Here is a 40,769-nt window from a genome sequence, read left to right as displayed (position 1 = left end):
GTTGACAGTTGACAGTTGACAGTTGACAGTTGACAGTTGACAGTTGACAGTTGACAGTTGACAGTTGACAGTTGACTCGGTGTCGAAAAACTGAATGGTTGAGTGTTAACTCTTGACTCGATTTTATTTTCGGATGCAACTGGATTTGATGTTAAACATCGACTAAGTGTTTAGTTGATTAAAAATAGAACACCTAGAAACCTGGTTTCTAAAAGAAACCAGGTTTCTCCAGTCTGGGCCTGTTTGAGGTTTAATTAAATTGAGTGATTTAACATTGTCATAATTGACATGATATGATATTATTTACGACCGCACAACCGCCATCAAATTAATTTTTAGTGAGGACGCTAGTCCTAGTAGTTTTAGGAGGACTTAAGTTCTCACAACAAATGTGAGAAGGGTGATTTTTGGCGGGCATGATATGATGATACTTTAGATAGCGTGGCGCAGTTAGTTAACAAAGGTGCAATACAATTAAATAAACTCAGTCAGGAACCTCAGCCTAAAGGCATGAGGCTTGAAGGAGAAATCTAACAAGCCATTCTGACCAGCCTAAGTCTTAATTGACTACGTTTTTTGAGTCACGACACTCCTTGAATGCGAAGCTAGTTTTCCGCTATGTCGCTAGTAGTTAAACAACTTTAAGGTCCCTGAAGTAGTGCTGCTAGCCTAACAAGCTCTTAAAACATTGACCGACAAGCTAACTTTACTCCGCAAGGAGAACGGGACAACCATATCCCGGCGGGGAGGCAACCATACCTCCCCAACCCCGCAAGGGAATTGTAAAGCCGTCCTAAAAGGACGGGGTTTCAAACCCATTTTTCTGATGAACGCAACAAATAAAATAAAATTAAGGTACTAGAATTGTGGAAATTAATCAGCTACTCTTCCTATTGATTGATGTTGTGCTATGGGCGATCGCCCTGATCCTTCTAATTCCCGTGGCAGTTCTATTTCTAGAATGCAGTGCAGCTTTCTTGTCCGGCCAGGGCGAGACAGCGGAAACTAAAGCGCCCCGCCCCAAAGTAGCAGTTTTAATTCCCGCTTACAACGAAGCAGCAGGAATTGCGGCCACCATCTCCACCATATTGCCGCAGCTAACACCTCAAGACCGCCTGTTAGTGATTGCTGACAACTGCACGGACGCCACAGCAGAAATCGCCCGTAACTGCGGTGCAAGTGCGATCGAGCGCCAAGACACACAACGCAAGGGCAAAGGATACGCACTGGATTTCGGCTTGCAGTCGATCGAATCAGACCCCCCAGAAGTAGTAATCATGGTTGACGCAGACTGCATCTGTCAGCCAGACTCTATAGAAAAATTAGCCCGGGTGGCAATGGCCGAACAAAGACCCGTACAAGCGACTTATTTAATGGAACAGCCACCCAATCCTACCCCCAAAGATTCCATTTCTGCTTTAGCCTTTCTCGTGAAAAACTTAGTCCGTCCCAGCGGATTAAAACAGTTAGGATTCCCATCCTTACTAACAGGAACAGGCATGGCTTTTCCCTGGTCGATAATTCGATCAGTTTCCCTAGCTAGCGGCAATATTGTTGAAGATATGCAGATGAGTTTGGATTTGGCGATCGCCGGACATCCAACAGTATTCTGCCCCGAAGCAAACGTCACCGGGTGTTTGCCACAGCAGCAGCAAGCAGCCACAAGTCAAAGAACCCGATGGGAACACGGTCACATACAAACATTGTTAACTCAAACTCCCCGCCTGACAGCAGCTTCAGTCGAGCAAAAACGTTTTGACTTATTGGCGATCGCCCTCGACTTATGCGTCCCTCCCCTATCGCTTTTAGTCGCTATCTGGCTAGCTGCTTTTGCCGCCTCTTTACTAGCAGTCATTTTGGGAACATCCCCAATTCCAGCCGTCTTGTTAGCAGTACAAGGATTGCTGATTTTAGTTTCCATTGTCGCCGCTTGGGCAAAATTTGGGCGTGCGAATATTTCTGGCTCAACTCTTTTATCTGTACCTTTTTACATCCTTTGGAAAATCCCTTTGTATTTAGGTTTTATCCTGAAGCGGCAAACTAAATGGGTGCGGACAGAACGCGATGTTTAATATTTAGATTGAGAATTTTTAACGGCCGATATCATATCATTTCCGGTAACACCGGAATGATGTTGACTGTTGACGGTTGACTGTTGACTGTTGAGAGTGAACAGTGAACTCGAATTTAGGAATGAGAATTAAATAAAATCCACTTTTCCTGTTTGTTGTGGGATGGGCGTCCCGCCCGTCCCCGATAGACGGGCGGGACGCCCATCCCACAAGAAAAAAGGGAAATTATTTAATTGACGATCCTTACTATTCCGATGCTAACGGATTTGATATCAGCCGATAAACACAGATGAACGCAGATACAATTCTATCTGCGTTCATCTGCGTTTATCGGCGGTTAAAAAAACTTATATAAAAACTTAAAAAAAGTTCACTGCTTCACGGGAATTTCAATCACAAACTCAGCCCCTTCACCGGGCGCGGAAAAGCACATTAGCTTCCCGCCGTGTTTCTCTACTACAATCTGATAACTGATACTCAACCCTAAACCGGTACCTTGGCCCACAGCTTTTGTAGTAAAGAAAGGGTCAAATATTCGCGATCGTACTTCCTCCGTCATCCCCCGACCATTATCAGCAATATAAATTCTCACCTTGTTTTGGTCGCATACCTCAGTCCGAATCTCAATCTTTCGCTCAAAGATTGGAGACAAAGGATTTTCTAGTTTGGCAGTTGTCCCCGGTCGCCCAACTCCTAACTCCACTGCATCAATTGCATTGCTCAAAATATTCATAAACACCTGATTTAACCCCGAAGCATAACAATTTACCTTCGGCAGTTGACCGTACTCTTTAACTACCTCAATGCCATGTCCGACTGCATCCTTTTTCAACCTGTGCTGCAAAATTAGCAGAGTCGAATCAATCCCGGAGTGAATATCCACTGGTTTCATCTCGGCTTCATCCAGGCGTGAGAAATTCCGCAGCGACAGCACAATATTGCGAACGCGATCGACCCCAACCTGCATTGATTTTAGAATTTTGGGCAAATCTTCTTGAATAAAAGCGAGGTCAATATCTTCTGTTTTAGCAACAATCTCAGGATTAGCATTCGGATAAGACTCCTGGTAAAGCTCAATCAATCCCAGCAAATCCGAGCTATAATCGTTAGCATGGAGAACATTGCCATAAATGAAATTAATTGGATTATTGATTTCGTGAGCAACCCCCGCCACCAACTGCCCCAAAGAAGACATTTTTTCCGTTTGAATTAGTTGAGTCTGCGTCGATCGTAATTCGGACAAAGTAACTTCCAATTGTGTCGCTTTTTCTCTCAATTGCCCCTCCGACAGTCGCAAAGCATCCTCCGCTAACTTGCGATCCGTAATGTCCTGTATAGTCCCAAATAATTTAATCACCTTACTGCCATCAAAAATAGCTTGCGCCTTAACATAAATATATCTGACAGCTCCATCAGGGCGCAAAATTTTCATCTCATACTCGCAAGGATTTCCTAACCGACTAATCTGCTCTACTGCCTCTAACCACAACTGTAGGTCATCGGGATGAATTTGCTTCCTATGTTCTAAAATAGTGGGTTCTGGTAGTTTAGGGTCAAGACCAAAAATTCGGAATACTTCCTCAGACCAAGTTAATTTATCCCCTTCCAAATCAAATTCCCAGTTGCCGAGGTGCGCCAGTTTTTGAGCTTCCTGCAGCTTAGCTTCTTTAGTCTTTAATTCCTGCGTGCGCTGTTCTACTCTCACCTCCAGCGTCCGCGAATAATCCTCCAACTGTTCCTTAGCCTCCGACAAATTAGCAACAAGTACGGCATTTTCTATAGAAATGGCAGCTTGGGAAGAAAGTATTTTCAAAACCTCCAACCTCGTTGGAGAAAACGCTTCATTAATTAAATTATTCTCCAGATAAAGGATGCCGAGGAGTTTGCTTTGATTCAGAATAGGAGTACAAAGCGCCGATTTCACTTGCTGCTTTTTAATATAGGGGTCATCTGTAAATAGACCTTCTCTAGCAGCCTGACTTAAAACTACATCAGAGTGCGTCCTTTCAACATAATTAATCACCGTTATTGGCAAAACCTCTGCAGGAGATACTCTAGGGCATTGTTCAACTGCAACATCCGAAGACTCCACCGATGCCGCTGCTTTAATCCGTAATTTTCCTTCTTTGGGCATCAGGAGAAAACCTTTTTGGGCCCCAGCATTCTCGATCGCCATTTTCATTAACTTTTCTAACAAATTATCCAGCACAATTTCGCTAGCTAGCGCTTGAGATGCTTTAACAACAGTTGTCAAATCCAATAAACTGCTTTGACTGCTGCTCGTGCTATAATTAGTGCTAGTAATAGTTCGATCGCTACTAGATTTGGCCGCAGATGCAGGGGGTAAAGACATCGGATACTCTGACTCCAAATGTTTGACCTTGGCGGTTGCTCCCCAATGAATATAGCCGTAGTAAGCATCTATCAGATAACTCTGAGCCACTTTGTTTCGACCGTTAGCTAGATAAAATTCTGCCGCCCGTTCATTTGCTAGCGCTGCTTCGTGGATGTATTCATTCTTCGAGGATCCTGTCACCGCTCGATCGTAATACAGAGCCGCTTTTTCATATTGTCCCAATACTCGCGCTTTCTCGGCCTCTACTAAGTCATATTTGTGCTGATAATTTCCCGGAGAGTTCAAAGCCCAATGCTTCATTTTTTTCTGAAGCGAAGCAACTTTTTTCAAATGTTTTTTCTGTTCGACTTTTGAAGCTGTGGGATACAAAGCTAAGAGCGCTAGGGAATAGTAAAAATTGTGGATGGGAACATACATCGTAGACATCGCCCCCTCCGAATAATTTGATGCTGTCACCGCATTTTCAGCAGATATAGCATAATCTTTAAATATATAATTTAGCCACGTTTTATACAAAAAAACTACAAATAATACTAAATAATTTTGACCCTCCCTTAATGCTGGCAGCATAGTTTCTTCATTAAACTTTTCGCCCGTCAATAGGCAAGGATTTTTTGTTTTACCTTGCAAATTTAAGACAACTTGCGCCCCAACTTTTGCTTTATAAATCATAGATTCATTCTGATAATTAACCAACATTTGAATATATTGACTCTGCTTAGTCTCCACAGAATCCAGAGGTTCGCCACTCAAAAATATATAATTGCTGTAAAAACTCGCACAATAACAAGCATTACTGATATCTCCCGTTTCTAGTCCGCTCTGAATACCCTCAAGTAAACCGATAAGACTTTCCCTGACCTGCTCAGACCAGTGACGGATAAAACCATTAAAAGTTAGTGAAACTTGAGAGTTGTGCAAGTTGGTGTGGAATCGTTCTAAAAGTGCCAGGGCTAGTTGACCGTATCGGTATCCAGAATTCATATCACCTAATACTGCACAGTGAATCAGCCCGTAACTTCCATACCCGTGACTAGACAGCGGCGCATTCCCGTACTTAAGAGAAAGAATAACCATCTTAAAGGAGATCAGTGGGAACATATCGGGTGCTGTTACAGAAGCAGCCGGACACATATTCGTTAAAATCCGTATAGCCGCAATTTTATGAATGTCAGTCATTGGTGGCAACTCAGCTAAATCCTCAATCCGTTTGTTTCCCACAGCTAATTTTGTCCGTATTAGCCCCATAAAAATATTTAATTTAGTTGGTTTTTGAGGGAGATAGACTCCCAGCATTTTCAAAGCTTTTAGAGCTATATCTAGCGAAGCTTGGGATTGATTTTGATTAAAGTAGAAACTAACTTTTAGCTCATAAACCTTGACTTTTTCGAGCAAATTTGTGGCGCGTAATATAATAACTTCTGATAACTGGAACGCTAGCTCAAAATCGGTATTTATATAGGACGATTCCAGCGCTTCGGTATGGAGTTCCATTATTAAATCGTAGTGACTCTGCCAAGCTTGTTCTGGTAGAAGTTCTAGACCTACATTAAAATATTTGAGTGCTGCTTCATAGGCGGCAGAACTCTTAGCTTTTTTGCCTGCTATGAGATTAAAGTTAGCTAGTTCATATCGCTGTTCATCATTTGTGATAAATTCCACCCCGATATTGAGTTGGTTGACAATATCAAAGATATTTTCTGCTATTTCCGATGCCGTAGGGGCGGTGCCCCCGTGCCCGCCCTGCAATAGCAGGGAGCCGATTTTTAAGTGGGTTTGTTTTTTCTGGGAGTCAGGGATGAGAGAATAGGCGGCTTGCTGTACGCGATCGTGCAAAAACCTGTAATCAATTGAGCGTTGCATAATTGCGGGATGATTTTGATTGTTTTGTGGGATGGGCCTCCCACCCCTCCCGTGTGTTTTCACGATTTCCTCATCAAGCATCGGAATTTTGTAAGCATCGCTCATTGGCAAAATTAAACCAGCTTGAAGTGCATCCCATAAATCAGCCGCCGTTTCAGAACCGGATTTTTCTCTAACAATTGCCAAATTTTCTAAATTAAAACGGTTGCCCATACAAGCCGCTAATTTTAATACTTGCTGCGTCTCCTCCGGCAGTTGTTGAAGATTCCGAGCAACTAATTCAACGACACTGTAATCTGCAATGCCAGCGGCTTCAATTTCCGTGATGTCCCACTGCCATGCACCAACAGGGAAATCAAAAACTAACATTTGTTCTGAGTGAATAGTTGAAAGAAGTTGAGTTATAAAAAATGGATTTCCGCCAGTTTTATTAAAAATTAACTCGCTCAAAAACTTTAACTTTTCAGTTTGATTACCCAAAGTATCGCATACTAGCTCAGTGACGCTGCTCAAATCTAAACATGGGAGGATAATGTGATGCACATCAGCACCAGTCTGTTGAATTTTATCGACAGTTTGAACTAACGGATGAGTCGAATTTACTTCGTTATCTCGATAGGCCCCTATCACTAAAAAATATCGGCTATCCTGGTCAGTAACTAATTCCTGAATCAATTTTAAGGAAGCTAAATCTGCCCACTGCAAATCATCCAGAAATAGAACTAAGGGGTGTTCTGTTTGGGCAAACACCTTCAAGAATTCTTTGAACAATCGATTAAAGCGATTTTGAGATTCTGTCGGCCCCAATTGTGGAACACCAGGCTGCGAACCAATTATTAGTTCGACAGAAGGGACAACATCAATAATAATTTGACCGTTTTGACCTAGCCTCGACAAAAGCTTTTCTTTCCAAACTGCCAACTCGTCTGAGCTTTTTGTTAATAACTGCTGCATCAATGACTCAAAGGCTTGAGTCAGTGCAGCATAAGGAATATCTCGCTTAAATTGGTCAAACTTGCCAGCTATAAAATAACCCCGCTGCCTGACAATTGGTTTGTGAATTTCACTGACAACTGAGGTTTTGCCAATGCCTGAGTAACCGCTTACCAACACCATCTCTGTTTTACCAAAGCTGACTCGCTCGAATGATGCCATCAAATCAGCGACTTCTTGTGTGCGGCCGTAGAGTTTTTGGGGAATCAAAAATTGACCGCATTTGTCAAGTGTCCCTGGAATGAAATTTTCTATTTTGCCAGTAGTTTGTAGCTGAGTTAGACAATTTTCCAGGTCTGCTTTTACTCCAAAGGCACTTTGATATCGGTCTTCCGCATTTTTAGCTAATAGTTTCATGACAAGAGATGAAATTATCTGCGGGACTTCATTGTTTAGTTGATGGGGAGGAACTGGCGTCACCGCAATGTGGCTGTGAATTAATTCTAGCGGGTCGGTTGAATTAAAGGGCAACTCTCCGGTCAGCATTTCATAAAAGGTGATGCCTAGAGAGTACAAGTCAGTTCGGTAGTCGAGGTCTCGGTTCATCCGACCAGTTTGCTCTGGGGATATATAGGCTAGAGTGCCTTCTAGCACGCTGGTATTGCTATTTTGGTGGACTTCTCTAGATAGGCGCGTTGCCATGCTAAAGTCGGTGATTTTTACTTGTTGAAAATCTGGGGTAATGATAATATTTGATGGTTTTATATCTTTATGAATAATCTGGTTTTGATGCACTTCTCCGAGAGTTTGAGCCACTTGAATAGCCAGCGGCAAAAACTTCTGAATTTTAATATTTTTACCCGCGAGATGGTGTCGGAGAGATTGACCGCCGCAATCTTCTAAGATCAGGGCGAAACTGTTTTTATATTTTTCTAAGCTATGGGGTTTGACAATCCCTTCGAGTTGGAGATTCGAGCTAATTTTGTATTCATGTCTCAAACGGGTAATTTCTTCTATTGTGGGGTACTCAGTATTGAGTGTTTTAATAATGACTGACGCTCGATCAGATTCCCTGACTGCGCGATAAATGATGGACTTCACACCAAGTTGAACAACTTCTGTGATTTTGTAACCGGGAAGTGCATTCATGGTTTTTATTCTGTGACGAAGTTTTGGGTTAACATTGCGCTTGATATCGATCGGAGCGCGGGCGGATCGTACTTAAGTATTTTTTGTAAATGGGGTAATTGGGGATACTTTAAAATATCAGTAATTACTCAGGGATTTTTTAGATAGCGTGATGCCTAAACTTTGAAAGTGCCCGGACGGACAGCCGAACATCTGGTTTGAACTCCGACTTAATCATGTACGGTCTGACACCTCACCGAATTGATTGCAATATTGTAACAAATTCTGTGATGCCGATCGCACACATGACAGACTGATCCCTATAACTTCAAGGTTTAGCTCTAGCTTTGAGCCTTGTCACCAAGAAAAAATGGGACGCCCGGGGCTGGAAAACATTGGTTTAGGCGATCGACAATACAATCTAATATGACCTGCATCATAAACAAGCATGATTCAGATCATAGATTGAGAATGATCAACTTGCTACCATGTTGCCATCATCAGGTGCATCCCCATGGAAGAAGTCCTAGCATTGATTGAAAAGAAGAAGCACGAATTTGCTAAATCTGGGCTATTTGAGTTTATGCGAGACAAAAGTATAAACCCAAGACAACGCCTAGCTTTCGCTCCCTGCATTGCTCCTTTCGTGATGAGTTTTGGTGAATTTAACAAGTATGTGTTCCGAGAAGAACCAACCAATGATCCTCTTCAGGTAATAGTTAACAATCATACTTATGAAGACGATCATCACTGGTTGTGGTTTTTGGAAGATTTGGAAACACTGGGTATTAACAAAGCGGTTAAGTTCAGTGATGCTTTAAATTTTCTCTGGAATGAAGAAGCTAAAGCTTCGCGGTGGGTATCACATCAAATTTTTCGCTCCGCTTTTGGGGCCAGTCCGATCGCTAAGTTAGCAATCCTGGAAGTGATAGAAGCAACTGGTAATGTGTTCTTGTCAACGGCAGCACCAATTGCCGAAGAACTGCGAACAATTACTCAAAAGGAGCTTCTTTATTTTGGCTGCTTTCATTTGGAGGTGGAAAACAACCACAGTAAGGATTTACCTCAGCAGAGGCGATTCAGCGAAACAATACAACTGACTATTGAAAGCCGTCAAGAGGCTTTTGAGATAGTTGAGAACTTGTTTGAAGTTTTCACAGAACTGACGGCTGAGCTTCTGGTTTATGCAAAAACGCATAGCTTTGAGCAACCTTTTGCCAAACCTCGCGAGATTTTGCAACCTTTAAAAGCTGCATAGCTTACCCGATGTAAAATTTTCAACTCTTAGAACCAGACAAAATTTATTACTTACAAGGAGACTCATAATGTCAGAAGTTAACAGCAATTCTTCAACTGCGCTCGATGAACTCGCACCGACTCTTATCCATACTTGGACTGAGAATTTGGATATTGCTCATACTTGGACTGAGAATTTGGATATTGCTCATACTTGGACTGAGAATTTGGATATTTCCCACACTTCTCATATCCCGGAAGAGGAAAAACTAGCCGTCGGATAAAACCTGTTGCAAACAAATTTCAGCCTCGCTCATTCCGACGAGGCTGAACAGTCATACCTTTGTCTCGTCAATTCCCAAAATTAGCATCTACTATCTCTATTGGATATGAGCCATTACGACGTTGTAATTGTGGGCGGCGGTCCCGCTGGGAGCACTGCTGGCACTCTGATAAAGAAATATAATCCCAATCTGAGCGTGCTAATCGTAGAGAAAGAAAAATTCCCTCGCGATCACGTTGGGGAAAGTCAATTGCCTCAAATTAGTGATGTGCTTCAAGAAATGGGATGTTGGGACAAAGTAGAAGCAGCAGACTTCCCAATTAAAATCGGTGCTACCTATCGCTGGGGAACAGATCCGCATCCTTGGGATTTTAATTTTATCAAGCCTGAACAGTTTAAAGATGAGCGGCGTCCTGCTAAATTTGAGGGACAGAGACGGCAAACTGCTTTCCAAGTCGATCGAGCAAAATATGACGAAATTTTGCTGCGTCACGCGGAAGAAATGGGATGCTTAGTAAGAGAAGAAACACCCGTTGTTAAAGTAGATACAGAGGGCGAGCGCATTACCGCCCTGCAACTGCGGCAAGAACAAATAACAGCCCGCTACTACATCGATGCCTCCGGCCACATCGGCGTACTGCGGCGAGTGTTAGGCATTGAAACACACTGCCCGACGCGGTTGCAAAATATCGCTATCTGGGACTACTGGACAAACGCTGAATGGGCCGATGAAATTGGCGTTGGTGGCACCCGCGTACAGGTGATGAGTTTGAGTCACGGGTGGATTTGGTTTATTCCCTTGGGCGCAACTCGCACCAGTATCGGCTTTATTTGCCCTGCGGAACATTACAAGCAAATGAAACAGCGGCCAGAGGAGATATATTCCGAAGCCCTCAACAGCGAAGCCCGCATCAGCAAGTTAATCGCTAATGCTACCAGTACGGGAAAGATTGAAACTACAAAAGATTGGTCATTTTTGGCTGATAAAACAGTTGGAGAAAATTGGTTTTTGGTGGGTGAAGCTGCGGGTTTTGCTGACCCGATTTTAGCGGCGGGCATGACTTTAGCTCATACCGGCGCTCGTGAATTGGCTTACACGATTTTGGCATTAGAGCAGCAGAAACACGACAGCAACTGGCTTAAATCTCAATACGACCACAATCAGCGAAGCAGAGTTAAACAGCACATTCGGTTCGCCGATTACTGGTACGCTGCTAACGGTCAATTCACTGATTTACAAGAACATTCAAGGGAAATTGCGCGGGATTCGGGGTTGAATTTAAGCCCGGAAAAAGCTTTTCAGTGGTTGGCTCAAGGGGGATTTACTAATGATATTTTGGGTCAAGCTGTGATTGCTGGAGTTGAGTTGAGTTCAATTAAGCAGGTGATGCAGCGCTTCTCGCAGCAGGAGGCTCCTTGGCTACTTTCGGCGTACAATGTGTTTCAGTTAGACCTAGTGGAGGCTGATGTTGAGTTTGTAGCTGTTTATAATGCTGGTGAAATTAACCGGATCAAGTGTTATGTTAAGAACGGTCAGCGGTTGCCTGTTACAGGTTTCTATGGTTTGCTGATTGAAATTTTGAGCCGCACTCAGTACATTGAACAAATTTATCGGCAGTTGGTGCTGGTGTTTAGGGAGCGTTTTTCTGTGCAACACGCTCGACTAGCTCTTCATCAAGCCCTTGGTTGTTTGGAGGTGATGGTGAGTTCTGGTATTGTCAAGGCGATATTAAACCCGGAGTTGTCTAAGTTGAATATTTCCATACCTATGGAAGGTGAGTTAATTCACACTCACAGCGATGTGAATTAAGGCGCTACCAGAAAGCTTGACCCCAAACCATCTCAAATCTTAAAAAACAAAAAGTCTGAAGCGGGAAAATTCCAACTTCAGACTTTTACTAACTCCCCGGGTAGGATTTGAACCTACGACCAATCGGTTACACTTATCCCAACGTTTCCGAAGGGCGCGGACTATTTCATCATCCCTACAAATCATGTTTGTGATCTGTCGTCGGATGTCGGGCGCTATGAGATTTATTGGTTAGGCTCCTCATCTCTAGTCTCTGCACCTTTCCGGCTACTTGCGATCGTAACCGCTGCCTTTCGCCAGACTTGGCTCAAGATTGCCGCCACCCGAAGTGCTGCGGTTTCCTTGAATTCACCCGATTTTTCAGTATCCGTTACCGGATAGAGCTGCTATGTCACTAGGGCTTTTGGTTGATGCCAAAGGCTTGCATTCATTACAGCCGACCGCTCTGCCACTGAGCTACCGAGGATTAGGGGTTTTTGTTACCCACATTTACTAACAATAGCTGAACTTACTCGATTTGGCAAGGCCTTTGAGAAACTTTTTTTTTATCAGACAGCGAGCGGGTTTCAGCAGCTAATGCAGCCCCATTCTCAACTTGGCGAGGCGCTGCTGGGATTCTGGATCGAGGGAACTGGCGAGAAAGCGACTGGAATTTTGTTTGCGGGATTTGTGCCGGCGCTCGCTGCGGCGGGCAGTGGATTCTACGTCAGCCGCTAGTTGTTCGGCGGACATCCATTCGGCACCGTAGCCGACTACGGTCAATTGCTGCGCTCGGTCTGAGGTGGCGACAATCATGCGGCCTTTACCTTTGACCGATCGCAACTCGTAGCGCAAACTAGCACAAGATTTTTCAATATAAGTATCTGCTGTCTGACCGAAGTCAGTGTAGTGCACCGATAAATTTTTAGTAATAATTTCTTTAACGCTGGGAGTATCTCGATAGTGCGCGTCAAATACAAGTCGAGCCTCAAAATCTTGAACGGCGCTGTAGTTAACTAAAACCTCAATCAACTCGCGGCGAGCTGTTTCGAGTTCGTCGCGATCGCGCTTCTCTCGGAGTCGAGGCCAAAGTCCAATTATGTTATAGCCGTCTACAAGTAAAACTGCTTGTGATACATAGAGTGACATGGTTCAAGGCTGAAGAGCTCCAGCACGTATAGGACATTATTTGCATTGTTCATCAAAGCTTTTGTTCAATAATATTACCTATTGATGTGTAATGGCTAGGTTACATCGCAATAATTAAACCCCCCAGAGCCAGCTTTACCTGAGTTTTGGGGGGTTTGATTAACCTATAAATTTTCCGGCTTATTCGGCAGATTCCAGCGATACGGGCGATGGCTTACGCCCCGCTTCGCTACGTACAACTGTCGGCAGGGATATTTTCTCAACAGCAGGAGTACAACCGAGCCACTGCACCGACAACTCGGCAAACTGCTGCGGGGGGCCGCTCACGCAAAAACGAGTCGGTAGCGCAGTACCAGGATTCCGCAGCCCCAAAAGCTCCAATTCTCTGGCAGCAGCAGCCACCACCCGTACCGCAGGATCTATCAATGTCACCCCAGCAGGCAAAAGCGAGCGAAGCACAGGAGCCAACAGCGGATAATGAGTGCAGCCGTAAATCAGCGTATCGATGCGCTGCTGAATCAAAGGAGCCAAATATTCCCGAGCCACCTCACAAGTATAAGGGTCGTGAATCCGGTTTTGCTCCACCAGCGGCACAAAAGCCGGACAGCTAACCTGCCAAACTAGGCAAGAATCGTCCATCTCCAAAATCGCATTTCGATAAGCATTGCTAGCAGCCGTAGCAGGAGTTGCGATGACCCCGATCCGCTTGCCTTGCTGCACCGCAGCCTGCGCCCCCGGCAGAATTACTCCCAGCACCGGGATATCAAATTCAGCCTGCACCATCTCCATCGCCAAAGCAGAACTGGTGTTGCAGGCCATAATGACCATTTTCACATCCTGTTCCACCAACCAGGCCATAATTTCGCGGACAAACTCCACAATTTCCGACGGCGTGCGAGTGCCGTAAGGCAGCCTCGCCGTATCTCCAAAATAAAGTATCGATTCGTTGGGCAATTGTCGGTACAACTGGGTCAAAACAGTCAAACCGCCCACGCCGCTGTCAAAAATACCGATTCTTTGTTGTCCAGAGTCTGTTGTCATTTGTTAATAGTTAGTTATCTGTTGGCAGTTGGCAGTTGGCAGTTGGCAGTTGGCAGTTGGCAGTTGGCAGTTGGCAGTTGTCATTTGTTAATCGTTTGCAGTGGCTAATAACAGATAACCAATAACATTAATCAACAGTCAACAGTCAACAGTCAACAGTCAACTGCCCACTGCCCATTATCTTTGTTGAAGATAAAGCAAAATGCCGCGAGCGATCGAAGCCGCCATTTGACTGCGGTAAGCTGGGTCAGAAAGCCTAGCAGCATCTTCAGCACCCGTAACAAAACCCACCTCCAGCAAAACAGAAGGCATAGAAGTCTTCCTCAAAACATAAAATCTCGCCTGCCGCACTCGGCGGTCACTCGCCCCCGTCCCCTCCAAAATACTGGCGTGAATCACCCTGGCCAAATCTTGGCCGTTATTGAAATAATAAGTCTCAATGCCATTGATATCCGGCCGACTCATATTAATCGCATTAGCGTGAATGCTGACAAACACACTAGCATTCACCCGTTCCGCCAAAGAAACTCGGGGATCCAGGTCGATTTCCCTGTCGTCAGTCCGAGTCATCACCGCCTGCACCCCTTGCTGTTCCAGCAGCCTCGCCACCTGAAGCGAGATATCCAAAACAATCTCCTTTTCCTGAATGCCCTGAATCCCGACTGCCCCCGGATCGCGGCCACCGTGACCAGCATCGATCGCTACTACGGCGCGGCGGTTAGAAGCTTGGGGCAACTCATCGGTTCCGAAAGTCCTTCTCGGCAAAGGCTGCAAATTGGGAGTGCGAGTCAAAGGCTGCGCGCTAGCATTCGATCGCAACTGCAAAGACAGCAACTGCGGGTTCGGCCTCGTCACCCTGCCGACCTCTACCCCCGATCGCGGCTGCACCCAAACCACCACAGTCTCCGCATCTTCTTGGCTGGCACTAAACGATACAGGACTGTTGGCATCGAGCTGAGGAATTTCGCCCGTCAGGACACTAGAGGCGATCCTGATCCAGTAAGCTCTCGACCCCTGATCCCACCCGCTGGTATAGGAGACTTGGCGGTCAGTTCTCACCACCAGTTGCGTGCCGTTACTGGCTAAATCAATTGACTGAACTCTCGCTAAATTTCCTTGAGCTTGTCTCGCCGGAGGAGCTACAGTCAGGCTGCGGGGAACCGAGGGCTGTCTTACACTTCCAGGCAATAGCACAACCCCGCCCAAATTGCTCACAGACGCCCGCCACTGAGTATTAGGACTCTTCATCCGCAAAGTCACGCGGGTAACGGGCGGGTCTGTTGGCAGTTGCCGGACTTCAATCTTGTCAACCCCGTGCTGGCCGTTCGTTTGAGGCTGTTGGCTGCTTAGACCCGGCGCTAAACTCGCTCCTTCAATATCGAGGGTGGCGATGTCCCCAGCGCGACTTTGTTCAAAATTAATTTGGGGGCGACCGCCCGCAGTGCGGACTAAAAAACCGTCCGCCGTCACCTGAACGTTCTGAACTACAGTCGCCTCGCCAGACTGGGCTTGGGATGCTGAAGGTTCAACCGATAACCTTTCTCCCCCTGGCTCTGAAATCGGATTTTGAGTTTCTCCCCGCACCGGCGTTGGCAAATCCACTGTCCACTCGCTCGGAGAAATTCCCCGGAATTTTACTTGCTGAGGGTCTATAGTAAACCCGTCTCTGATCTCGACCACAATTCTGGTCGTATCGTTGTCAAACTGCCCTACCCGCACCGATTCGATCGCCCCTGAGAGCGGTTTGCTGACCGAGGGACGGCCCAGACTCGTCCCCGGCAAGTCGATTACCAACCGCGTCGGGTTGAAAATCAGTTGAGCCTTGGGTTGTACTCCCCCGTCTGTTGTAATGTAAAGCCGGTTCTCTGAAGCATCAAACCGCCAAGATTGCAGTCTAGCTGCTTCGGCGGCTCCGGCGAGCAAAAATACACTTAAGAAACTCGGTAGTAGCCAGTGGAATTTCACGACAGTTTTTTCCTCGTTTGCGTTACTGCCAAAAGCTGGAAGGGCGCTGCTTGCCCTCAGAGGCTTTCAGCAGTTAGCCGCCAGCAGACCGGGGGCACGGGGGCCGTCAGTTGTTGGCTAAATTGACTTTTTTATGCGTTAACAGGCTCCAAAATGCCAGATCCCGGCATTTTTGAACTTTCCCGTATACTTGGGGGCGATCGGTTATAAGCAGACTGAAAGATTGTTGGCACAAGGGAAGGTATTTATTTTTAGGAGCAAGAAACAAGGTGTTTCTTGAAGCTAGAAGGTACAAGTTAGAAGGTACAAGTTAGAAGGTAGAATTTTACCGTTTTTCCAGGGAGGGGTTTCATAGCTCTTTAATGTTGGCGAAGCTCGTTACGGCCAGGGTTATAATCCGCTTTACACTTGCGTTTTGTTCTAACTTTTCCTAAACTACCTCAATAACTTAACAACTTACCTCGCGAACAATCCGGATTTTCAAGATTTAGGTAACTTTTCAAGGCCTCCAAATGTTAGTCCCAGACCAACTGACATATTCTTTGGGTAAAGCTTTTTTGCTAACAGATTGACAGTTGAATACAACTACATATCGCCCCTGCTCTCTTTTTTTCTGGATTTTTTAGTCAGGGATTTTCGGTGCTGCTTGAAACTTAGTAGGGCGATCGCGATCGCGCCCGCCAATTTAACACTATGATAGCTAGTCCATGTTTTCAGCAGTAACGGGAGAGTTTTGTGTGTTACTTGGGCCGGCAATGCTTTGTACTTTAGACTCTTTTTGAGTGTTCGATAGACACCCAGAGCATTGGTTAGTTGACCTGAGAAAAAGTTTTGACCGTAGATATAGTAGTTATCGCAGTTGTAAAGTTTGTTGGACAGCAAAGACAATCGATCGGCTTCTGGGTAAAACCTGTGATTTGGTTTAATGACTTGCCTTTCGACTAACTGCATAACTTGGATCTGTACTACCAGTTAGAGAAGATACACTATCTTGGTGATTGTGTCAATCTCTGAGCTTCTCAAAGAAGCAACCATCAATAACAGTAGATACATGACATCACAGAAAGACGCAGACTTACTTTGCTCCATGAGTCGTCCACCTAAAATGCGACAAGGGGGCGGACGCTATAACCGAGGCGGATATATCGAGCTCCGCGAGTACCGCCAACGGATTAGCGTCTGGGAAATTGTCGCCAATAAATAAGTTGCCCGACAGGGCATCCTTGTTTTTAGGACTAATATTCATAGCCATCAGCCTTATGAATAGTTGTCAGATGTTTTGGATGCACGTCAAAACATTTGTCTCTTGCGGTTAGCTTAAAACTTGGTCTAAACCGAATTGCAATTCTGCCTGTGTAGCTTCCTGCATATTTTCCAGTGAGGACGTTAGCTTTCACCAAGTCCCCAGTTTGAAAACCCATGAAGAACTTTTGGGCCGGTGCATGACGAATGGGGAACCCAAATCTGTCGGTTCCGCAGCGCTGTCTTCTTCCGTGTCCCTTAGCCTTAATTAGCAAAGGTTTCACGCTATTTAGCAGTAGTCTTTCGGGAGTTGATTCCCCGACACAAGCTGCATCAGTCCAATGCTGTTTTTCTATTCCCCTGGTTTGGCGGTTGAATTTTGTTCGTCCCCCTGAACCCAATTCCACGGGCAGTCCGGTTAACTGTAGTCTTCTGTATAGCTCCCAACGAGTAGCATTGACGGCTGCTGCATCCAGTAGAGGTGTCTTGGCTTGGGCTAGTATCCGCTGAAGGATTTCAGGTTTTTTCTTGAGAAATTCTTCAACGGGTTTACTTCCCTTGGCTTGGTTGCAGGAATGGCAACTAAGACACAGATTGCTGACCCGATTACTTCCTCCCTTAGACTTGGCGAGAATATGCTCAACCTCGAAAGGAACATTTGTCGCACCGCAATAAGCGCACTTCCTATTCCATTTTTGCAGTAAATATTCCTTAATTTCAAAACCGAATAATTCGCCCCTTTGATATTCGATTCCAGAAATTTCAGGATTCTGGAACTGTTGTAAATCGAAACGCACCAATTCTTGAGAAATGGCGGTAACGGGACAGACCTTTCTGATTCGCCTAACCCAGGTTTCAATATTGGCAACACGGCTATCAAGAGATGGTGGCAACCATCCTGTTTTACGGGTTCTGTTTAAAAAACGGGGTTGGCGGTAACGGGTCTTTCTGTTGCGACGCCCTCTTCTGAGCGTTCTGCGAGATTCGAGAGTATCTTTAATTTGTTGCCCTCGGTGAGCAATTTCTAATGCGTTCGTGACGCGACCTGTTTGCTCTTGAACCACGGCAATACCCGTAGTTTTACTACCTGGGTCAATTTTGATTCGGTGACAGTGAGTTACCGAATCTTCGAGAATCCTATCCTGTAAAACAATGGTAAACGGATAGCGTTTAAAAACCTTAGCCCTCCCTTTTTTCAATAGTTCTCTTGCCCGTGCCCGGTGGCATGGGTCAAGAGGTTTCAAGTTTTTATCTAGGACAAATGTACGCATTACTGCATCACTCAATTTCTTGGTTAAGTTTGCCTCGACGATGTTAAGACTCGGTACTATCTGAGCAACACTGGCTTTCCCTTAATCACCTGTTTAATTGCTCGGTTGTAGAGCTTGAAACTGGCACGCATTTCAAGGTACGAAGTTTAACGCTTGGTCTTAACGCCTGCTAGTCAAGAACTAGCCGTCTGGTCAACAGGCTTTTTCAAGCCCACACCAGACCCTTCGGGTTGGTGTGCGGTAGTTGACGTCTAATCAACAGTGCTGCAATTCGCTCTCGCCCATAGGTGCAAAATTCCGGCTCATCCAGTTCAAAATGGCTTGATTTACTTGTTCCGGGCATTCATCCTGGGGACAGTGGCCCGCATTGTCTAATTCAACTAGCTCTAAATAATTGGGGTTGCATTCGACAAATTGGTGGGGTCGGGCGAACCGAGGGGGAATCATCCGGTCTTGTTTGCCCCAAATTAATAGCATCGGGATTCTTAAATTTCGCAGCACAGTCTTGACACTGGGGCAAAATTGTGTACTCCCTACAGCTTTAAATAAAGCGCAGAAGGCGCGGGCTGCTCCCCGATCGCCCGCAGGCCCTGCTAGAATTTCCACTAATTCGTCGGTAACAGCTTCGGGGTTGGAGTAGGCAAAGCCAACCCAGCGACGGACAAAGGAAGGCTTGCGGGCAAAATAAAACAAAGGCCTGAGTACGATCGGAGAAACAAACAAACTTTCAACCGCTTCGATCGCCGGAAGCAGCCATCCGGGCACCGCCTCGGCTCGCACAGAGGGGTCTGGGAGGCTAATCATCACCGTGCCGGCCACCATATCCGGGTGAGCAGCAGCTACGGCCAGACAAATTAGCGAGCCGATCGAGTTTCCTGCCAATATTACTGGCTCTCTGATAAAAGTTAGCCAAAAATCATAAACTTGATCGACCCACAGAGACACAGAGTAGTCGATCGGAGCTTTTTGGGAAGCGCCAAACCCCAACAAATCCAAGGCGTAAACCGTTTGGTTTTCGGCTAGTTGGGCGAGATTTTGTCGCCAGTGACCGATCGAAGCTCCAAACCCGTGCAGTAAAATAATCGGCGTTCCCGATGCGCGCGGGGCCCTTGGTTCGGCCGCAGAATCTTGAAATTCGATCGCGCCTTGATTTCGTACCCCATCGGGCCGCAAATAAGTGTAGCGAGTTTGCCAACCCCGCCACATCCAGTCTCGTTGAGTTCCCACCCGTTGGTGCCACAGCAGAGAATTTGTCAATTTTGCCTCAGCTCGCAACATAAATTTACACTTGCTTATACCTATTCTACAAGGCACATCAGGCGACTTGGGGGACTTGCCAGACCGGGCGAGATGGGCTAGGAAAAGCGGTTTTACCTCATCCTTAAGCTTTTACCCTGAATTTTTGACGGTTTTGTCATCAATCGGGCAAGGGGGCGGGCGATCGTGTGTGAAGTTAAAATAAAACTAGGCAGAAACTCAGCCAGAGTGAGTAGAATAGCAAGTATTGTAAGAATTCATTTACGATCAGTCCAAATATTCCCCAACGCTTTAGCGGAGGGGACACAGGGCGCGGTAGTACGTCCGGTAAGGGTAACACCTTATAAAACAGTTCGATCGTCAATCGTGAAAAATTGACCGCTCAAACCTGTAACTATCAAGAAGCTTCGCTATTAAACTACTGCTTGTAAAACCATTCATGCCTGTGATTGAAAGAAGACAAAATCGCAACCTACCTCAGATTAACGAAAATATTCGATACCCCAAAATCCGGGTAATCGATACCGACGGCGCGCAACTAGGGATATTGACGCCTGCAGAAGCGCTGCGCCTCGCAGAAGAAAAAGAACTCGATCTCGTACTTGTCAGCGACAAAGCTGACCCGCCCGTATGCCGGGTAATGGACTATGGGAAGTACAAATTCGAGCAGGAAAAGAAAGCGCGAGAAGCAAAGCGGAAGCAGCACACTGCCGATGTTAAAGAAGTGAAGATGCGCTACAAAATTGAAGAACACGACTACCAAGTGCGCCTCAAACTAGCAGACCGCTTTATCAAATCTGGGGACAAAGTAAAAGCCACGATCATGTTCAGAGGTCGGGAAATCCAACACAGCAACCTAGCAGAGGACTTGCTTAAGCGCATGGCCACAGATTTGCAGGAAATCGCAGAAGTGCAGCAAGCCCCCAAAAAAGAAGGACGCAGTATGATGATGCTGCTGTCGCCAAAGAAAGTATAAATAGATAGTCATTAGTAGCAGTCATCAGTCATAAACTGGTGACTGATAGCTGATGACTTCCGAAGTTAGTCAGGAATAAGCTACCACACAGGGAAATCAACGCTGCATGGAAAATTTTCAAATCAGCGGTTCGGCGGGAGTAAGACAAGGAGTGCTGCGATCGCTTAACCTGCGATCGGAAGAAGTAGAGCGAACCGCACTGATGTTCCTCGTCTACACTCTAACCTCCGTCGGGCTGATCTGGCTGGAACTCAGCACAGTAGGTCTGTTTTTAGACGAGTACGGTGCCGACAAAATGCCTTTTATCTACATAGCCAGCGCCTTTATCGGTTCGGGCTTGGGATTTGTCTACTCGTGGCTGCAAAAAATCCTGCCGCTGAGGCGCACCGTCGTAGTGGTTCTGGGCATGATGTCGGTACCGCTATTTTTGTTTCGATTCGGAATAGGCTACGAAAATACTAAGATAGCTGGCATCAGCATCGCTTTTATTACTATTTTTTTGATGTGGCTGTGGGTGGAAGCTTGCTATGTCCTCAACGACCTTAATACTTCTATCACTTCCAACCAACTGTTTAATATTAGAGAAATCAAGCGCACCTATCCGCTAGTCAGTAGCGGCTATCTAGTAGCTGGAGTAGTCAGCGGATTTTCTCTGCCTGTTTTGCTGTACGTAGTCGGACTCAAAAACGTTACCCTCATATCGGGGTTGATGGTGGCGACAGGCTCGGTGTTGCTGTACTACCTCACGGAAAAATACAGCCAAGCATTCCCGGAAACGGCTCACTGGACGGATGACGACGAAGACGACGACCAAGAAGAATTTACCGCCCGCAAAGTTACAGGCCCACTTCAAAAATACGCCGTACCTCTAGTCAGTTTCTTCATCCTCGCAGAAGTCGTCTACGTGCTGGTAGATTTCCAATTCTACAGCCAGCTAGAATACCAAAACCCGGGGGACGGAGCTAGCTGGATCGCTAGCTTCCTGGGCATTTATGAAGGCATACAAGGCCTGTTTCAGGTGGCGACTCAGTGGTTCGCTTCGAGCCGGTTGGTGGAAAGAATCGGTGTATTCGTGACGGCGATGATTTTGCCCACGGGCATCGCTATACTCGGGGTGCTGACCATAGGAGCATCTCTGGGCCAGCTAGTATCTGTGTTCATCGGGCTGATATTGCTGAGATTTTTAGACGAACTGCTGCACTACACGCTGTTGGAAACTGTTAGCCCGGTTTTATTTCAACCGATTCCCGACAATATTCGATCGGGAATTCAAACTTTGGTCAACGGTGTGGGCGAACCTTTGTCCTGCGGAGCTACAGGAGTAGGCATCCTGATTATGCTGTGGGTGACAGGCAAGATACTCCCCCAGCAAGACGAAAATGTATTTCACGACCAGCAAAGCTTGATATTTATTGGCGCGATCGTCATATTGGCGCTGTTGTGGGTGTTTGTCGTATGGTTGATCCGCTCTCAATACGTGGGTTTGTTGGTCAAAAGTGCGGAGCGGGGGCGCTTGGGCGTCACAGACGTTGACCTCAAAGCTCTCAAGCGCGCAGTGGTGGAAACTCTACAAAAGCCGGGGGGCGAAGATGAAAAGCGCTCTTGCATAGAACTCCTGACGCAAATTGACCCCAAAAATGTCGGAGAAGTTCTGGCTCCCCTCCTCGATTCGCTGTCTGCAGGTTTGCAGCGCCAGAGCTTGGAAACGATGCTGCAACACCCGAACCCCGCATATTTAGAAGCTGTCCGCGCACTTTCGCACCAATCCTTGCCGCCGGAGGTTCTGGCCTTGGCTTTGCGCTACATCTGGCTGACGGAAGCTGAACCGAATATTGAGAGCTTGCGGCCTTACTTGCAGCCGACGGTCGATCCGGTGGTGCGGGGTACGGCGGCTGCTTTAATTATGAGAAGGGGCGATCGCCTGCAAAAGGCAGAGGCTACTAACACGCTGCGCCAAATGCTGACGCACAAACAAGAGCGGGAACGTGTTATGGGGACGCGGGCTCTGGGAGAAGCTGATTATTTGCAAGGACTGCGACTGCATATCCCCAATCTGTTGCAAGATGAATCTCTGCGAGTGCGCTGCGCTCTGTTAGACGTGATTTCGTCTACTCATTCGGAAGAATATTATCCTTCGCTGCTGCGCGGACTTGGTTACAAATCGACTAGGGAAGCGGCTTTGCAGGCTATAGTCAAACTTCACAACGATGCCATTCCTTTGCTTGTGTATTTGGCTGAGGATATCCACAAGTCGGATTTGGTCAGGTTGCAAGCTTGGACGGCTCTGGGTCAAATTGGGACAAATGAGGCGATCGACATTTTGGTGAGCAATTTGATGACGGCTTGGGGAACGACGAGGCGCAATATCCTCCGCATCCTGTTAAAAATGCCTTCGGAAGCGGGGATAGAAGGGGTTCTAGACCGCATCGGCCGTAGCGGCTTGGAAACTCTTATCGAACAGGAGTTAATGTTTATCGGTCAAATTTATGCAGGTCTGGTAGATTTGTCTGGGGTAACGAGCTACGGCAATTTCTCGGATCGGGAAGCCAACAGCACCGGGGCACCTGGGAACGATACGGCTCAATTGTTGCAGCGTGCTCTGGCGGGGTTGGAAGCTGATGCTAGGGAGCGGTGTTTTTTGCTGATGAAGTTTCTTTATCCGCTGGACACGGTACAAGCCGCTGCTTTCAACATCGCTTCTGGCCAACCTTCTTTGGTGGCTAGGGGATTGGAAATTCTCGATAATACTGTGGATATAGCTAGGAAGCGATCGCTCATCAATTTGTTAGATCAACACTCGGAAAGAGAAAAATTGAGCAACCTCTCGGAATTGATGGTTTACAAACCTCTAGCCCCTAGCGATCGTTTGCGCCGCTTGCTAGAATTGCGCCACTTCCTTTCGGATTGGGCCTTGGCCTGCTGCTTTCACTTGGCGAGAGAAGCGCGCTGGAGTCTGACGGCTCAACAAACTCTTGTCTGTCTGCAGCACCCGACGGGTTTTGTCCGCGAAGCAGTGTTAGCCTATTTGAAAATAGCCTCGCCCCGGGCTTTGGTCGAATTGTTGCCCAGGCTGCAAAATGACCCCGATAATTTGGTATCCGCTCAAGTTGAAGAGATGATGGCAGAGTTGGGTGCTGGGGGAAAAAGGTAAAGAAGGAAGAAGGAAGTTCGGCAACGGATTCTGTAACGGATGTAACGGATGTAACGGATGTCGGGAAGAGGGAAGAGGGAAGAGGGAACAAAAAGAAACTATGCCCAATGCCCAATGCCCAATGCCCAATGCCCAATGCCCAATGCCCAATGCCCAATGCCTCTTCCTTTGTTTAAGTTTAAATTAATCATTGCATCTCATTATGTTAACCAGCGTCGAACGCCTATTGTTTGTGAGGGAGGTTCCGATTTTTAAGGAACTGCGGGATGATTTTCTCGTGCGTCTAGCATCGGTAATGGATGAACTTTCGTTTCCTTCTAAGCACAGGATTTTTACGGAAGGACAAGAAGGTCGATCTCTCTATATTTTGGTATCGGGAACGGTGCGCGTGCATATAGGCGATCGGGATTTGGCACAGTTGAAAGCGGGGGCTTGTTTCGGGGAAATGTCGCTGTTTGATGCAGAACCTCGATCGGCTTCTATTTCTACTGTCGAACAATCCGAGTGTTTGATGCTGACTCAAATGCAGCTATACGATGCGATTGATGAAACGCCGGGAATTGCGGTGAATATTATTCGTTTGCTGTCGCGCCGGATTCGGGAGTTGAATCAAAAGTTGAATGCTAAAGAGGCAATTATGCCTCCTACAGAGACTGTGAGAGTTCCTGAGATGCGATGAAATTGGGGAATTGGGAATTAATTGTGTTTTTAGTCGATCGGTAATTCTGCACAATTTATCTTCTGTAAGGTGCCAATAGCGCACAATTTTTCTGGCTAGTGTCCGCTATTGGCACCTTATACTAGATTCACAAAAAAATGTAACTATAGACAACCCCCAAACCAGAATATTCATCAGTCATAGCCAATCTAAAATCTAAAATCTAAAATCTAAAATCTAAAATTTAAAATCTAAAATGGCATGACTATCGCCAATAAGGCCGGCCCTTCCAAAAAACTCCCACCGTAACTCCGATTAGTGCAGCTTCCGATAAACTTGCTAATAAAGGAGGGATGGGTAGGAATGACTTTAACACCAAACCCAAGAGTACGCAGAAAACTAAAACCCACAAACTAATTCGGTTGAGCAAAAATTGTTGTTGCCAATACTCTAAAAAGTACACTGCTAAAGCTCCCATTCCCAGTGCAGCAGCGAAAGGTATCAATGTCCCCAGGGAGGAACCGTAAAGAAGCGTCACGACGTTGCGGATTGGTCGGGATTGCGTGAAACCCCAGGCTAAAAATAACTCCAATCCAATCACGATTGAATTGACGAGGGCGGCAATTTGCAGCATTTCTCGCCAAGGTAAAAGTTTTAAGCGCCGCAGAAAATTACTCACGATCGGCAGATTAGGTAGGTTACTTTGATTTTATAACAGTTTTGCCCTGGCGATCGACCTTTGATGACAATTTGTGAAGTAAAATAAAGATATAGAGCAGTCTCTTGACAAATTTACCCAGAGTACCTGCTTATTAGTTGTTGGAACCGTGAAAGGAAAAAAGTTATGGTGGAGAACACTGTCGATTGTGCTGTAGCTTGCGTCAATGGCTGCGTTCTGGGCGACAAGTGCCCGAAGCGGGAATACGCAGAAGCAACGTCCCAGTTTATTGAAAATACTTCTCTGGATAAAATGCTAGAAATAGCAGAGGAAGCGGTGAGAAGGAAACGGACGGAACCCCCCAAATGGATAATTCCTGATTTTCCCGAATAGAATTAACATCCCCATTAAAAAGCGATCGCCCGTTGCAAAAGGGCGATCGCTTTTTGTATTCCCAATGAAATAGCCGATCGTAATCCATATATTTCCTGGGATAGAAGCTTTTAGCTTAAATAGCAATTATGATGCCACTTAATGACATCAATTGGCAATAACTAAAAATAATTCAGCTCAAGCGAAAGTCGGACACTTTTAATTTAATTGAGTTCAAAAACCAACAGGAGCAAGTCTCGTGGCACAGCAAAAGGAACGCAACGCAAAAACAACAAGAGATGGTGATAATTTGGGCGAATTGCCTCAAGAAATTACCGAATCTTACGGTACTGGCGTCATCGATCAACCGGGATTGAGCCAAGACGACATAACAATTTTGCAGGACAGCAGTTCAGAAGACTCTTCCACCAGTTCCCGAATCGGTGGCGAGGATGGCGATCCTGCTGCAGAACAAGAAAGTGCCACTGGCGAGCAATCGGTGGGCGGAACCACGCCTACTCCCGACCTGGATATTGTTGACGAACTCGGAGCCGCTGCGGGCATAGAAATGCCCGATGGCGCTATTTTGAACACAACAAATATGCTTGAACATCGAGATGAAAGTCGCTGGGAATTAGATCCGAGTTCTGCGGAAGATTATCAGGAACGACCGGATTTTTAGGTCAATTTTTTACCAGAAAATAGGTAGTATAATAGGAGCGGGTTCACCAGTATCCATACTTCATATCCCAAGTATTTGTAAATCCGCCCCTCCTCACTTTTGCTCTCGCAGCACATATCCAACTCCCCGAACAGTATGCAGCCGACGTTTTGAGTTACTTGCTTCTAACTTAATCCGTAACGCACGAATATACACTTTAATAATGTTTGGCTCACCCATAAAATCGTAACCCCAGATTTTTTATAAAATTGGCTCGCGGGTAATGACTTCCCGGTAATTTCGTAGCATAAATTATAACAAATTAAACTATTTTTTAGTGTATCAATTAGTTAATTAATTCTATAAATTAAAGGGGTTAAACCCTTAAAAATTAGGTCTTCAAATTATAACTTATCCGGGTAATTTGGTTGAGTTCGGCGCCGACGTGTTTTCACTCTCGCGAAGAGTTATTCCATAATGAAAGGCTAGTAAGATATAGGTTCAAAGCGATGCAGGGAATTAGTGGCTAACCGCCACGGACATTACCACCAGCAGTTTTCGTTTACCTGAGAACAAGGTAATTGTAATTGCTCCATTGCGTAATTGAGAAACCTGTAGCTCGCCCAATTGACAACTGCTATATTTTCTGATTTATCAACATTTCCGGTGAGTTACCCTTCATAAAGCGTGTTTGTAGTCAGGACTTCAGTTATCTCTAGGCAGATGAACAATTACTATGAGTCCTGACTACAAACTTACTGTGGTTAGATTGCCGGATATGATATTATGTATGGCAAAAACCGGGTTGATGAAGCCAACCCTCCTCAACAAAAAGGTTATTTATGGAATTTAAAGATTTTCTGGGTTTGCTGCATCCTATTTTAGCTGTAGTGATTGTTTTTCCTATGCTTGGTGTTGTTCTGAATATGGGGTGGCAAACTATGCAGCGTCGGAAGCAAATTGCGATCGACACTAAGAGCAAAATTCCACCTGTAGTCGGTTCAGAACACGTCAAAGCAGGTCGAATTCTGTCAGGTTCTGTGGTAGGAGTGACGTTGTTGGGCCTAGCCTACCCGATTTTTGAGCATATTTTGAGCAAGGATGTTTGGAGCAAAAACTCCTTTCAGGTCATTTTTATTGTGTTGATGTTTTTTGCAACAGTCGCCTCTTTGGTCATGCTATATCGAGCTACACCCGCTTTATGGCGCGGCATATTTGCGACCCTAACAGGTACTGGTTTGGTGATTCTTGGCACTCAAGATGGCGTTTATCGGCGAACCAATGAATGGTATTGGTCTCACTACTACATTGGCATCACCGCTGCGCTAATTATGGTTTTCTCCCTTGCCATCATTGAAGACATTTACAAAGACCGTTCAAATCGCTGGCGCACTATCCATGTAGTATTGAATTCGATCGCTGTGCTGCTCTTTCTGGGACAGGGAATGACCGGAACCAGGGATTTATTAGAAATTCCTCTGAACTGGCAGAAACCTTATATTTATACCTGTGATTTCACCAATAAGACCTGCCCAAAGCCGTGAGCGATCGCATTACTTCGAGATTCAAGTCTAAAATTAGTAGAAATTAGAAGGGCGGGACACCCCACAAGCAATTTGATGTATTGTGGAACAGGCATCTTGCCTGTTCTTGAGATGTGATGTATTGTGGAACAGGCATCTTGCCTGTTCTTGAGATTTTATGTATTGTGGAACAGGCATCTTGCCTGTTCTTGAGATGAGAATGGTGCAATATCTCAGTCACTACTAATCAGTAATACATCTTAATCATTGCGAGTCAAACCCTGAAGGCTAACTTGCAAAATCGACAAACCCAAAATTAGCAAAAACAAAACCAGCCCGATCGTACAAGCATAGCCAATTTCCAAATCCTTAAAAGCCCGCTCGTAAAGATAATAAACAACGGTCTTAGAACTATTGCGAGGCCCGCCCTGAGTCATAATATAAACTTCTTCAAAAACCTTAGTAGCAGAAATCGCCGAAATTACCGCAACTAAAACTAAATAAGGCTTCATCAGCGGCACAGTAATATCCCAGTGCTTTCCCAAACCATCAGAACCATCAATAGCAGCCGCCTCATAAAGTTCTGCCGGAATAGCTTGCAGCCCTGCCAAATAAATCACCATGTAATAGCCCAATCCTTTCCAGATAGTAACCGCCATGACGCTAAAGATTGCTAACTTCGGATTAGCCAGCCAAGAAACAGGAGGTAAACCCAACAATTCCCCCAACTGGTTCAGCAGTCCAGTCTCAGCAAACAGCCACTTCCAAGCAATCCCGGCGACAACCATTGAAATCACCGCCGGTGTATAGTATGCTGCACGAAACCAGTTCATCCCCTTAAGTTTTTGGTTGCACAAAATCGCCATTCCCAACGGTAGAACAACCAATACAGGCACAACGCAGGTGAGATACAGCAGCGTATTCGTCAAAGTTTGCCAGAATGTGCGATCGCCCCACAACCTGTAAAAATTCTTCAACCCCACCCACTGCGGCATTTGAGTTAAATCATATTCGTAGTTGGTAAAACTCAAATAAAAAGCTTGCACCGCAGGCCACAAAACAGTTAAACTCAAAATAAATAAAGCCGGAAGTAAAAACAAATAAGGAGTCAGGTTTTGTCGCAAAAAAGTCAAAGGCATAAATTAGTTATTAGTTATTAGTTATTAGTTATTACTCGTTCCCAGCCCGAGCCTGGGAACCAGTTATTTCTTAGTCTGCGGAGGCAGACTTGGTTTGTGTAGACGCGGTTTCAACCGCCGAGTAATAAGGGATTAACACTTATTTAACTCCCGAAAACAAACCCTGCCAGTCTCCGGGAGAACTGGGATTTTCCCCCTCTTTCACCTCAAAAGTAACCTTGCAAGCTTGAGGTTGTTCCAAAGCCTCCACGCACAATTCTGCAATATCTTCCCGACTGACTTTGCCCCTAATATTGTCTCCTTGCTCAAATATTAAAGCTTTGCCTCCCGGTTCTTCAGTCAAAGCGCAAGGTCTGACCACAGTATAAGGTATGCCGCTCGATCGCACGCAATCTTCCCCTTTCAACTTCCAAGTCAAAATCCCCCCCAACATATCATTCATCCTGACAGCCGGCGGTTCTTCTTCCAAGTTAATTCCCGGTCGGCCAGGGCGGGTAACTCCTGCCGAACTCACCATCACAAATCGCGGCAAAGTCTGTCCCCCATCAGCTTTAATAGATTCTAACTCCAGTTGAAAAAGACCCGGTGTAAATTTCGGGTTGAGCGCGCCATCATATTCAAACTTGCTCAACATTAACTGAAAAGAAAAAATAGTGCTGGCATCAAATTTAGAGCCATCCTTAACAGTTTTGGCGCGGAATACTGGGATTAATTGGTCAAAAGGAACAGTGATAGTAATCCAGATATTGTAAACAGTATCAAACGAATAGCAATAACCAATTCCATCCCATTTAGCTTCGCTGCGAACAATCAATTTGTAGCGCTTGCCGTCACCTTTGACGCGCAGTTGGAGGCCGCTAAATCCTGCGAGATTCAGCGGAGTCTCAAAGTTGCGGGTACGCACCGAAGCAAAGCCACCCGAGTTGGCGGTAGAAACATTGCCTGTGAATATAGCTGTATTGTCTGTCAGCCGGATAGAACTTTCGCTGGTGCCACCCATCACGATGTCGTCGAGGGCTCCCCAAGTTTCTTTTAAATCTTGGCTGGGTTTTGTGAAGTCAAAAATTATTTTTTCGCCTGCTTGAATTAGCTGGCGGCGAACAGCTTGCACTAAATTATTGAGGCCTTTGTATTCCACGATTTCGGGAACATCGACAACTTCCGGCATATAAAATTTGATGCCTTGATAGTATTTTTCCCTGGTTGGGGTGTCTCCTTCTACCGGTTGAACTTTCGTGCCGGTGCAGCAGATAACTGCTTCTACGCCCTCGGTTACTAACGGTGTTAGGGTTTCTGGCAGAGTGATATCTCCTTCGACTAACTCGACATTTTGGCCGAGAATTTCTGTTGCTCTTTTGGTATCTCTGACGAGAGCTCGCACTCTATATCCCCGCTGTTGCAGCCGCTTGACAACTCGCTTCCCGACGCCGCCGGTAGCACCGGCTACCAGTATTAGTTTGGGTTGGTCTTTTTTAGTTTTGCTGCTGCTTCCAAAGAGTTGTTGCAGCCAGCTAATGCTGCCAATGAAGGGAATGACGCCGAAATAAGCCAAGGTTTTGAGAAACCTGCCGGCATCCCATTGGGCGGTTTTTTTTTCAGTCATACTAGCTTCCTCTGAATTGGCTCAAATCTACTTAGCTGCTTTTGTATTTTAATCGAATTTTCGATTTTTGAATTTGGGCGATTTCCTAGCCTTCGGAATAGCAACGCTTGCGCGGACTTTTTTTCACTTGACAATGGGTGTGGGAGGAGTCTGGCTCAAGGGAATCTCAATAATCAACTCGGTTCCCTCTCCGGGGGCGGAAATGCAAGTCAATTTGCCACCGTGTTGTTCTACCGCAATTTCGTGGCTAATCGCCAAACCTATCCCCGCACCTTTGCCCACCTGTTTTGTGGTAAAAAACGGCTCAAAAATTTTCTGGCAAACTTTTTCTTCCATGCCCCAACCGTTGTCCTTGATCCGAACTGCTACGGCTTTTCCTCCCGGACAAATTTCAGTCACAATCCGAATTTGTCCGCACGTCACTGGCTCTTCTTCGCCCCCGCAGTGCGACGATAAATTATTGTTGACAAAGGCCTCTTCGAGAGCATCAATTGCATTTGTCAGTACATTCATAAATACTTGGTTGATTTGAACTGCGTAACACTCAACCAAAGGCAGAGAGCCATATTCTTTGATGAGATGAATTGCTGGGCGATCGGGCTTCGGTTTGAGTCGGTTGCTCAAAATCAACAAAGCGCTGTCCAATCCGTCGTGAATGTCAACTGGTTTAATCTCTGCTTCGTCAATTCTAGAGAAATTTCGCAGCGACTGAACTATCTCGCGGATGCGGTTAGCTCCTACTTTCATTGAACCCAGCAACTTCGGTAAGTCTTCAACTATGAACTCTAATTCTACTGCTTCTATTTGTGCTTGAACTTCTGGCGAAGGCGACGGATAGTGCTGCTCGTAAAGCTGCAATAAATTAATCATTTTTTGACTGTATTCATTAGCATAGCTAAGATTGCCGTAGATGAAGTTAATCGGGTTAGTGACTTCATAAGCTACCGCCGCCACCAACTGTCCCAAACTTGACATTCTTTCGCTTTGCACCAATTGAGTTTGCGCCCGCTTAAGCTCGGACATCGCTGTTTTTAAGTTAGCAGTTTTTTCCCGTTCTCTGGCGACTGATGCTTCTAGTGCCGTATTTAATTTCTCGAGTTTGTCGGCTTGGCGCAGCACTATATTAATCATTGCTTTTTTTAGTTCCAATGCAGCGTCTATTTCGCATTGTTTCCAAGGCAACGATTTGTACCTCACATTTTCCTTCCACAGCTCGAAGGATTTCCTAGGAGACAGTCGAGGGTTGCCCTCTTCATCTTTTTCAACTGGTTTGTTGGGGTTGCCTGCCCAATTTACGGTCTTAATTACTTCCGGGCGAAACCACAAAACGTAGATTTTCTGAGTCGGGGATATTGCTATGGCCAAACACCCGCTGGCCGTGTCTTTAAATTCCTCAGCTTCTGGATAGCATTTGGTCAGCGAGTCTGTAGAAAAAATTTCTTTGTTTAGGTGATTTTGCACCCACTGAGTTAAGTATTTGAGCGCTTCTCCCTGGGGTGTTTGCCCGACTCGATAGCAATTGTCTCCAAATACTATTGCTGCTCCCTGGGCGTTGACTGCTTCTAGCAAATTATGCTGACATTTAACTAAGACTTGTGACAAGTTTTCGGAGGTGGATATGTCTTCAAAAATCTTGGTGAGAATAGATTTTAAGTGTAGTTGATAGTCGTAGTCTTCGTTTCCTTCTTTTGATTGGAGTTCTAAGGACATTACTTGCCCGATAAATTCGCAGGCGGCACGCAATTCATAGTTGAGGTATTTTGGTGTATAGTTGTGGCAAGCAATCAATCCCCACAGTTTTTTGTCTTTCATTAACGAGATTGACATCGAAGCTGCAACGCCCATATTTTGCAGGTATTCTATGTGAATGGGAGAAACGCTTCTCAACACGCTGAAACTCAGGTCGAGGGGCTGGCTGGTAAGAGCATGGTTTCCTGAAACAAGGGGGACTGGTTGATAATTAATATCTGGGATTAACCTCAGCCAATTTAACGCATACAGTTGTCTGGCTTGTTTGGGAATATCTGAGCTGGGGTAGTTTAATCCTAAGAAAGGACTCAGCATTTCTGCTTTGTCTTCAGCGATCACAGCCCCGTTGCCTTCGTGGTCAAATTGATAGACCATAACTCTATCAAAACCAGATATTTTCCTGACTTCTTCTACAGTCAGTTGGCATAATTCTTTGAGATTTTTAGCACTTTGAATTTTGCTAACAGTGGCTCTTACTGAATGATAAAAGCTAAAAACCGAAATATTTTCTGGGCTGGTAGCTAATTCTAACTCGACAATCAAAACTCCTTCTACTCTGTGAAGGATGCAGTCAAATTCTAAAGATTTACCTGCTTTATGAACAGAGAGTTTAATGGGATTGACTGTTTTTAAGTTTTCATTCCGCAAACAGGCATTGAGTTTTTCTAGTTGAACTCTATCGAATAATAAGCTCAAATCTTGACCGATCGCACTTTCTGCATCAATTCCTAACAAATCTTGCGTATTTTCACTGACTTGCAGTATTTCTAGTTCAGGTTCTCGTACAACAAGTAGCACCCCGTGTGGCTGAATATGCCCCGATATGTGAATGGGCTCTCTGTCGCAGTTTGTCAAGTCAACTTCTTCGAGCGCGGGAATTGTGATTTGTAGATCCATTTTCTTTGTCTTCCGCTGTAAAATTTCTAGAGGGTTCTATTGATTTGAGATTTGAGAGCAAATTGGCTTTTCCATAATAATCTCATATTGTTCGATCGCATAACGGCTCGATCCCTGGACGGGCACTGAGAATCAATCATCCGAGAATCAGCGTATCAAAAATGATTGAGTCGAAAATCAGCCTGCCGTATGTGTTGCTGTTCAAGCCGCCTCAGCCTTCTAGATATTTTACAGACTTGGCTCTTCTATACTATCGCTTCCCGATGTTAATTATCATAGCAATTGTTGCCATTCTTCAAGTATGTTTAATAATTTCCCCAAAACTTTAATATTTGTGGTAAAATTTTGCCTGCTGGAAAAGGGGGAGAGAAATGCGTCTCCAGAGCGGCCTACTTACTGAAATATTAAGTTAAGGTAAGGGTGACAAGATCTGAAAGTCAAGTCACGCTAAGCTCTTTAAGTATACCCAACAGGCCCGACAATTAGACTGATGATCGACTTCAATACAGTTACTGAATTTTCTCATACCTACTGCATAGCTATCTGTGCCTTTTTAGTTCCGGCAAACTTGCTGACTACTTTGCAGACAGCGATTTTGACAGGACTAAACCGACCTCGAATGCAAATTTGGGCGTCTGTGGTTGTCGCCAGCCTTTGGGCTACAGCAATGATATTTCACGTTTTTAGCTGGTTCGCGATCGGGGTAGTAATGCCTCCGACATACATCTTGCTAGTTATGGCAATCACTTGTCTGACAATCAATGTCTGGGCGATCGCTCATCCTGCAAGCATGATGCAATTAATTCGAGTTGCGGTATCAGTGGTTAGGGGAGGTTTCAGAAGGAAGAAGGATTTAGTTGTCTAAGAGACAAATATCTCGTTATCTAGCAACTCAAAAAGAATTTGGAGGGGGTAATGTGAAAAGTTTCAGGGAAAATATTGGTTTCTGAATAGTTTTTCGGGTGGCCAATCGTGCTTCCGAGGGCTGAGTTTTCAGCGGTTATTCCGGTTCGCGATCGCGACAATCTTCTGTTTCCGGGCCGCGGGGATGGATCGTGCAGTTGAGCAGGTAGCCGCCGTCGCTTCTGCCGTAATAGTAGCGGCATCCGATGCAAATTGCGGGAGGTTCGATCGCACTTTGGTAAACCGGATAATCCGCAGTTGCCAGCAGCGAAAAGTCGCGCTGCGTCTGAACATTCCCGATAATAGCACCGGATAGTTCGACAGCTTGGCGGATGTTTTCGATCCTGGTGTAAGGCGGCAGGTAAATGTCAACACAAAGGCGTAGGCCCTGGCTATCCTGTTCGTGGCGGGTAATAGTGCCTCCGAGCAAACCGACGCGCGAAGCGATAGCCGAGGAAAATTCGCTCAGGGAGGTGCAGTAACCGGAGAAAACGTGAATATGTTCGTCCGTAGTAGCTCTCACCGTCAGGCGAGTGGGAATTCGGACTCTCAGGTAAGCGTCGAGTTCGTCAAAAACCGGTTCGGCGAGGGAGAGCATTTGGCTTGCGTCTTCGTGGTTGAGCCCAAAACCCTTAGAAACCTTGGACACGAGGGCTGCTAAAATATCAAAAACTTCGGTTAAGAGCGATTGTAGCCTGCTATCAATGGCGATCGGACATTCTCTCAGCAGCTTTAAATAATCCTCCAAACGATGAGCAATGCGCTGAATGCTGCTAAATCCGAGCATAGCTGCTCCCCCTTTAATCGAGTGCGAGGCTCGGATGAGCTGGTGTATTCTTTGGGGAGCTGGCACGGTGTTTTGCAGGTCCTGCAAGCCTGGTTCGATAATTTGGATCTGTTCTGTGGCTTCTTCGATAAAGTAGCCGATGATCCGCTGTAGTTGTTCTGGCAGCATAATTTTATTCTCCGAAAGGCACCCTAGGAGCGGTTGACTGTTGTCAGTTGACTGTTGTCAGTTGACTGTTGTCATTAATCAGACATTTGATAGTTGGGAACCGATATTTAACTGACGAGTTATTTTTGTTTTTAAGCCCTAATTTGTTTTATTCTGACTCACGGCAACTGTAGTGGCAATGTCGAAAACTGTTAACTCTTAACTGTTGACAGTAATTTTTTTGGCTCCGACGGTAGCGGTTGCTACCCCCAACAGCAGCACCGCAGCACCTACGAGTACCGCCGGCGCCGGCATTTCCCCAAACAGCAAATAACCCAACCAACTCGCCGCCACCGGTTCAAACAGGATAGCAAGAGTTACCAGAGTTGGGGAAATCTGCATTACAGCCCAGTTCAAAATGGTGTGGCCGACTAACTGAGGCACAGCGGCCGTTAACAAAATATAAAAATATACAATGTGGGGGTAATTAGTATAAGTAGTGCCGAAGGCGAAGGGGAGAGGGAGCAGGACGATCGCAGCCACAGTATAGGCGATCGCGATATAGCCGCCAATTCCCAGTCCCCGCCGCTGAGCTTCCCGGCCCAGCAGCAAATACAAGCTAACAGCCCAGGAACCAGCCAGAGCAAGGAAATCGCCTAGCAGTTGGCTGCTGCCAGCATTAGCTGCGCCCGCACTTCCCAGAGCGATCGCCATTCCCCCAATCAGGGCTATAGTAATGCCAGCGATCGACAGTTTGCTGAGTTTTTCCCCGAACCAGAAGCGCGACAAAAGCGCTACCCAGACAGGATTAGTGGTGACGAGAGCAGTCGAGGCGGCGATCGAAGTATAAGAAAGTGAGGTTATCCAGAGGGCAAAGTGCAGGGCGAGACACAAACCCGCAGCAGCAGCATAGCGCAGAGCTCCCGGTTGCAGGGCGTTCCACTGAATTTTCGGCCAAGCCGGAAGCAGAATTAAAGCAGATAAAGTCAGGCGAGAGGCCGCGAGTACCAAACTGAAACCCAAACCGCCCGCCCCTGCTGAAAAGTTAGCCAGCCGAATTAAAATTGAGGAAGTTGAGACGGCTAAAACGCCGATAATTAACACTAGGGCGATCGACCAATTAGGTGCTTGTTTCGGAAGATTCATTTTTTAGGGGCATTGGGCATTGGGCATTGGGCATTGGGCATTGGGCATTGGGCATTGGGCATTGGGCATTGGGCATTGGGCATTGGGAAAATTTATATAGCAATTTTCACATAATGCTGAACACTTTCTGAAGACTTTCTCTTCCCTTCTCTTCTCCTCTCTTCCTTCGTTTCCTTCGCGTCTTCGTGGTTCGTTAAAAAAAAACCGATCGCCCTTCTTAAAAAATTCCCATATCCAAGAAATATTAATGTATAGTAGGGGCAGGGCGGGTTTATGAAATTGTATATTACGGGCAATTATTGTTTGCGAACCCGCCCTACAAAATTCAACATCAAACAAGTCCGAATCATCTCGTTTCCGGTTGCCTCGGTATTATTCAAACAGTTAACAGTCAACAGTCAACAGTCAACACTCATTCCGGTTCAGCCGGAATTGATATTACAATTTATAACTATCTATGGCTCCTACAGTTTTGATTACAGGCGCTTCTCAAGGAAGTGGCAAAGCAACAGCAATTTTATTTGCAAGTAAAGGTTACGATGTAGTTATGGTAGCTCGCCAGCCAGAGAGATTGGCAGCAGCAGCGGCTCAAGTGCAGCGAGAAGGCACTTCCGCTGTAGCTATTCCGGGGGATGTTGGCGATATTCACCAAGTGCGGGCGATCGTCCAAAAAGCCCTAGATGCCTGCGGCAACATCGATGTTTTAGTTAACAATGCTGGCATTTGTCTCACGGGGGCGATCGAGCACACTACCTCCGAAGACTGGCAGCAATTAATGAATACCAATTTTTGGGGCTGCGTTAACACAATTCAAGAAATGTTGCCACATTTTTTGGAACGAAAAACAGGGACAATAGTCAATGTTGGTTCCATTGGCGGCAAAATGCCTTTGCCTCAAATGACTGCTTATTGTGCCAGCAAATATGCAGTAACCGGTTTAACAGAAACTTTGCGATTGGAATTAGCGCCTCAAGGTATTCACGTTTGCGCCGTGCATCCGGGCCTGATTAACAGCGATTTTTTAGAAAGAGCTCAATTTCGCGATCGAGACGAACCCGCAGTCGAATCGCGCCGTCAGCAAATGAGCAAAATGCTGAAATCTGAGTGGGCAACTCAGCCAGAAGATATTGCTAAAGCTATCTGGGATGCTGTGAAAAATCAGCGTGCCGAAGTTACAGTCGGCCCTGCTTTTGTAGCGTCGGAAGCTTATCGGTTGTTTCCCGGTTTGATGCAGTGGGCAATGGAAAAGGGCAAGTTGTGAGACTTATGGGTAATTGCTAATTGGTAATTGCTAATTAGTAAGGTGCGCCATAAGCACCCGACAAATTATTAGTAACGCGCATCAGTCCTAGGGGTCTGTTCACCTGAATATATACAACTAAAGAAAGAGACTGTGAAAGCCGCCCGAACACTATAATAATGGCAAACAAACCAGGAAGTACACCATGCAAATCAAAGCACTGGCAGTTACAAAAACAGGCGGATTGCTTGAAGAATACAAATTCGATGTCGCCCCTCCAAAAGTACATGAATGTATTATAAAAGTTTTAAGCTGCGGCATTTGTCACTCTGACTTGAACATGATTGACAACGCTTGGGATCTATCAAAATATCCCCTCGTTCCGGGCCACGAAGTTATCGGAGAAGTGGCAGAAATAGGGCCGCAAGTGACTCATTTAAAAGTGGGCGATCGCGTTGGTGTCGGCTGGCAAAGATCGTCTTGTTTGCAGTGCCGCGACTGCTTGCGCGGTAACGAAAATCTCTGCGATGAAAACCAGGGATTAATTGTTACAGGGCCGGGCGGTTTTGCCGATTATTTGATGGTAGATTCCCGCTTTGCTTTTCCTATCCCCAAAGGCATCGATTCCAACGTAGCGGGGCCGCTGTTGTGCGGCGGAACTACGGTTTACGCCGGTTTGCGAAATGCAGGGATGAGTTCCGGGCAAGAAATTGGCATTCTCGGCATCGGTGGTTTGGGACACATGGCGGTGCAATTTGCGAAAAAATTAGGCAACCGCGTTACAGTTTTTACTACTTCCGAAGATAAGGCAGAATTTGCACATAAAATGGGGGCGGACGAAGCTATTGTAGTAGGAAAAGGCGAAATTCCTCAAGCCCCCAGCAGCAAATTAGATATTTTGTTGAGTACAGTTCCTGCTGCTTTAGATTGGGCTCCGTACATTGATTTTCTCGATTCTAACGGTGCGCTGGCTTTTGTGGGAGTTCCCGACGCACCTTTGAGCATTCCGTTATTTCCGCTGCTGATGAAGCAACGCCGAATTATGACTTCTCTCATCGGCGGTCGCGCTATGATTAATGAAATGCTGGCAATTGCAGAGAAGTTTGAGATTGAGCCGATTGTCGAAGTTTTTGCGATGGCGCAAGCGAATGAAGCAATTCAGAAAGTCCGCGACAATCAAGTGCGCTATCGCGCAGTTTTGACGGTGAGTTAGGATCGCGAATTAAATAATTTACACTCTTGAAAGTGGGTTGGGCGTCCCGCCCGCCCTTTCTGGACGGGCGGGACGCCCATCCCACAAGAACCATCAAAATTCTAAGTTATTTAATTCTCATTCCTTAGATAATGCGTAATGGGTAAGGTGCGCCTAGGGCACCCTACTAGAGATATATAAGCAACGAATTAAAGCAAAGAATTAGCATTAATAAAACGACCGTTTAAATCGGCTGGGGTCACATTCAACACAGTACCCAACAAAGCATTAGTAACACCGAATCTAATATTAGTAGCTTCCACACGGCCGTTGCCATCGGGATCGAGACTTCGCTGCGAGATGCCACCCTTGGCTAACAAACTCGTTCCACCGGCTATAGTTGCAGGATTGATTAGCAGCAGTCTCGGATCGTTCAAGCTATAAGTTACCTGTTCCAAAGAGATATTGCTGCTGGTAAATGCCACACTAATGCCAATCGAATCGCTAGACTTATCAAAATCCACAATTGCCGCGTCAGGAACTTCAATTCCAACTACTCGGATTCCCGCTTGATCGACTCTAAAAACAAATACATCGCTCCCCCCACCACCTTGGTAAATATCCACATCTCTGTCGCCAATTAAAGTATCATTACCGTCTCCGCCCACTAACAAATCAACACCTTGTCCTCCACGCAGCAAATCATTTCCCGCACCCCCATCAAGGAAATCGCTATTTCTATCTCCTGTCAAGAAATCGTCGCCAGTTTCTCCCAAAACATCGTCATCATCTTTGCCGGCGTAAATAGAATCATTGCCGACACCGCCTAACAGACTGTCTTTACCATCGTTGCCGAAAATCCGTTCTGCATCTGACGAGCCCCTGACAGTATCATTGCCGCCCACCATCCAAAGTCCCCCAGGAAAACTAGCAAGTTGTCCTGGTGCAAGTGTAATATTTTCAGGAGAATTGTCTCCTACCAAACGAGAGATGCCTGAATTATCTGGTGTGAGTACCATAGTTGTAAACTTTGTGCGATGTGAGCATGGATATTGTGCAATATTCTACAGCTTATTAGGGTGCGCCAGAACACAGTTACTTCCTCACTCGCGATCGAGCAATCGCCGGCGCACCCTACTAGACAGGTCGATCGCTCCATCTTGGCACAAGCCTGATGGAAATACCCTAGATTAAAATAAAAGTTAAAATTTGAGCCGATGCCAATTATCTTAGTTGAAGACTTGAGCAAAGTTTATCCGGTAGCGATTAAAGAACCGGGGCTTAAAGGAACAGTGCGACACTTTTTTAGTCGCACTTACCGCAATATCAAAGCAGTTGAGGGCGTTTCTTTCAGTATTGAACCAGGGGAAGTCGTGGGGTTTCTCGGTGCTAACGGTGCGGGCAAAACTACTACGCTGAAAATGCTGACGGGTTTGATTTATCCGTCTGCGGGTACGGTGAGTGTGTGCGATCGTACTCCTTTCCGTCGGGAAGCAGATTTTCTGCAAAAAATCACCTTAGTGATGGGGCAGAAACAGCAGTTAATTTGGGATTTACCTGTGCTTGACTCTCTCCGAATTAATGCCGCTGTCTACGGCATTCCCGATACAGATTATCGGCGGCGCGTCGGAGAACTGACCGAAATGCTGTCACTAGAAGGCAAGTTAAATCAGGCGGTGCGAAAGCTGTCTTTAGGCGAACGCATGAAAGCGGAATTGATGGCCGCACTAATGCACCAGCCAGAGGTATTATTTTTAGATGAACCGACTTTAGGTTTGGATATAAACGCACAGTTTAGCGTCAGGCATTTTCTGCGAGAATATAACGAGCGCTATCAAGCAACAGTGCTGTTGACGAGCCACTACATGGCTGACATTACTGCTTTGTGCAAGCGCGTTTTGTTAATCCATGAAGGGCAATTAGTTTATGATGGCAGTTTAGACGGATTGCTCGACAGGTTTGCACCTTATCGGGAAGTTCAGGTAAAATTAGCTAAGCCGCTGGCCAAAGATAGTGCTTTTGCTTACGGGGAGGTAGAATCTATTGAGGGACAATCGGTGCGTTTTTTGGTGAAAAGGGAAGAGCTGACGGTGAGCGTGGCGAAGATTTTGGCGGACTTGGATGTGATAGATTTGACTGTTACCGATCCGCCCATTGAAGAGGTTATTGGTAGAGTTTTTCGCACGGGAAAAGTTTAATGTTTTTGGCTGGCTTCATTCTCCATAACAGGCAAGATGCCTGTTCCACTAAAGTTTCAATGTTGTGTGGAACGGGCATCTTGCCCGTTGCTAATACCGAAAAATTGAACAGGCAAGATGCCTGTTCCACTAAAGTTTCAATGTTGTGTGGAACGGGCATCTTGCCCGTTGCTAATACCGAAAA

The 40,769-nt window shown here is 45.8% G+C and carries 31 protein-coding genes and 1 pseudogene; 15 read left to right on the top strand and 17 right to left on the bottom strand.

Annotation, left to right across the window (positions count from 1 at the left end; genetic code table 11):
- Positions 1-866: 866 nt before the first annotated feature.
- Positions 867-2,072: a glycosyltransferase family 2 protein gene (locus tag QUA00_RS24850; RefSeq protein ID WP_333411493.1), complete on the top strand. Its 1,206-nt coding sequence runs from the start codon at positions 867-869 to the stop codon at positions 2,070-2,072.
- Between the two features lie 370 nt (positions 2,073-2,442).
- Here the strand turns inward: QUA00_RS24850 and QUA00_RS24845 are convergent, their stop codons facing one another.
- Complete coding sequence (locus QUA00_RS24845; protein ID WP_333411491.1) at positions 2,443-8,373, bottom strand: AAA family ATPase; 5,931 nt, start codon at positions 8,371-8,373, stop codon at positions 2,443-2,445.
- 493 nt (positions 8,374-8,866) lie between these two features.
- Between QUA00_RS24845 and QUA00_RS24840 the strand changes: the two genes are divergently transcribed.
- The 3 genes from QUA00_RS24840 (at position 8,867) to QUA00_RS24830 (ending at position 11,681) form a co-directional block, all read left to right on the top strand.
- Complete coding sequence (locus QUA00_RS24840) at positions 8,867-9,610, top strand: hypothetical protein (protein ID WP_333103436.1); 744 nt, start codon at positions 8,867-8,869, stop codon at positions 9,608-9,610.
- Between the two features lie 67 nt (positions 9,611-9,677).
- Positions 9,678-9,872: a hypothetical protein gene (locus QUA00_RS24835; RefSeq protein ID WP_333411490.1), complete on the top strand. Its 195-nt coding sequence runs from the start codon at positions 9,678-9,680 to the stop codon at positions 9,870-9,872.
- Positions 9,873-9,977: 105 nt separating this feature from the next.
- Positions 9,978-11,681, top strand: coding sequence for an NAD(P)/FAD-dependent oxidoreductase (locus QUA00_RS24830; protein WP_333142911.1), 1,704 nt, complete (start codon positions 9,978-9,980; stop codon positions 11,679-11,681).
- Between the two features lie 573 nt (positions 11,682-12,254).
- Here the strand turns inward: QUA00_RS24830 and QUA00_RS24825 are convergent.
- The 4 genes from QUA00_RS24825 to QUA00_RS24810 all read right to left on the bottom strand — a co-directional run bounded on the left by QUA00_RS24825 (position 12,255) and on the right by QUA00_RS24810 (position 16,766).
- Positions 12,255-12,809, bottom strand: a complete 555-nt coding sequence (locus tag QUA00_RS24825) for an NYN domain-containing protein (RefSeq protein ID WP_333142910.1) — start codon at positions 12,807-12,809, stop codon at positions 12,255-12,257.
- Between the two features lie 180 nt (positions 12,810-12,989).
- Positions 12,990-13,850, bottom strand: coding sequence for a glutamate racemase (murI, locus tag QUA00_RS24820; RefSeq protein ID WP_333142909.1), 861 nt, complete (start codon positions 13,848-13,850; stop codon positions 12,990-12,992).
- 177 nt (positions 13,851-14,027) lie between these two features.
- On the bottom strand, positions 14,028-15,815 hold the full coding sequence (locus QUA00_RS24815; protein ID WP_333411489.1) for an N-acetylmuramoyl-L-alanine amidase: 1,788 nt from the start codon (positions 15,813-15,815) through the stop codon (positions 14,028-14,030).
- 585 nt (positions 15,816-16,400) lie between these two features.
- A complete protein-coding gene (locus QUA00_RS24810; protein ID WP_333307220.1) occupies positions 16,401-16,766 on the bottom strand; it encodes a hypothetical protein in 366 nt (121 codons plus the stop codon).
- 49 nt (positions 16,767-16,815) lie between these two features.
- Here QUA00_RS24810 and QUA00_RS24805 point away from each other — a divergent pair, with 49 nt between their 5' ends.
- Positions 16,816-17,019: a hypothetical protein gene (locus QUA00_RS24805; protein ID WP_333142906.1), complete on the top strand. Its 204-nt coding sequence runs from the start codon at positions 16,816-16,818 to the stop codon at positions 17,017-17,019.
- Positions 17,020-17,050: 31 nt separating this feature from the next.
- Here the strand turns inward: QUA00_RS24805 and iscB are convergent, their stop codons facing one another.
- Positions 17,051-18,328 (bottom strand): RNA-guided endonuclease IscB, encoded by a 1,278-nt coding sequence (gene iscB, locus QUA00_RS24800; RefSeq protein WP_333142905.1) that lies wholly within the window; start codon positions 18,326-18,328, stop codon positions 17,051-17,053.
- Between the two features lie 255 nt (positions 18,329-18,583).
- Positions 18,584-19,606, bottom strand: coding sequence for an alpha/beta fold hydrolase (locus QUA00_RS24795; RefSeq protein WP_333411487.1), 1,023 nt, complete (start codon positions 19,604-19,606; stop codon positions 18,584-18,586).
- A gap of 418 nt (positions 19,607-20,024) precedes the next feature.
- On the opposite strand from QUA00_RS24795, the gene infC reads away from it, so the two are divergent.
- The 3 genes from infC to QUA00_RS24780 all read left to right on the top strand — a co-directional run bounded on the left by infC (position 20,025) and on the right by QUA00_RS24780 (position 24,391).
- On the top strand, positions 20,025-20,561 hold the full coding sequence (infC, locus tag QUA00_RS24790) for a translation initiation factor IF-3 (protein ID WP_006635262.1): 537 nt from the start codon (positions 20,025-20,027) through the stop codon (positions 20,559-20,561).
- Positions 20,562-20,667: 106 nt separating this feature from the next.
- Positions 20,668-23,712 carry a HEAT repeat domain-containing protein gene (locus tag QUA00_RS24785; protein WP_333411486.1) on the top strand — a complete coding sequence of 1,015 codons (3,045 nt, stop codon included), beginning with the start codon at positions 20,668-20,670 and terminating at the stop codon, positions 23,710-23,712.
- A gap of 202 nt (positions 23,713-23,914) precedes the next feature.
- Positions 23,915-24,391, top strand: coding sequence for a Crp/Fnr family transcriptional regulator (locus QUA00_RS24780; RefSeq protein ID WP_333042796.1), 477 nt, complete (start codon positions 23,915-23,917; stop codon positions 24,389-24,391).
- Between the two features lie 244 nt (positions 24,392-24,635).
- Here the strand turns inward: QUA00_RS24780 and QUA00_RS24775 are convergent, their stop codons facing one another.
- Positions 24,636-25,049, bottom strand: a complete 414-nt coding sequence (locus QUA00_RS24775; RefSeq protein WP_333103423.1) for a peptide chain release factor 1 — start codon at positions 25,047-25,049, stop codon at positions 24,636-24,638.
- 165 nt (positions 25,050-25,214) lie between these two features.
- Between QUA00_RS24775 and QUA00_RS24770 the strand changes: the two genes are divergently transcribed.
- Together QUA00_RS24770 and QUA00_RS24765 are read left to right on the top strand one after the other, a co-directional pair.
- The gene (locus QUA00_RS24770) at positions 25,215-25,421 is read left to right on the top strand and encodes a hypothetical protein (RefSeq protein WP_333142901.1); all 207 of its coding nucleotides are present in this window, start codon (positions 25,215-25,217) and stop codon (positions 25,419-25,421) included.
- 238 nt (positions 25,422-25,659) lie between these two features.
- Positions 25,660-26,082 (top strand): DUF6335 family protein, encoded by a 423-nt coding sequence (locus QUA00_RS24765; protein WP_333411484.1) that lies wholly within the window; start codon positions 25,660-25,662, stop codon positions 26,080-26,082.
- A 93-nt stretch (positions 26,083-26,175) separates the two neighbouring features.
- Here QUA00_RS24765 and QUA00_RS36930 read toward each other — a convergent pair.
- Positions 26,176-26,373 (bottom strand): annotated as a pseudogene (locus QUA00_RS36930) (winged helix-turn-helix domain-containing protein); the annotation flags it as partial.
- Positions 26,374-26,903: 530 nt separating this feature from the next.
- Here QUA00_RS36930 and QUA00_RS24755 point away from each other — a divergent pair.
- On the top strand, positions 26,904-27,605 hold the full coding sequence (locus tag QUA00_RS24755) for a DUF4079 domain-containing protein (protein WP_333411480.1): 702 nt from the start codon (positions 26,904-26,906) through the stop codon (positions 27,603-27,605).
- Between the two features lie 33 nt (positions 27,606-27,638).
- Here QUA00_RS24755 and QUA00_RS24750 read toward each other — a convergent pair whose 3' ends face one another.
- The 4 genes from QUA00_RS24750 to QUA00_RS24735 all read right to left on the bottom strand — a co-directional run bounded on the left by QUA00_RS24750 (position 27,639) and on the right by QUA00_RS24735 (position 32,972).
- Positions 27,639-27,782 (bottom strand): hypothetical protein, encoded by a 144-nt coding sequence (locus QUA00_RS24750; RefSeq protein WP_333411479.1) that lies wholly within the window; start codon positions 27,780-27,782, stop codon positions 27,639-27,641.
- Positions 27,783-27,844: 62 nt separating this feature from the next.
- Positions 27,845-28,723: a sugar ABC transporter permease gene (locus QUA00_RS24745; protein ID WP_333411478.1), complete on the bottom strand. Its 879-nt coding sequence runs from the start codon at positions 28,721-28,723 to the stop codon at positions 27,845-27,847.
- A 139-nt stretch (positions 28,724-28,862) separates the two neighbouring features.
- Positions 28,863-30,326 (bottom strand): CIA30 family protein, encoded by a 1,464-nt coding sequence (locus QUA00_RS24740; RefSeq protein ID WP_333411477.1) that lies wholly within the window; start codon positions 30,324-30,326, stop codon positions 28,863-28,865.
- A 123-nt stretch (positions 30,327-30,449) separates the two neighbouring features.
- Positions 30,450-32,972: an ATP-binding protein gene (locus QUA00_RS24735; RefSeq protein WP_333411475.1), complete on the bottom strand. Its 2,523-nt coding sequence runs from the start codon at positions 32,970-32,972 to the stop codon at positions 30,450-30,452.
- A gap of 490 nt (positions 32,973-33,462) precedes the next feature.
- Here QUA00_RS24735 and QUA00_RS24730 point away from each other — a divergent pair, with 490 nt between their 5' ends.
- Entirely contained in the window at positions 33,463-33,837 is a 375-nt protein-coding gene (locus tag QUA00_RS24730) for a hypothetical protein (RefSeq protein ID WP_333411473.1), read from the top strand.
- 135 nt (positions 33,838-33,972) lie between these two features.
- Here QUA00_RS24730 and QUA00_RS24725 read toward each other — a convergent pair whose 3' ends face one another.
- Both QUA00_RS24725 and QUA00_RS24720 read right to left on the bottom strand, forming a co-directional pair.
- On the bottom strand, positions 33,973-34,830 hold the full coding sequence (locus tag QUA00_RS24725; protein WP_333142893.1) for an Hpt domain-containing protein: 858 nt from the start codon (positions 34,828-34,830) through the stop codon (positions 33,973-33,975).
- A 198-nt stretch (positions 34,831-35,028) separates the two neighbouring features.
- On the bottom strand, positions 35,029-35,955 hold the full coding sequence (locus tag QUA00_RS24720) for a DMT family transporter (RefSeq protein ID WP_333411471.1): 927 nt from the start codon (positions 35,953-35,955) through the stop codon (positions 35,029-35,031).
- 457 nt (positions 35,956-36,412) lie between these two features.
- Between QUA00_RS24720 and QUA00_RS24715 the strand changes: the two genes are divergently transcribed.
- A complete protein-coding gene (locus tag QUA00_RS24715; RefSeq protein WP_333411470.1) occupies positions 36,413-37,216 on the top strand; it encodes an SDR family oxidoreductase in 804 nt (267 codons plus the stop codon).
- Between the two features lie 184 nt (positions 37,217-37,400).
- Positions 37,401-38,408, top strand: coding sequence for an NAD(P)-dependent alcohol dehydrogenase (locus QUA00_RS24710; RefSeq protein ID WP_333411469.1), 1,008 nt, complete (start codon positions 37,401-37,403; stop codon positions 38,406-38,408).
- A 188-nt stretch (positions 38,409-38,596) separates the two neighbouring features.
- Here QUA00_RS24710 and QUA00_RS24705 read toward each other — a convergent pair whose 3' ends face one another.
- Positions 38,597-39,406: a calcium-binding protein gene (locus QUA00_RS24705; protein WP_333287358.1), complete on the bottom strand. Its 810-nt coding sequence runs from the start codon at positions 39,404-39,406 to the stop codon at positions 38,597-38,599.
- Between the two features lie 198 nt (positions 39,407-39,604).
- Between QUA00_RS24705 and QUA00_RS24700 the strand changes: the two genes are divergently transcribed.
- On the top strand, positions 39,605-40,585 hold the full coding sequence (locus QUA00_RS24700; protein ID WP_333411467.1) for an ATP-binding cassette domain-containing protein: 981 nt from the start codon (positions 39,605-39,607) through the stop codon (positions 40,583-40,585).
- On the opposite strand, the gene QUA00_RS24695 is transcribed toward QUA00_RS24700, so the two are convergent.
- A partial coding sequence (locus QUA00_RS24695; protein WP_333411465.1) for a hypothetical protein occupies positions 40,551-40,769 on the bottom strand: 219 nt, incomplete at its 5' end. The two genes, QUA00_RS24700 and QUA00_RS24695, sit on opposite strands and share 35 nt — an antisense overlap.

Source organism: Microcoleus sp. T2B6 (genome assembly GCF_036700475.1).
Lineage (GTDB): Bacteria > Cyanobacteriota > Cyanobacteriia > Cyanobacteriales > Microcoleaceae > Microcoleus.
The sequence above is the reverse complement of the archived record's forward strand: the minus strand, read 5'-3'. Positions and strand labels throughout refer to the sequence as shown.

Coding starts and splice junctions, on each gene's coding strand:
- QUA00_RS24785 (WP_333411486.1), top strand. CDS start 20,668: ATGGAAAATTTTCAAATCAGCGGTTCGGCGGGAGTAAGACAAGGAGTG.
- QUA00_RS24795 (WP_333411487.1), bottom strand. CDS start 19,606: ATGTTGCGAGCTGAGGCAAAATTGACAAATTCTCTGCTGTGGCACCAA.
- QUA00_RS24845 (WP_333411491.1), bottom strand. CDS start 8,373: ATGAATGCACTTCCCGGTTACAAAATCACAGAAGTTGTTCAACTTGGT.
- QUA00_RS24835 (WP_333411490.1), top strand. CDS start 9,678: ATGTCAGAAGTTAACAGCAATTCTTCAACTGCGCTCGATGAACTCGCA.
- QUA00_RS24740 (WP_333411477.1), bottom strand. CDS start 30,326: ATGACTGAAAAAAAAACCGCCCAATGGGATGCCGGCAGGTTTCTCAAA.
- QUA00_RS24745 (WP_333411478.1), bottom strand. CDS start 28,723: ATGCCTTTGACTTTTTTGCGACAAAACCTGACTCCTTATTTGTTTTTA.
- QUA00_RS24755 (WP_333411480.1), top strand. CDS start 26,904: ATGGAATTTAAAGATTTTCTGGGTTTGCTGCATCCTATTTTAGCTGTA.
- QUA00_RS24715 (WP_333411470.1), top strand. CDS start 36,413: ATGGCTCCTACAGTTTTGATTACAGGCGCTTCTCAAGGAAGTGGCAAA.
- QUA00_RS24750 (WP_333411479.1), bottom strand. CDS start 27,782: ATGCCTGTTCCACAATACATAAAATCTCAAGAACAGGCAAGATGCCTG.
- murI (WP_333142909.1), bottom strand. CDS start 13,850: ATGACAACAGACTCTGGACAACAAAGAATCGGTATTTTTGACAGCGGC.
- QUA00_RS24725 (WP_333142893.1), bottom strand. CDS start 34,830: ATGCTGCCAGAACAACTACAGCGGATCATCGGCTACTTTATCGAAGAA.
- QUA00_RS24810 (WP_333307220.1), bottom strand. CDS start 16,766: ATGCAGTTAGTCGAAAGGCAAGTCATTAAACCAAATCACAGGTTTTAC.
- iscB (WP_333142905.1), bottom strand. CDS start 18,328: ATGCGTACATTTGTCCTAGATAAAAACTTGAAACCTCTTGACCCATGC.
- QUA00_RS24700 (WP_333411467.1), top strand. CDS start 39,605: ATGCCAATTATCTTAGTTGAAGACTTGAGCAAAGTTTATCCGGTAGCG.
- QUA00_RS24825 (WP_333142910.1), bottom strand. CDS start 12,809: ATGTCACTCTATGTATCACAAGCAGTTTTACTTGTAGACGGCTATAAC.
- QUA00_RS24710 (WP_333411469.1), top strand. CDS start 37,401: ATGCAAATCAAAGCACTGGCAGTTACAAAAACAGGCGGATTGCTTGAA.
- QUA00_RS24830 (WP_333142911.1), top strand. CDS start 9,978: ATGAGCCATTACGACGTTGTAATTGTGGGCGGCGGTCCCGCTGGGAGC.
- QUA00_RS24735 (WP_333411475.1), bottom strand. CDS start 32,972: ATGGATCTACAAATCACAATTCCCGCGCTCGAAGAAGTTGACTTGACA.
- QUA00_RS24840 (WP_333103436.1), top strand. CDS start 8,867: ATGGAAGAAGTCCTAGCATTGATTGAAAAGAAGAAGCACGAATTTGCT.
- infC (WP_006635262.1), top strand. CDS start 20,025: ATGCCTGTGATTGAAAGAAGACAAAATCGCAACCTACCTCAGATTAAC.
- QUA00_RS24720 (WP_333411471.1), bottom strand. CDS start 35,955: ATGAATCTTCCGAAACAAGCACCTAATTGGTCGATCGCCCTAGTGTTA.
- QUA00_RS24705 (WP_333287358.1), bottom strand. CDS start 39,406: ATGGTACTCACACCAGATAATTCAGGCATCTCTCGTTTGGTAGGAGAC.
- QUA00_RS24730 (WP_333411473.1), top strand. CDS start 33,463: ATGATCGACTTCAATACAGTTACTGAATTTTCTCATACCTACTGCATA.
- QUA00_RS24770 (WP_333142901.1), top strand. CDS start 25,215: ATGGTGGAGAACACTGTCGATTGTGCTGTAGCTTGCGTCAATGGCTGC.
- QUA00_RS24780 (WP_333042796.1), top strand. CDS start 23,915: ATGTTAACCAGCGTCGAACGCCTATTGTTTGTGAGGGAGGTTCCGATT.